This window comes from Colwellia psychrerythraea (assembly GCF_000764225.1).
In the GTDB taxonomy this organism is placed as follows: Bacteria; Pseudomonadota; Gammaproteobacteria; order Enterobacterales; family Alteromonadaceae; genus Colwellia; species Colwellia psychrerythraea_D.
Map to the genome: position 1 here is coordinate 1 of NZ_JQED01000057.1, position 44025 is coordinate 44025.

General features: G+C 39.6%; 66 protein-coding genes. 62 read left to right on the plus strand and 4 right to left on the minus strand.

Features of this window, described 5'->3' with window-relative positions; genetic code table 11:
* Positions 1-152 precede the first annotated feature (152 nt).
* The 8 genes from ND2E_RS00295 (at position 153) to ND2E_RS00265 (ending at position 4186) form a co-directional block, all read left to right on the plus strand.
* Positions 153-836, plus strand: a complete 684-nt coding sequence (locus tag ND2E_RS00295; RefSeq protein WP_150113815.1) for a hypothetical protein — start codon at positions 153-155, stop codon at positions 834-836.
* A 113-nt stretch (positions 837-949) separates the two neighbouring features.
* Positions 950-1564, plus strand: a complete 615-nt coding sequence (locus ND2E_RS00290; protein WP_033096020.1) for a hypothetical protein — start codon at positions 950-952, stop codon at positions 1562-1564.
* A 135-nt stretch (positions 1565-1699) separates the two neighbouring features.
* Positions 1700-2014, plus strand: a complete 315-nt coding sequence (locus ND2E_RS0122110) for a hypothetical protein (protein ID WP_150113816.1) — start codon at positions 1700-1702, stop codon at positions 2012-2014.
* 120 nt (positions 2015-2134) lie between these two features.
* Positions 2135-2605 carry an Imm41 family immunity protein gene (locus tag ND2E_RS00285; protein ID WP_081962159.1) on the plus strand — a complete coding sequence of 157 codons (471 nt, stop codon included), beginning with the start codon at positions 2135-2137 and terminating at the stop codon, positions 2603-2605.
* Positions 2606-2624: 19 nt separating this feature from the next.
* Entirely contained in the window at positions 2625-2978 is a 354-nt protein-coding gene (locus ND2E_RS00280; RefSeq protein ID WP_033096023.1) for a DUF1428 domain-containing protein, read from the plus strand.
* Positions 2979-3129: 151 nt separating this feature from the next.
* Complete coding sequence (locus tag ND2E_RS00275; protein WP_033096024.1) at positions 3130-3366, plus strand: hypothetical protein; 237 nt, start codon at positions 3130-3132, stop codon at positions 3364-3366.
* A 124-nt stretch (positions 3367-3490) separates the two neighbouring features.
* The gene (locus ND2E_RS00270; protein WP_033096025.1) at positions 3491-3802 is read left to right on the plus strand and encodes a cupin domain-containing protein; all 312 of its coding nucleotides are present in this window, start codon (positions 3491-3493) and stop codon (positions 3800-3802) included.
* Positions 3803-3937: 135 nt separating this feature from the next.
* Entirely contained in the window at positions 3938-4186 is a 249-nt protein-coding gene (locus ND2E_RS00265; RefSeq protein ID WP_223303727.1) for a hypothetical protein, read from the plus strand.
* Positions 4187-4311: 125 nt separating this feature from the next.
* Here the strand turns inward: ND2E_RS00265 and ND2E_RS00260 are convergent, their stop codons facing one another.
* A complete protein-coding gene (locus ND2E_RS00260) occupies positions 4312-4824 on the minus strand; it encodes a MerR family transcriptional regulator (protein WP_033096027.1) in 513 nt (170 codons plus the stop codon).
* A gap of 221 nt (positions 4825-5045) precedes the next feature.
* On the opposite strand from ND2E_RS00260, the gene ND2E_RS00255 reads away from it, so the two are divergent.
* The 5 genes from ND2E_RS00255 (at position 5046) to ND2E_RS00235 (ending at position 7660) form a co-directional block, all read left to right on the plus strand.
* Positions 5046-5375: an antibiotic biosynthesis monooxygenase family protein gene (locus ND2E_RS00255; RefSeq protein WP_033096028.1), complete on the plus strand. Its 330-nt coding sequence runs from the start codon at positions 5046-5048 to the stop codon at positions 5373-5375.
* A 107-nt stretch (positions 5376-5482) separates the two neighbouring features.
* The gene (locus ND2E_RS00250; RefSeq protein ID WP_033096029.1) at positions 5483-5677 is read left to right on the plus strand and encodes a hypothetical protein; all 195 of its coding nucleotides are present in this window, start codon (positions 5483-5485) and stop codon (positions 5675-5677) included.
* 185 nt (positions 5678-5862) lie between these two features.
* Complete coding sequence (locus tag ND2E_RS00245; protein ID WP_033096030.1) at positions 5863-6294, plus strand: GNAT family N-acetyltransferase; 432 nt, start codon at positions 5863-5865, stop codon at positions 6292-6294.
* A 168-nt stretch (positions 6295-6462) separates the two neighbouring features.
* On the plus strand, positions 6463-7083 hold the full coding sequence (locus tag ND2E_RS00240; RefSeq protein WP_033096031.1) for a methyltransferase family protein: 621 nt from the start codon (positions 6463-6465) through the stop codon (positions 7081-7083).
* Positions 7084-7219: 136 nt separating this feature from the next.
* Entirely contained in the window at positions 7220-7660 is a 441-nt protein-coding gene (locus ND2E_RS00235; RefSeq protein WP_033096032.1) for an SRPBCC family protein, read from the plus strand.
* 358 nt (positions 7661-8018) lie between these two features.
* On the opposite strand, the gene ND2E_RS00230 is transcribed toward ND2E_RS00235, so the two are convergent.
* Positions 8019-8618, minus strand: a complete 600-nt coding sequence (locus ND2E_RS00230; protein WP_081962164.1) for a DUF4082 domain-containing protein — start codon at positions 8616-8618, stop codon at positions 8019-8021.
* A 588-nt stretch (positions 8619-9206) separates the two neighbouring features.
* On the opposite strand from ND2E_RS00230, the gene ND2E_RS23230 reads away from it, so the two are divergent.
* The 8 genes from ND2E_RS23230 to ND2E_RS00195 all read left to right on the plus strand — a co-directional run bounded on the left by ND2E_RS23230 (position 9207) and on the right by ND2E_RS00195 (position 13633).
* Positions 9207-9383 carry a hypothetical protein gene (locus ND2E_RS23230; protein WP_190277876.1) on the plus strand — a complete coding sequence of 59 codons (177 nt, stop codon included), beginning with the start codon at positions 9207-9209 and terminating at the stop codon, positions 9381-9383.
* 140 nt (positions 9384-9523) lie between these two features.
* Positions 9524-10117, plus strand: a complete 594-nt coding sequence (locus tag ND2E_RS00225) for an outer membrane beta-barrel protein (RefSeq protein ID WP_033096034.1) — start codon at positions 9524-9526, stop codon at positions 10115-10117.
* Between the two features lie 123 nt (positions 10118-10240).
* Positions 10241-10531, plus strand: a complete 291-nt coding sequence (locus ND2E_RS00220) for a DUF1272 domain-containing protein (protein ID WP_033096035.1) — start codon at positions 10241-10243, stop codon at positions 10529-10531.
* 19 nt (positions 10532-10550) lie between these two features.
* Positions 10551-10868 (plus strand): hypothetical protein, encoded by a 318-nt coding sequence (locus tag ND2E_RS00215; RefSeq protein WP_033096075.1) that lies wholly within the window; start codon positions 10551-10553, stop codon positions 10866-10868.
* A 146-nt stretch (positions 10869-11014) separates the two neighbouring features.
* Positions 11015-11857, plus strand: a complete 843-nt coding sequence (locus ND2E_RS00210; protein WP_033096036.1) for an AraC family transcriptional regulator — start codon at positions 11015-11017, stop codon at positions 11855-11857.
* A gap of 47 nt (positions 11858-11904) precedes the next feature.
* On the plus strand, positions 11905-12633 hold the full coding sequence (locus ND2E_RS00205) for an AzlC family ABC transporter permease (protein WP_033096037.1): 729 nt from the start codon (positions 11905-11907) through the stop codon (positions 12631-12633).
* Positions 12626-12946 (plus strand): AzlD domain-containing protein, encoded by a 321-nt coding sequence (locus tag ND2E_RS00200; RefSeq protein ID WP_033096038.1) that lies wholly within the window; start codon positions 12626-12628, stop codon positions 12944-12946. The genes ND2E_RS00205 and ND2E_RS00200 overlap by 8 nt, the downstream gene beginning before the upstream one ends.
* 120 nt (positions 12947-13066) lie before the next feature.
* Positions 13067-13633, plus strand: a complete 567-nt coding sequence (locus ND2E_RS00195; protein ID WP_033096039.1) for a hypothetical protein — start codon at positions 13067-13069, stop codon at positions 13631-13633.
* 70 nt (positions 13634-13703) lie between these two features.
* Here the strand turns inward: ND2E_RS00195 and ND2E_RS00190 are convergent, their stop codons facing one another.
* Positions 13704-14933 (minus strand): MFS transporter, encoded by a 1230-nt coding sequence (locus ND2E_RS00190; protein ID WP_033096076.1) that lies wholly within the window; start codon positions 14931-14933, stop codon positions 13704-13706.
* A 113-nt stretch (positions 14934-15046) separates the two neighbouring features.
* Between ND2E_RS00190 and ND2E_RS00185 the strand changes: the two genes are divergently transcribed.
* Positions 15047-15934, plus strand: a complete 888-nt coding sequence (locus tag ND2E_RS00185; RefSeq protein WP_033096040.1) for a LysR family transcriptional regulator — start codon at positions 15047-15049, stop codon at positions 15932-15934.
* A gap of 221 nt (positions 15935-16155) precedes the next feature.
* Here ND2E_RS00185 and ND2E_RS00180 read toward each other — a convergent pair whose 3' ends face one another.
* Positions 16156-16908 (minus strand): LexA family transcriptional regulator, encoded by a 753-nt coding sequence (locus ND2E_RS00180; RefSeq protein ID WP_052057109.1) that lies wholly within the window; start codon positions 16906-16908, stop codon positions 16156-16158.
* Between the two features lie 222 nt (positions 16909-17130).
* On the opposite strand from ND2E_RS00180, the gene ND2E_RS00175 reads away from it, so the two are divergent.
* The 40 genes from ND2E_RS00175 to ND2E_RS00005 all read left to right on the plus strand — a co-directional run.
* Positions 17131-17361, plus strand: a complete 231-nt coding sequence (locus ND2E_RS00175) for a helix-turn-helix domain-containing protein (RefSeq protein WP_033096041.1) — start codon at positions 17131-17133, stop codon at positions 17359-17361.
* Positions 17354-19591 (plus strand): DDE-type integrase/transposase/recombinase, encoded by a 2238-nt coding sequence (locus ND2E_RS00170; protein WP_033096042.1) that lies wholly within the window; start codon positions 17354-17356, stop codon positions 19589-19591. The genes ND2E_RS00175 and ND2E_RS00170 overlap by 8 nt, the downstream gene beginning before the upstream one ends.
* 100 nt (positions 19592-19691) lie before the next feature.
* Positions 19692-20396 (plus strand): AAA family ATPase, encoded by a 705-nt coding sequence (locus tag ND2E_RS00165; protein ID WP_033096043.1) that lies wholly within the window; start codon positions 19692-19694, stop codon positions 20394-20396.
* Between the two features lie 10 nt (positions 20397-20406).
* A complete protein-coding gene (locus ND2E_RS00160; protein ID WP_033096044.1) occupies positions 20407-21033 on the plus strand; it encodes a hypothetical protein in 627 nt (208 codons plus the stop codon).
* Entirely contained in the window at positions 21011-21529 is a 519-nt protein-coding gene (locus tag ND2E_RS23235) for a helix-turn-helix domain-containing protein (RefSeq protein ID WP_190277877.1), read from the plus strand. Before ND2E_RS00160 ends, ND2E_RS23235 begins: the two co-directional genes overlap by 23 nt.
* A gap of 12 nt (positions 21530-21541) precedes the next feature.
* Entirely contained in the window at positions 21542-21808 is a 267-nt protein-coding gene (locus ND2E_RS00155; protein ID WP_033096045.1) for a hypothetical protein, read from the plus strand.
* A 22-nt stretch (positions 21809-21830) separates the two neighbouring features.
* Positions 21831-22475: a DUF3164 family protein gene (locus ND2E_RS00150; RefSeq protein WP_033096046.1), complete on the plus strand. Its 645-nt coding sequence runs from the start codon at positions 21831-21833 to the stop codon at positions 22473-22475.
* A 9-nt stretch (positions 22476-22484) separates the two neighbouring features.
* Positions 22485-22706, plus strand: coding sequence for a hypothetical protein (locus tag ND2E_RS00145; protein ID WP_033096047.1), 222 nt, complete (start codon positions 22485-22487; stop codon positions 22704-22706).
* Entirely contained in the window at positions 22703-22867 is a 165-nt protein-coding gene (locus tag ND2E_RS23240; RefSeq protein WP_190277878.1) for a PA3496 family putative envelope integrity protein, read from the plus strand. Before ND2E_RS00145 ends, ND2E_RS23240 begins: the two co-directional genes overlap by 4 nt.
* 81 nt (positions 22868-22948) lie before the next feature.
* On the plus strand, positions 22949-23557 hold the full coding sequence (locus tag ND2E_RS00140) for a gp16 family protein (protein ID WP_033096048.1): 609 nt from the start codon (positions 22949-22951) through the stop codon (positions 23555-23557).
* The gene (locus tag ND2E_RS00135; RefSeq protein ID WP_033096049.1) at positions 23554-24060 is read left to right on the plus strand and encodes a hypothetical protein; all 507 of its coding nucleotides are present in this window, start codon (positions 23554-23556) and stop codon (positions 24058-24060) included. Before ND2E_RS00140 ends, ND2E_RS00135 begins: the two co-directional genes overlap by 4 nt.
* Positions 24057-24479 (plus strand): Mor transcription activator family protein, encoded by a 423-nt coding sequence (locus ND2E_RS0122120; RefSeq protein ID WP_052057110.1) that lies wholly within the window; start codon positions 24057-24059, stop codon positions 24477-24479. The genes ND2E_RS00135 and ND2E_RS0122120 overlap by 4 nt, the downstream gene beginning before the upstream one ends.
* Before the next feature lie 144 nt (positions 24480-24623).
* Complete coding sequence (locus tag ND2E_RS00130; RefSeq protein ID WP_033096050.1) at positions 24624-25013, plus strand: hypothetical protein; 390 nt, start codon at positions 24624-24626, stop codon at positions 25011-25013.
* Between the two features lie 378 nt (positions 25014-25391).
* On the plus strand, positions 25392-25661 hold the full coding sequence (locus ND2E_RS00125) for a hypothetical protein (RefSeq protein ID WP_033096051.1): 270 nt from the start codon (positions 25392-25394) through the stop codon (positions 25659-25661).
* Between the two features lie 2 nt (positions 25662-25663).
* Positions 25664-26035, plus strand: a complete 372-nt coding sequence (locus tag ND2E_RS00120) for a hypothetical protein (RefSeq protein WP_033096052.1) — start codon at positions 25664-25666, stop codon at positions 26033-26035.
* A 151-nt stretch (positions 26036-26186) separates the two neighbouring features.
* Positions 26187-26759 (plus strand): glycoside hydrolase family 108 protein, encoded by a 573-nt coding sequence (locus ND2E_RS00115; RefSeq protein WP_052057113.1) that lies wholly within the window; start codon positions 26187-26189, stop codon positions 26757-26759.
* Positions 26743-27021: a hypothetical protein gene (locus ND2E_RS00110; RefSeq protein WP_033096053.1), complete on the plus strand. Its 279-nt coding sequence runs from the start codon at positions 26743-26745 to the stop codon at positions 27019-27021. The genes ND2E_RS00115 and ND2E_RS00110 overlap by 17 nt, the downstream gene beginning before the upstream one ends.
* A 2-nt stretch (positions 27022-27023) precedes the next feature.
* Positions 27024-27578: a hypothetical protein gene (locus ND2E_RS00105; protein ID WP_033096054.1), complete on the plus strand. Its 555-nt coding sequence runs from the start codon at positions 27024-27026 to the stop codon at positions 27576-27578.
* 2 nt (positions 27579-27580) lie between these two features.
* Entirely contained in the window at positions 27581-27823 is a 243-nt protein-coding gene (locus ND2E_RS0122125) for a TraR/DksA C4-type zinc finger protein (protein ID WP_052057115.1), read from the plus strand.
* Positions 27823-28137 (plus strand): DUF2730 family protein, encoded by a 315-nt coding sequence (locus tag ND2E_RS00100; RefSeq protein ID WP_033096055.1) that lies wholly within the window; start codon positions 27823-27825, stop codon positions 28135-28137. The genes ND2E_RS0122125 and ND2E_RS00100 overlap by 1 nt, the downstream gene beginning before the upstream one ends.
* A gap of 10 nt (positions 28138-28147) precedes the next feature.
* Positions 28148-28441, plus strand: a complete 294-nt coding sequence (locus ND2E_RS00095) for a VpaChn25_0724 family phage protein (protein ID WP_033096056.1) — start codon at positions 28148-28150, stop codon at positions 28439-28441.
* A gap of 12 nt (positions 28442-28453) precedes the next feature.
* A complete protein-coding gene (locus tag ND2E_RS00090; protein WP_033096057.1) occupies positions 28454-28738 on the plus strand; it encodes a hypothetical protein in 285 nt (94 codons plus the stop codon).
* Complete coding sequence (locus ND2E_RS00085; protein WP_033096058.1) at positions 28719-29297, plus strand: DUF3486 family protein; 579 nt, start codon at positions 28719-28721, stop codon at positions 29295-29297. The genes ND2E_RS00090 and ND2E_RS00085 overlap by 20 nt, the downstream gene beginning before the upstream one ends.
* Positions 29297-30874 (plus strand): hypothetical protein, encoded by a 1578-nt coding sequence (locus tag ND2E_RS00080; protein ID WP_033096059.1) that lies wholly within the window; start codon positions 29297-29299, stop codon positions 30872-30874. The genes ND2E_RS00085 and ND2E_RS00080 overlap by 1 nt, the downstream gene beginning before the upstream one ends.
* Positions 30875-30876: 2 nt before the next feature.
* Entirely contained in the window at positions 30877-32490 is a 1614-nt protein-coding gene (locus ND2E_RS00075; RefSeq protein WP_033096060.1) for a DUF935 domain-containing protein, read from the plus strand.
* Positions 32490-33902 (plus strand): phage head morphogenesis protein, encoded by a 1413-nt coding sequence (locus ND2E_RS00070; RefSeq protein WP_033096061.1) that lies wholly within the window; start codon positions 32490-32492, stop codon positions 33900-33902. The genes ND2E_RS00075 and ND2E_RS00070 overlap by 1 nt, the downstream gene beginning before the upstream one ends.
* Entirely contained in the window at positions 33899-34159 is a 261-nt protein-coding gene (locus tag ND2E_RS00065) for a hypothetical protein (RefSeq protein ID WP_033096062.1), read from the plus strand. Before ND2E_RS00070 ends, ND2E_RS00065 begins: the two co-directional genes overlap by 4 nt.
* Positions 34159-34599 (plus strand): phage virion morphogenesis protein, encoded by a 441-nt coding sequence (locus ND2E_RS00060; RefSeq protein ID WP_033096063.1) that lies wholly within the window; start codon positions 34159-34161, stop codon positions 34597-34599. Before ND2E_RS00065 ends, ND2E_RS00060 begins: the two co-directional genes overlap by 1 nt.
* Before the next feature lie 153 nt (positions 34600-34752).
* Positions 34753-35310, plus strand: coding sequence for a hypothetical protein (locus ND2E_RS00055; protein ID WP_033096064.1), 558 nt, complete (start codon positions 34753-34755; stop codon positions 35308-35310).
* A 73-nt stretch (positions 35311-35383) separates the two neighbouring features.
* The gene (locus ND2E_RS00050) at positions 35384-36559 is read left to right on the plus strand and encodes a phage protease (protein ID WP_033096065.1); all 1176 of its coding nucleotides are present in this window, start codon (positions 35384-35386) and stop codon (positions 36557-36559) included.
* Entirely contained in the window at positions 36559-37467 is a 909-nt protein-coding gene (locus ND2E_RS00045; RefSeq protein WP_033096066.1) for a Mu-like prophage major head subunit gpT family protein, read from the plus strand. The genes ND2E_RS00050 and ND2E_RS00045 overlap by 1 nt, the downstream gene beginning before the upstream one ends.
* A 79-nt stretch (positions 37468-37546) precedes the next feature.
* Positions 37547-37996, plus strand: a complete 450-nt coding sequence (locus ND2E_RS23450) for an HI1506-related protein (protein ID WP_033096067.1) — start codon at positions 37547-37549, stop codon at positions 37994-37996.
* A 5-nt stretch (positions 37997-38001) separates the two neighbouring features.
* On the plus strand, positions 38002-38421 hold the full coding sequence (locus ND2E_RS00035; RefSeq protein WP_033096068.1) for a gp436 family protein: 420 nt from the start codon (positions 38002-38004) through the stop codon (positions 38419-38421).
* Positions 38422-38431: 10 nt separating this feature from the next.
* Positions 38432-38869 carry a phage tail terminator protein gene (locus tag ND2E_RS00030; protein ID WP_033096069.1) on the plus strand — a complete coding sequence of 146 codons (438 nt, stop codon included), beginning with the start codon at positions 38432-38434 and terminating at the stop codon, positions 38867-38869.
* Positions 38866-39054: a hypothetical protein gene (locus ND2E_RS00025; RefSeq protein ID WP_033096070.1), complete on the plus strand. Its 189-nt coding sequence runs from the start codon at positions 38866-38868 to the stop codon at positions 39052-39054. Before ND2E_RS00030 ends, ND2E_RS00025 begins: the two co-directional genes overlap by 4 nt.
* An 11-nt stretch (positions 39055-39065) precedes the next feature.
* Positions 39066-39986 carry a phage tail tube protein gene (locus tag ND2E_RS00020; RefSeq protein ID WP_033096071.1) on the plus strand — a complete coding sequence of 307 codons (921 nt, stop codon included), beginning with the start codon at positions 39066-39068 and terminating at the stop codon, positions 39984-39986.
* A gap of 130 nt (positions 39987-40116) precedes the next feature.
* A complete protein-coding gene (locus tag ND2E_RS00015; protein WP_033096072.1) occupies positions 40117-40440 on the plus strand; it encodes a hypothetical protein in 324 nt (107 codons plus the stop codon).
* Positions 40441-40499: 59 nt separating this feature from the next.
* Entirely contained in the window at positions 40500-40778 is a 279-nt protein-coding gene (locus ND2E_RS00010; RefSeq protein WP_033096073.1) for a DUF1799 domain-containing protein, read from the plus strand.
* Complete coding sequence (locus tag ND2E_RS22580; RefSeq protein ID WP_052057117.1) at positions 40771-43584, plus strand: tape measure protein; 2814 nt, start codon at positions 40771-40773, stop codon at positions 43582-43584. The genes ND2E_RS00010 and ND2E_RS22580 overlap by 8 nt, the downstream gene beginning before the upstream one ends.
* The coding region (locus ND2E_RS00005) for a hypothetical protein (protein ID WP_033096074.1) at positions 43584-44025 on the plus strand (442 nt) is incomplete at its 3' end. The genes ND2E_RS22580 and ND2E_RS00005, both read left to right, overlap by 1 nt.

Genomic DNA, 44025 nt, shown 5'->3' on the forward strand with positions numbered 1-44025 from the left:
CTTCAGTAGATACTTTATGGGTATCTAGGCCAATGAAAAGTATGTTATGTTTGTACATGCTAGCCTCCAATTTATATTGTTTAACACATATATTATGGCTCTGGCTTTGCTAACCCACGAATTTGGAAGCTAGCACCTCGTGGGGAGTCATTATGTCTATATTTACTGTATCAACCAATGAAGGAGCAATAATGAATCGTCTTGTGAGTATTGAGATAGACGCAAAAGGATTTAAGCCAATAGATCAAGAAGAGTTGCATGCTCAAGCATTAAATTTTGTGGAACACATAGGGTTATCATCAGCCACTGTAGATTGCTTGGATACAAATCATGTAACAATTTACTATGATGGTATTTACATCAATAATTTTGATTCTTGGTACCCAAATGTTGTTGAACAGTGGGCTTGTATAGTTGAAAAAGTCACTGGAAATAAAGAGTATATTCATACAAATTGGAGTTCAAGGGAAGACTATTTTCCTTTAGGCGCATTTTCATTTATGTCTCCAGAACACGAGCATACTATGAATGTCTTTCTTAACTTTGAAAGTGGAGGTGAAGTATCCATAGAAGAAGATTACTTTGAAGCTTCTATTAATATTAAAGATGAGGAAATTAGCACTTTTTTATCTGATAATATTCAAACACTCAAACAAAATGCATCGGACTTAATTCAAAAAACTTGGCCTAATCTAGAATTCAAAAAATTTGAATATACAGGTACAGTTTACCCGTATTGTGAAGGAGTCATAGCACCTCGTTTTGAGTATAATCGCATTACACCAGAAAAGAAGAGAAATTCACTTATCAATAAGCTTTTGTCACTTTTAAAGTAAATATAACAAGTCACTCAAAAGGACAAAAAATAGTTGGTTTTTGCTCCTTCGTCGCTTATTTTAACCAACTATTTTTAGCCTTTTAGTGAGGCGTTATAAGCCACAAGGATAGTATGAAGATTGTTTTAAAGTTTATCGGATTCATTTGGGCTGTATCATTTCTTTCATTTTTTGTCCTTTCTTTCTATTCAGGAACTGGTGGTGAAATACCTACTATTGCTCAAGAGTATGTAATCCATTTTCAGGGATTATTAGAGTCTTTTTTAACTTCCCAATGGTTCTTTATTGTTTTTGTAGCAGGTTGGTTTGGGGTATCTTATTCGTTAGGAAAACAAAGTGGCTGGCAAAACTTAGCTAAAAAATATGGAAATTATAAATACGATAATCCAAACGTAAATTTCCGAACTGGAAATGGGTATATTGGCAAAATAAGACATAATGGTATTTTAAAAGTTGCGACAAACAGCAAAGGAGTTTACCTACGAGTTCTTTTTCCTTTCAAGTTTGGTCATAAGAACTTGTTTATTCCTTGGCAAGACATTTCAGTTGTCACATCGGAGAGAGGTTTATTCTCTGATAAAACGCCTAGTTTTCTTAAACGTATAGGTAAAACAATTTCAGGCACTGAGTACTTAAATATTAAATTGCCCCAGTTTCCAGAACAGCGGATTACGATTCAAAGCTCTGAACAACTACTTGGTTCTATACCAAAAAACATAAATAAATAGGTGTAGAGTAAGTGGCTTATAACAAGCCAATTAAGAGGGGACACGCAACAATTAGTTGCGCTTCGTTTCTCGCACATTTTAACCAGCTATTATTTGCCTCTTATTGTGGCTTTAGCTTAATAATCATGGAGGGTTATGAATATTTCTCGAATTTTACTAGTTTCCTTTTTCTCTATATTTCTGTGTTCATGTGCTGTAATGCCAAACTTTACTGAGAAGTTTGATAAAAAACGCCAAACCGTACAAAAAAGAGTTGAGCTTTCTGTTGAACAATTAGAAATGTTTGATGACTTAGAGTGCTCAGATAAAGATGATTGCAAAACTCAATTCTTGGGGGAAATACTTGGTTCAGTGATAACTTTTCCTTTAAGTGCAATAATATCTAGTTCAATTGCTGTAATTGGTAACTCAATTTACTGGGTAAATGAATATGGCGAGTGTCGTAGCTAAATTAAGCTAACAAGCAAATAAATCAGGACAAATTACAGTTGGTATTTTTTCCTGCGTCGCTTATTTTAACCAACTGATTTTTGCCCCTTATTGTGGGTAACACGGGCATTTCAGGAAGAAATGATGCACTCTGAACTAGACAGAAATATTCTAGGGAATCCAGATTGGGAAAGATCATTTGATGAGAGACTTACTGAATATGGTGAGTGGGACTCAAAATTATTTTGGTTACTTCATTTAGAGCGGCTAAATATCGCTAAACAGCAGAATACCGCTTTGCCTTTTGAAAGAAATCTCGTTTACTCTCTCCTAAAACTTCAACAAAAAGTACTTACATTAATATCGGCTCATTTTACAAAAAATGATGTATTCGAAATTCGTAACATTACTACTGATAAGTTGTATGAGTTCAAAGAGCGATTTGAAATGGCAATATTGGGAGCTATATCTGGCGTTGTCTTACTAGAAAGTTCATTTGACTTGGCTAACCCTTTAGTCAAAAATGCAGTTGGCTGTGTTTCGTGCCTCAACTATTTTAGCCAACAATATTTTGCCCATCAACGAGGGCGTTATGTGAACTTCAACCTGTAGAGTATAAAAGGAATAATATATGTCTTATGTCGATGGTTTTGTTGCCGCAGTACCAACAGTAAATAAAAAAAAGTACATTGAACATGCGAAGTTATCTGCGGTCGTCTTCAAAGATCACGGAGCACTAAAAGTTACTGAAAGTTGGGGAGAAAACGTTCCTGATGGTGATCATACATCCTTCCCAATGGCTGTGAAATGTAGCAAAGATGAGACTGTAGTCTTTTCATCTGTCGTATGGCCAACAAAGGAAGTTCGTGATGCGGGTTGGGAAGCTATTATGGATGATCCTAGAATGCACCCAGATCAAAACCCAATGCCTTTTGATGGTAAGCGTTTAATTTATGGTGGCTTCGAAGTTATTTTAGAAGAGTAGCACCGAGGTATTATCCATACCAGCTGTTAAAAAAAGGACAAATAACCGTTGGTTTTTGCTACTTCGTCGCTAATTTTAGCCAGTTATTTATTTGCCTTTTAGTGGGGCGCTTAAGTATTTTCACCATTTTAGTGTGTAAAAGGATTTATGAATGCTCAAATTAACAGTAGTTATTATTTTTTCTCTAGTGCTCGGCGGCTGTATGTCAAGCGCAGAACTTTCTAAAATGTCTGAGAATAATGTTAAAGCTGGCCGTTACTATGAATCAATAGGGCAGCCGCAAGCAGCACAAAGAGCATATAAGGCAGCAGCTAAACATAAGAAGCAATCTGAAGAGGATGAAACCATTTTATTCGATATTTTATGGTCATTGCTTTCGGGAAAATAAGTACCTAACTAGCCGATTAAAGTGTACAGATAACAGCTTGGCTTTTGTACACTCCGCTCACTATTTTAGCCAAGCTGTTATCTGTCCGTTATTGGGATTTTATGTGATTTAAAGGGGGGAGGTATTGGCAAATATATTTAGCAATATTCCATCAGAATTACCAAATGAAATATTCGAAGATATTATCATTACAGAAAAGCTAAGGGTTGAGCGTATAGTATCAAAGGGACAAACATCTCCCGATACCGGATGGTATGATCAAAATGAGAATGAATGGGTTATTGTTTTATCTGGTTATGGTGTCATTGAGTATATAAATGGTGTTAAAGTTACTCTACAGCAAGGTGATTACTTAAATATCAAAGCTCATGAAAAGCACCGAGTGATAGAAACTTCATCTAATGAAACGACGGTTTGGTTAGCAATTTTTTATTAAGCGTATTCATCACATAACAATATGTTTAACAAGGAGAAATTGTAGTTGGTTTTGCTCCTTTGTCGCTTATTTTAGCCAACTATATTTTGCCTATTAGCAGGGCTTTATATTTATAGGTGTATATGGATGTCATTTATGAAATTATCAATAGTATTCATTGTTTTAGTGCTTAGTGGTTGCAGTTCTAATCCAAACTACGATAAAGCTACAAGTTGTGGTTCAGCAACTCCTGTATGTTTAGCTTTATTGGCTGCTACTGATGTAGTTACAAGTAGTGGTAGTTCTTCTCAAAAGTGTTCTGATATGTCTGGTGACAATAAAAGACAGTGTGATGCACAAGTTGAAGCGGTAAAAAAACACATCAATGATGCAAGTCATAAATAAAACACGCTGTTAAATCAGGACAAATAACCGTTGGTTTTTGCTCCTGCGTCGCTTATTTTAGCCAACTATATTTTGCCTATTAACAGGGCGGAATACGCATAGCTCATCCTTGAGCATTATCTTCACTAAAGGCTTCTTATTCGCTTAATTTCTTCCTCATCAATACTTAAAGATTCTAAGAACAATTGATGTTCCGCTGGCTCCATCTTTTCAAAGTTTTGGTGCCATTTGAGCATATCGTTTGCGCTAAACCCAGATGCTTTCATTATTTCTACCCAACGCTCTTTCGTAACCATGTTTTTCTCCAATAATTCAGGTTGTTGCAATAGCGCAACAATTGCACTTTGCTGCTTTCTAAACTCTGATATACATTGCTCAAGTTTATTAAATTGAGTTTTCAGTATTTCTGATTGAGTTTCTGTATCATCGTGTTCAATAAGATTATTTATATCTGCGACAGGTATCCCAAAAGAACGAAAACGCAATATATCTTTCAAGCGTTTTAGCTCTTTTTCACTATACCAACGATACCCATTTTCTGAGCGTAATTTAGGCATTAACAAACCTTCACGTTCATAATAAAGCACTGCCGCTCGTGATATACCGCACGCTTTTGCTAATTTAGTTACCGTAAGCATTTTTATGACCTCTTGCTGAACACATGAGTAGTTTCAACCCTGAACCTATAGACGAGTCAAACACCTTTAGTATAATATTTAAAGTTTGTCAGCGAAATATGTATAACAAGTCATTTATGCGGCACAAAAAACAGCTGATTGTTGCTCGTGCCTTGCTAGTTTTAACCCGCTATTTTATTAGCTCTTAATGAGGCGTTAGGTCCATTATCAAAGGATGTGTTGTGAATATCGAAAAATCGAATGAAATTATAGAGTTGGTTGTGTATACAATAAAACCTGACATGAATAGTGTTTATGTGAATACAGCAATTGAAAAATTTCGCAAGCTTGTGATGGGCTTTGAAGGGTTCATCAGCTATGAGTTTTACCAAAGTTGCCGAAGCAAAAATATTTTTATGGACTTTGTACGTTGGGAGTCTCTTGAATTTGCTGAAGAAGCAGCTAAACAAGTTAAAATTCTTCAAAAATCACCTGAGTACAACGAGTACCTAGATTCGTTTGCATCACTAGAAATATTTAATCATTTCAATCAAGTGAAAGCATGGAGCTAATAAGAATTTCAAACAGAAAAATCCAGTCAATATTTTTCGCTCAAGTCAGGGTTAACGGGTAATTTAATCCTATATTTATCACGTCGAATATTAAAAAGGGAATTACAATGGGATCAATAGAAAAAGCAATCGAAGCTGCATACCAAGCTCATATATCATCACTTTATAAAGTTTTATCTAAATCGCTTTTATCTGCCAAAGGGGATGCGAGTGAAGTTGCGGCAGCCGAAAGTAGATTTAAAAAAGGATTGGAGTTTGCAGCTGATGTACAAAGTAAAGCAAGAGCTGTAGCTGGCTTATAAAAGTTTACATAACAAGGCCATTAAACGGACGTTACAGGTGACAGTTATCAGTTTATTAAATCTTTTAGCCAACTATTGTTTTCTGCTTATTTTGGCGTTATGTGATAGGTGTAATTACCTACGTAATGCATTGATAATTCGTAGTCGCGGCTGCACAAGAATATATTCTAACTCGTGAGAAAAATATGATTATAGAAAATGTGCTTCCTGAAGATTATTCAGAGATGCTTAATCTTTGGGAAAATTCAGTCCGAGCTACTCATCACTTTATTACAGAAGAGGATATTGAGTTTTTTAAACCAATTATCATTGAACAGGCTTTTCCTGCTGTCACTTTGAAATGCATAAAAAATAGTAGTGGATTACTCGTTGGTTTTGTGGGCGTCGATGAATCTAAAGTTGAAATGCTATTTATTTCTAATGCTGAAAGAGGGAAAGGTATTGGCAAGACTCTTTTATTGTATGCAATTGAGCATCTTGATGTAACGAAAGTAGATGTAAATGAACAAAATCCATCAGCGGTAGGGTTCTATGAACATATGGGGTTTAAAGTCATATCTCGCTCTCCAATTGATGATATGGAAAAACCATTTCCAATTCTACACATGACACTTTAAGTTTCGATTTGTCGTAAACAGATAAGCAAGAAGATACGCCTACAGCTAATAACTAAGGACGTTTCCGTTTTGTTGAAAAACACATAACAAGGCTTTATGTGCAAAGACGTTAATCGAAAAATGTATTTCTGAATATATTGCTATTCAGCTATTGCGGAGAAGAGGGTTATGTTGTCAGATTTTTTTTCGTCAGGAATTATTGAATTTACCAAGGTATACTTGGCCGTATTCTATTCAATTGTTGCAGCATTCTATACTTATAGAGTGGTTAGCAAGCAAAGAAAGAGTGGTAAGCCATTAGTATTTTCAGGAAAGTTGTTTTGCCAAACATGGTGGAACCATATTGTTTTTCGTTTCTTCCGTATTTCTATATGGATGGTATGTTTATTCAGGCTGTTTTACCCGAATATTGATAATTATTTGGGTATGTTAAATATACTAGAGTTATCACCAGTTATAGGTCTAGTATTATTAACTACAGGCTTTCTCTCTACCGCTTTAATTCATTGTAGTTTAGGAAAAGAATGGCGTTCTGGTATTGACCCTTCTGGGCCAACCAAAGTTATTACAAGTGGGGCTTATCAATTTTCTCGTAATCCTATGTTTGTTTGTATAGCTGTTGCGCAACTAGGTTTTTTCTTAGCTATGCCTTCTGTTTTTTCATTGCTATGCTTAACTATTGGTTTATACACGCTAAATAGTCAAGCTTTAGAAGAAGAAATACATTTGTCTCAAAAATTTCCTATAGAGTACGCTGCTTATGTAGCAAAGGTGCGGCGTTGGGTGTAAGTTTATAAGTAGCATATAACAAGCGCTTTAAATGGAGCAAAAACAGTTGGCTTTGTTTCGTGCCTCAACAATTACAGTCAACTACAATTTGCCCCTTAACAAGGCGTTAGGTGTCAACTAAGCACAGGAGTCAATCATGGCCGAAATAAATCATCAAGTTGGAATTAAAGCTCCGCCCGAAAAAATATATGAGTTACTCACCACAAACGAAGGCCTATCTAAATGGTGGACGAATGATATTTCAGGTGCAGGCGAAGTTGGGGCACTTATCCAATTTCGTTTTAATGGCGGTGGACCCGATTTTTTAGTGACTAAACTCATTCCTAATAAACTTGTTGGCTGGAAACATTCAGGAAATATCCCTGAGTTATGGGTGGGAACTGAAATCCTATTTGAATTAAAAGTTGTGGAAACTCAAACTTTCGTTAGGTTTGTACATTCCAATTGGAAAGAATCCTCTGACTTTATGGCACATTGTAGTACTAAATGGGCGGTGTTTTTACTAAGCCTTAAAGATGCTGTTGAAAAAGGTACGGGCAAACCTTTTCCAAATGACATACATATAGATCATTCATAAAATAGTATGCCAAGAAATACCTGACAAGGCACTCAAATGGAAATTACAGTTGGATCGCATTTCGCGAACATTAGTCTAACGGTATTTTCCGTTTAGTTAACGTATGTAGCAAGTACTCAGAGAGCAGCTACGACTTTAATAAAGACAACGTAGACATTTATTTTAATTATTAACAGTTGTCGTTAAGCGCTCTTTTCTAGCACTATTGCCCGGTTGTAGTAAACGGCAGCATTGTTGTCTTACCCCGTTTTCGTTAAATGAATGATGAATATCGGCAGATCTATAATAGACACCCAAAAAAACCATCTCTATTGAGATGGCCTAGTTATTAGTTTCTCTACTTAGTTTAGTCAATAAATTATGCTTTACAGCGGGCTATGCCTATACCGAATAGGCCCAATCCAAATAGTGCTAGTGCGTATGGTTCGGGTACTTCATACTGGAAACTCGCAGCATAATATGGCGCGGCGGTAATTTGGGTGGGAAATGCCAATGAATTGGAAAATGCAAATAATCCGTTATTTTGCGTAATGACACTATCTACTGTTGTTACTACCGATTGAAAAGCCACGTTTACGGCAGACCCTAAACCATATGATGCGATAACGTAGTCATTGCCAGCAATCAGTTGGATAATTGATATATCTTCATACCAAAAGTAACCATCCAGTGTTCCCGTATTACCACTTACTGTCGTTGACGCCAATAGAGTACCGGAAGATTCCCACAGGCCTATTTCGAAACTGCCGTTTAATCCGAGCTGGGACGAATCAAAATTGCCAAGGGCGGTAACATTAATGTCTTCATTAGCTGTAAAGCCCCAGCCAAGAATTTCATCTTGACCAAATGTGGAACCGAAACTACTAATTTCAACAACTGGGATTGCACTCGCACTTGTACCAAAAAATATTAAAATTAACCCTGCAAGTAAATTTCTAATCTTGAGATTTATCATCATTTATTCCTAAAATTAGTTATTGTCTGTTAAAACATATCGACTTTAGCAAATACTGCCTCAGTAAGTCAGTAACAGCATTTTTTAAGCCAATATTTTTAATGTGTTGATATTAAAGTTTTAAAGTGTTCGCTTGGGGTTACAGGGTCATCATGTATTCTTATATTTTATACAGTTCAACTGTAACTGTAAAAAATTTCGACAGTTAGATATGTAGCAATCGATTCACATGAACATCTGCAACTAATCAGACTAACTGGTTGAGTATAGTGACATGAAAAGCAGCGCTACCAACTCTACATATCTTGGGTTTCCCACCTATGAAGAATCGCAATTTGCCTAAGGCATCTATCAAGCAAGTTAGTCAGGACAATTAAGTAGCCCTGATAGAACGGCACCTTCAATGAGTAGTACTCCAAAAGGAGCCTTATGGGTATCTAAGCCTATGAAAAATATGTTATGTTTATACATGCTAGCCTTTACTATTTAGTTTTTTACACACTAGTTATGACTCTGGCTTTAAGCTAACCGACGATAATGGAGGCTAGGACCTCGTGGGGAGTCATTATATCTATATGAAATGGAGTTTCTATGAAGATTTTAGGTTTGTTTCTTGCCTTAGCGGTATCTGCCTGTACTTATTCAACTGGCGGTAGCGGTGTTAATAGTCGAGATTGCTCTCAAGTTCAACGTGAATGTGTTCGCGGGGTATACGACCAATGGTTCCAAGAAAATGGTGAGTTAGCATGCACTTGTTCGGGAACTTGAACTTTACTGTAATAATCTGTTTAATATAAACATTTTGCCCACTGCACTTTTTTTTTCAACAATATATTGCCTATGGACAATGGCTTTAAAGTTAACTAAAGCTTCATAGATAACATTGAATTGAACTAAAAGGACTTACAATGAACAAAAAACTACCTTTGGCATTTGCCATTCTTGCTTTATCTTGTACCGTTACAGCGAATGCTTCTAAAGAAAGTAACTTGTATTTAGGCGCACAGTATAGCGCGCAAGAACTCACTTTATTACCCAATAGAGATTTTCAAACCGCTGGTATTATCGCAGGTTACCAATATAATCAATTTTTCTCGCTGGAAGCTAGGTTCAATACAGGTATATCCGGTTACTCTTCGCATCCATTTTCTGAAAATGGATTTTCTGATGCTGAGTATAAAGAAGATATTGATTCGCAAGCTTCATTGTTTTTAAAAGCGTCTTATCCAATGTTCTACTCATTTAATATATATGCTTTAGCTGGCATGACTCAAAGTAAATATGAAATAACTACAATCAGTAGCTTTACTGATATAGAGGGAATTACGACAGATACATATCCCTCTTTAATTAAACTTTCTGAAAGTGGCTTTAGTTATGGACTTGGTTTAAATTACCAAATGACAAATTCATTTATTGTGTTTGTTGATTATAAGATATTACCTGACTTGATGGGGTCTTCATGGAAAAGTGCCAGCTTTGGTGCTAGTTACTCTTTTTAATGGATATAAAGAAAACAAATTTCTCAAACATACTTTTGACAGTTTGCTCGGGCGCCGAAAAGTATAGCAAACTATCAATAAAACCTTTTTTTGGGGTTATGTTTTTAATTATTGGAGTGTTAAATGTTAGAGTTAAGACCGAACTGTGAATGTTGTGATAAAGACTTACCTCCAGAATCAACAGAGGCAAATATTTGTACTTTTGAATGCACGTTCTGTACAGATTGCGTTGAAGGCGTTCTAAATAAACAATGTCCTAATTGTGGTGGTAACTTTGTGCGTCGTCCAATACGACCTTTTGCAGCGTTAAAAAATTACCCCGCATCAACTAAACGAATACTAAAAGAACAAGGTTGTGCAGAAAACACATATCAAGCTTTAAACGAAAATTTCTTTTGCCGCATAGAGAGATAGCATGCTGAGGTTGGAAAATATGATCCTAAAAGTAAATTTTAAGCAATTTCTTGACGAAAAGGGCGATGTACTAGCACTAACAGAACAAGCCAAAAGGGTATTTGATTTTCTGACAACGATTATATTGTCAGCTTCTGAAAATATTGAACGGCCACTTATTAACGTTGATCTCAATTGTAATACTCGTGGAACTGATCTGTCTTGTGAGGGAAACATTGAAGCGTCGTGTAACACTTTGAAGGTGATTGAGTGGCAGTGTGATACCTGTGAAGCGTCCGGCACTATTTCTCATTGGCAAGGAAGTTTGTGGGATATGCAAAAACGGACAATCCACTAATTTGTGTATCAGCTTAATCATTCAATTTTGATATAAAGCCATGTATCTAAGTGAGGGGTAATTAAATGTGAGAAAAAGTGCAAATAGCTGTGAACAATAACAGCAATATTGTACTATTTTTTTACAATGCAACATAATTGCTAGCTATGGATAATAAACTACAGGAAAAAGCCGACTTCACTCTTGCCAATGCCTATGGTGGTATTGAAATGGTTCGTGCCGATTATAAAGGGCAAGCTTTTTCTAAACATGTGCATGAAGGGTATACTATTGGTGTGATTGAAAAAGGAGCGCAACGCTTTTATCGCACTGGGGAAATCCATACCGCCGATACTAATTCAATTATTTTGGTTAATGCAGACGATGTTCACACGGGTGAATCGGCTTCATTGGGTGGTTGGCAATATCGTGCTATGTATCCTTTGCCTGAACACTTTGAAAATATCAGTAATGATCTTTATGACAAGGGGAAATTTGCACCGTATTTCAGTTCTTCTGTTATTAACGACCCATCATTAACGGATCAATTAAGGCTGCTATTTAATCAAGTGGATAACAATGCTTCGCAATTACTCACAGAAACAATTATGTATAGCTTGATGTTAAGGTTAACCCTAAGGCATTCATCACTTCGTCATATACCAAAAGATATTTCAGGTAGTAAAGCAAAACTGCTTCAAGTAAAAGAGTATTTAGATAGTTATCCCGCTGAGGATATATCGTTAAAACAATTGGCGATAATTGCGGGGTTAAGTCAATATCACTTCATTAGACAATTTAAAAAAATGTTTGAGCTTGCCCCCCATAGCTACCAGATACAGGCCAGATTAAAAAAAGCGAAAACGTTGCTAAAAGCAGGGGTGAAACCCGTTATAGTGGCAAGTGATTGTGGTTTTCATGATCAAAGTCATTTCAATAGGCACTTTAAAAAAGCCTTAGGTACTTCCCCAAGTAAGTTCCAAAAACAAGCAGTTTTGTACAAGAACTGAAAACGATTCCCCTGTAAACTCGTTCAAAATATTGAAGGAGTGCGTTAATGCCAAGTAAAACCGTCGTCGCAGACGAGTCTATCTCAAGTGATTTTCAAACAATGAAACAAGCTGTTATTGCTATATTTCCGCTTTCACTTGCTGTTGTGCCTTGGGGAATATTGTGTGGCTCATTAGCAATCACTGTCGGATTAACTCCGTTACAAGCTCAACTTATGTCATTGTTGATTTTTGCGGGCGCGGCGCAACTTGCTGCATTATCCATGATGGGAGCAGTAGGCTCGTTATCTTCGATGTTTTCTTCAACTTTTGTTATAAGTTCCAGACATTTGCTTTATTCCGCTGTTTTTCGTGAGCACGTGAGAAATAGCTCATTCGGTCTTCGTTGCAGTATTGCCTTTTTTCTCACCGATGAAATGTTTGCAGTAACCTGTGCTTATATTGTGAGAAACAAAAGATTTAGTCCGGTATATGCGCTAAGTTCTGGCATTACCTTTTATGTTATTTGGAATATTTCAACTTTTGCAGGCATTGTCGCTGGCCAGCATATTCCAAACCTTGAACATTTAGGACTTGAATTTGCTATTGCGGCAACTTTTATTGCGATAGTTATTCCGCTGGTTAAAAACAGATCGACTTTGGTATCAGTGGTCACGAGTGGGTTAAGCGCCATTATCCTTTCTGTATTTATGGCCGAGTATGCGCTGATTGCGGCAACCTTTATTGGCATGGTTTGTGGATATTTAACAAAAGACAAGGAGAGTATTAATGAATGATTTTTGGATAGCTTTAGCTGGCATGGCAGGCATTACTTTCTCCTGTCGATATTTATTTTTTTCAAATACAGTCTCTTTTAAGCTTGGGCCAAAAGTAAGCCGATTACTTAGCTATACCGCACCCTCGGTTATGACAGCAATGTGGGTACCCATTGTGTTTTTAGGACATCAGGATAGTGGCGGAGATTTTATTACCAGCCCTTTTTTAATCGCAGGTGTAGCGACGTTGATATTTAGTCTATTGATAAAAAATACTCTGGCGGTTGTCATCTTTGGCATGAGTATTTTCGCCTTGTTACAAGTAATTTTCTAACTGATAACCCCAGTACAGCGAGAAAGCAGTTAATAATAGTGAATAAAAACCCTACTTAAGTGTCATGGACTTAATTTTTCTAGTCGTTAAGCTAATAGTATAATAACGAGGAGTATTAAGATGTTCACAATCATTAAAATTTTTGTAACGAGTGTATTGATACTAGCTATGTTCATTTCACCCACCAGTTATAGCGCTTCAGCCTTAAGTGGCACAAAAACAATAAATTTAATTGCTAAAGACGGACAGCGTATAGCGATTGGTACTCTCGAGTTTTTACCTCTCGTTGACAAAGTTAAGTATCAGTTAGATATGGATCACACTCGTTTTAAAGATTACTTTTTATCGATGAAAGAGATGAAATGTTTAGAAGGGCCTGAGTTGTGGTGTCATATCAGATATCCCTATCCACAGCCTCGTACCATAACACCAGTCGATTTACGTTGGTTAGAGCATGACTTGCTTTTTATGTTCAAGAAAAGTAATGAGTTTGGGGCAAACTTCTGGAATGGTGTTTATTATTCATTAACGATAAGAGATGGTGTTATTGTGGGAGAAGCACAAGCAATAGATCTTAATTTACTGGCTGCACCGCCTGAAGATTTAAATACACCTTTTTATTCTGAAGACTTACGTGATGAAATAGAACGTGTACAACGTTGGTTACCTGATATCGAAATTCGTTAATTATTCATAATGTTATAAAATATATAAAAGAGAGAATAACATTTAATGTTATCCTCTTTTTTATGAATAATTAGATGACAGGGTGTGTTTCTTTTAATGCTGCTATTTCATCTTCTTTGAGTTGAGGCACGGTACAACGTTGCAAATGCCAACACAGCAGATAAATCAAACCATATAGCACCATGCCACCTGTAAGTACGCCATGCCATGTACCATATTGCCAACAAGCAATTAAGTAAAAGCCTCCCAGACTACCGCCAACGTAATAGTGCACAAGATATAATGCAGTTGCTGTTGCTTTAGCCGTTTTGGCTTTTTGACTCACCCATGCATAGGCAAGTGAGTGAGTGAAAAAAGCGCCAGAGCTGATAAGTAATAGCGCAATTAGCATAGTATAAAGTGAATCATATGCTGCTACCCACATACCAATGGCACTGACGGTGGTACCTAGAAACATGCCTTTGATCGGACTGTATACTTGGCTCCATCGACCACTTAGTTTTGCTGTAATGGTGCCGCTGAGATAACACAAAAATATCATTGATGCTAAGCTGATTGATAAAGAATAGGGCGGTGCGACAAGGCGAAATCCCATTACTGTGTAGAGGTTAACGAATAGGGCGAAATTAATCCCGCCGATAAGCATAGCTAGCCATAAATTACGCTGTTTTAAATGACCGATCACCTGTTTGTTAAGATGACGGAATTGTCCTTTTTTTTGCGTGAAGTATTGCTGCTCAGGTAACAAGCTGCTCACTAAGACGGCACCTAAAAAACTAGCAACAGCCATACCAACCACAGCAATTTCCCACCCCCAATATTCAGTAATAAAGCCCCCGTATAAACGACCGGTGATACCGCCTAAAGAGTTGGCACCAATATAACTGCCCACAGCAAGCATTAACGCTTTCGGGGTAAATTCTTCAGCCATGTAGGCCACAGCAACGGCAGCAAAGCCTGCAATTGAGATGCCCATAACGCCGCGCACTAAGGTTAACATCAGTAATGAATCGGTTAGCAACATTGCCAAGCCAGCAAACGGCAATAAGAACAAACTCAGCATCATTACCTTTCTACGGCCAAACATTTCTGAACCGATAGCCCATGGCACCAATGTCAACGCTAAGGTAAATGTACATGATGCAAGTAACCAGTTAATTTCAATAGCACTGGCGTTAAACTTTTCAGCCATCAATGGCAGCATAGGCTGAAACATGTACAAGTTACAAAATACCAGGAAAGAGCCTAACGCTAACGCAAAGCTTGCACGGCGATAAGCGGCGGTTTTTATTTCAATCATGATGACGCGCTCAGAAAGTAGGACGATTAGCTGAATAAATAAAACAGTAGCAATATTAATTTGATAATTAAAGTATATAATAACTATCACTACGATAACTAAAGGTTATAGCTATGAATACACGGTTGTTAACATACTTTGTCAAACTTGTTGAAACAGAGAATTTTACTCGCGCTGCTGAACAGTTACATATTGCACAGCCGGCATTAAGTGTTGCTATCAAAAAGCTAGAGCAGCAATTAGACCTGCCATTGTTTCATCGTAATGAGCGCAAAGTGACATTAACCCATGAAGGTGAGGTTTTGCTTGAGCATGCTCGCCATATTCTTCAGCAAATAAAGGATGCCAACATTGCTATGGCTGAATTAAAAGGCTTTGAAAAAGGTGAAGTAAAACTTGGCGTGCCTAGCATGCTCGGCTCATACTTTTTTCCTGAGATATTAATGGCATTTAAAAGAAAATACCCTAATTTGAAGCTCACCATTATTGAAGCAGGTACACAGTCTATTCGCCAAATGCTGTTAGATGACGAATTAGATTTAGGCGTTATACATAACGAAGATGTGCCTCAGCGCCTAGAAACTGAGCACTTAGTTACTTCTCAAATGGTGGCCGTGGTTAGCACACAACATCCGCTTTCATCACAGCCGTGCATAACATTTGAAGACTTCTTTAAAGAAGATCTTGTCATGTTTAAAGCGGGATATTTTCATCGAGAATTTATTGATGAAATCTGTGAAAAATACCAATTCACTCCGAAGATATCCTTTGAAACGAACTTGTTGCCTATGATGTTAAACATAGTACGACATGACTTTTCAATATCAGCCTTACTTGAACTGGTTACTGAACATGAAAAGGGCGTTGTTGCTATTCCATTTGAACAACCTGTTCACCTTAATATAGCTATGGCATGGCGGAAAAACGGCTATTTGTCGCTAGCAGATAGAGCATTCCTTGAATTTGTTAACGAATATAATAGTGAGTTTAAAGCCAATTAACTTGCTCACATGCGAGTTGATGTCACCACCCCTTAATAATGTAAAACAAAGCGGAATAATCTGAAATTTGCCGAAATTTACCGGAAGCCTTTAATGGTGGGTTAAGAAGGATTTAATCACAGTTAAATAGTAGAAAAGTAAATTGTAAAAAATTTTGCTGTTTTTCACAAAAGCGGCCACTTAAAAAGGAAATGTATTTTCAAGTGGTCGCAGACAATCCATTAATATAGATCCTTACCAATCCAAACAACTTTTCCGATAATTTCTAGTTGTTCTAATTCATCAGGCTTTACTGTTTGTGTGATGTATTCTTTATTGTCGCTAATTAACTCTATAGAGCCATCAAAACGTTGCTGTAGGCGTTTAGCATAAAGGTCTTCGCCAAGACGTAGTACGTAAATGGAGCCTTCGGTGAGCTTTTTATTGGACAGGTCTACTAATATGGTATTGCCACTATTAATGGTCGGCTCCATTGAATCACCTTTAGCGAATACAACAGCCAGGTCGTTAGGGTTAAGCTTTCTGTACCTTAGCCATTTACTGCGAAAGGCTAATTGGCGTTTTACTTCAGCTTCATTATTTAAAGCGCCGTGGCCTGTGCTGACTGAAATATGATAACCGGGGATCAAGGCGTATTCTTCATTAAACTCTTCAACAGAAACTGTTGCACACCCATATGAAAAATCACTTTTAGGCTTGCTTTGATTACCGGTGTCTTTGGATCCCTCACCTGTAATTAACCAATTTAAAGAAACACCAGCCTCTTTCGCTATAAGCATGGCCTTGTCTATTTGTGGTAATGAAATCCCTTTTAAGTACTTTCTAAGTGCACCTTCGGAAATATCAATAGCATTAGCAAACATGCGTATGCTTGTGGTTCCAATAGCTTGCTCCAATCGCATAGAGAACGTTTCTTTTTCATTGTCAGGAAAGGAAACATTGTTACTTTTTTCTTCTTCTTGTTTCTTTTTCATGTAACCAACTGTTTTATATTGTTTTTATGTGAGATTCTTTTGTTTTGCGTATATATGTAAAAAGAAACATCACAAATGTACTTGACGCGTTCGAATGGAAACTATAAAGTAACATTCATACGCAGTGCGTATAAATATGATGTCTGCATTTGAGTGACTAACTTACGCAATGCGAACAAATAAAAATACTATCACATAGTGTGTTACAGGGCGAGAATCATAATGAAAATAGAGAATGCAAATCAAATACATGCAGCTCTAGTTAGGCAAGGATTAAGCTGTAGGTCTTGGGCTCTTTTGAATGGTTACAATCCAAGAACAGTACAAAAGTGCATACAGCTGTTTGCGCCTGACACAGGGTGTAAGCCTAAATGGGGAAAAATATCTAAGCAGATTTTAAGTGACTTATCTAAAGCAATTGATTTTGATTTAATTGGAGGGTCATATGACTAAGGAATGGTTCAATTTATCTGAGATAACTAGCTTTTCTGGGACTCACTCAACTGTTCAAGGAAATAGAAAGTTAGCGAACAGGGAAGCTTGGCAAAAACGAAAATGCCAAATTGGCAAGGGTTACGAATACCACATTGACTCTTTACCTCAAGAAACTCAGGCATATTTAGCTGCCCAAGCTGAAAGTGCGGCAGTGGTAGAGGCGAGTCAAGCATCCCCTGAATTTTTAGCAGGCAAGGCCATAGCTCAAAAGCGTGTTGAGGCTAAAGCACTTGATGCCAAGCAACTGGACAGAATAAAGCAGCAAGGTGCTGCTGAGTTAATGCAGTTAACGGGTAAAGCGCGTTTACGTGCTGACGTTAAATTATGTATTTTGGCGGCTTATGATACTTACCTGATCCCTTTTATTCGCCAAAATCAAAAAGTGGCAGGTGAGCGTTTATTTGCAGAGCAGTTTAACGAGCATGCATTAGGGTTTGATCATAGTACCTATGAAGTAGTGGCTTATATTCGTTGGAATTATCCTAGACGTTGGCAAAAGCTGTTAAATGAAGAAGGAGCCGCCGCTCTTGGTGGTCGTTATAAAGCAGATAAAAAAAGCAAAATAGACCGCGAGCCAAAAATGCAGCAAATGGCGCAAGGGCTTATTTATAACGAGCCTGAAATTAATGGTAGTCATTTACGCGAAATACTGATTGCTCATAGTGAACTTAACAACCTTAACTGGGATGTTCCTAGTGTTAGCAAAATGCGCGAGTGGTTAAAACGTTTCAAAGCTGAACATCCATTATTAATAGCAAAGCTTAACAACCCCGACGATTTTAAAAACCGTTATATGCCTGCTTTTGGTAAAGCGAATGCCAACGTTATCCGTATTAATCAATTGTGGGAGTTAGATTCTACCCCGACCGATGTGCATTTAACTGACGGTCGCTACTCCATTATTGGTGCTATCGACATTTATAGCCGTCGTCCTATTGTTATTTTGCAGCCAACTTCAAACAGCGAAGCGGTTTGTTTATTAATGCGCAAAGCCATGCTGGCTTTTGGTGTACCAGAGTCAGTTAAAATTGATAACGGTAAAGATTATAAATCAAAGCGTGTTACCTCAGTATTTCAATCACTCGGTATAAAAACATTGATAGCGCCACCGTTTAGTGGTGATGCCAAACCGTCAATAGAGCGTTTTTTTGGTACCTGGTCACATGGTATCGCCAAATTATTACCTGGCTATGGTGGGCATGATGTTGCCAGTAGAGAAAAACTGCAATCTCGCGCTAGTTTTGCCGACCAAATAATGAAAAAGGGTGCTAAAGATATTGAGATTTCGCTTAGTGCCAAAGAATTGCAAATCATTATTGATGACTGGATTGAGCACTACTACAACCATAATATTCACGGTACCACTAAAGAAAAGCCTATTGTTCGTTGGAATTCACAACGTACCACTCTGCGTACCATTGAAAACGAACGCGCCTTAGATGTGTTGCTTTCTCCTATTCCTGCAAGTGGCTCAAGCCCAGCAGGTAAACGTACGGTTGCCAAAGATGTCGGTATTGCTGTTAATGGCTTTAGTTATGTGTCGGCTGATTTAGGTGCATTGGTTGGTAGCGACGTATTTTGTAGCTGGAATCCTGACAATATTGGCGAAATATATGTGTTTAACAGCGCTAAATTAGAGTTTATTTGTAAAGTTAAATGCCCTGAATTAGTGGATGAAAAAATTAGTTTAGCTGAGTTAGGTCTTGCCGCTAAACGCCAACAAAATGCCAAGATAACTGAACAAAAAGCAGCTCTTCGTAAAGCTAAAAACAGCGTAAACCTTGGTGATGCTGCACGTAATGTTATTGCTGCCGCTAAAAAGCGAAATAGCAGTATGGCATTTATGCCACAACCAAGTGAGCCAGCTCAATCAGGCTTATTACATCAAGCCTCATTTGCGAGTGATTTAACGCCTGTTAAACCCACATTAAGCCCTGAGAATTTTCAAGCCTTACGCCAAGAGCAAATAGAACTAGAAAAAGCCAAGGAAATAGCCGTTAACGCTAAGCCGCGCTTTAAAAATGATTATGAACAGTTTATCTGGATCTTAAATCAAGCCAAGCAGCGCAAGCTTACAGGTGAGGAAATTGTTATTCGTGAAGAATACAAAAAAGCACAACCCAAATGGGCTAAGCAAGCCGCCTTTATGGTGGGTGAAAATGAAGAAAAACAACAAGAGCAGAAATAAAGGCCAGTAAGCATTACCTACTGACCTTTACACCGATTAACTAAGGACTAGTTAGTTAATCGTCACTTAAAAGCAAACCTTAAAGCAAAAGGAAATATACATGAAATATCACACGGCTTATACAAAAAATGTTGCGCAAGCTACAGGCATATTCACAAGCTTGTTGCAGCGCTCACCAGCAGTACCAGGTTTTGGCCTTATTGATGGTCGCCCAGGGCTTGGCAAAACCTTTGCCACCATTAAGTTATTAAACTCAGTGGATAACGGTGTTTATATTCGTGCTGTCGCCCTTGATAGCGCCGCAACTTTTTTAGATCGCTTACTTAAAGAATTGAGCGTTCGTGAACGTCCTCGCGCCAAAATGGCACGTTTTGAAAAAGTGCTTGAAGCCTTATACGACCAACCGCGTGTACTGTTCATTGATGAAGCTGACTACTACATGGACAAGCCTGAATTACTTGAAACCCTGCGCGATATTCACGACATGACAGGTATTGCCATCATCTTAGTGGGGATGGATAAAATCGCACGGAAAATTAGCAAGCTACCCCAGCTAGATAGCCGTATTAGTCAGCGATATGAGTTTCAACCCGCCGATTTAGAAGATATGCAAATCATGGTGAAAGAGTTATTTGAACACGGCATAACCGTAGGTGACTCATTGTTACGCAAAGTGATTAACGAAACCCATGGTAACTACCGCTTAGGGGCTATTGCTCTTGAAAATATCGAACGTAAAGCCAAAGTGGATGGCATAAAGCACATTGATGTTGCTGAGTACGGAACTGACCACGCTGTTCTTTAGGGTTAAGAAAATGAGTAGTAAGAATAAAAAAAATAGCCAGCGCAAGCTGGCCTGGGATTGGATTGTAACTCAATCTACTTTCACCAATAGACAGTTAAGAATTGCTGTGGGTATTCCACACCACATCGCTTACCAATTGACGCTTTTTTTAATTGAAAAAAAACGTCTTAAAAAAACATATAAGGGTAAGGGCGCTGCAGGTCATGAATATGAGTTGATTGATCCATCTCCTATGCGTTTTGGAACTGGCAACATCAAAGGTCACCGTTATACCAAAGGGCGTAAAAACTCAGCTAAGCAAAAATGTTGGAACACTATGCGTGTATTGGGTGTTTTCACTATCGGAGATGTATCCGCTGGTGCCGAAGTGGCTACATGCACCTCTTCACGTTATATCCGCAAATTGATGCTAGCCAATTTTATTCGCTGTATTCAAAAGGATAGTCGCGGTTGCGAGCACAGTGTTGCTGTATTTCGCTTACTTCATAACAGTGGTCCTCTTTATCCAATAACCAGTGATGAAGGTGTGTTTGATCAAAATACGCAAAAGCAGCATAGCTACCAATGTTTACAGGGTACTAGCTTAAATGGATCACTACAAAAGGAGCCACAGCATGGAAAACAAAAGCTGGCTTGAAGAATTGGCAGAGCAATGCCTGCGTACTTCACAAAAGAAAGTTGCTGATAAATTGCATGTATCAGCAGCACTGATTAATCAGGTGCTAAAGGGAAAATATCCAGGTGATTTAAGTCGCATTGAACAGTTAGTTAAAGGCGCTTTTATGCAATACAGCGTTATTTGTCCCGTACTGGGTGATATTGAAAAGCATAAATGTTTATTTCACCAAGCGCGTGATTTTGCAGCAACTAATCCACAGCGCGTGATGTTACATAAAGCTTGCCGTAGTGGTTGTCCTCATTCGCAGCTAGAGCAAACCATGAATCATCAAATTCAAATTAAAGTGATTAATGATAGCCAAACTCAACCGCTTGTTGTCGCTGAATTTTATGGTGTGCAAGAAACGTTAGCAGGCATTAAAAAAAATGCTACTAGCCACACTCAGCTGATTGAGCTGCTAGAACAAGAGCTAACTCGTTTAGCTAAACAATATAACAAGTTAGTACAGCACTAGGGTAACTAAACAATGATTAAAACCAAACAACAGCACAACCAACAAAACAACTTGATCATCAAGCAAATGAACAAGGCACAGCGCGCCATTAGCGAGTTAATTAATAACGGTGTGACGGTATTAAACGTAGAAATGGCAAGGCAAAAGCCGCGTATTGAAATTCAATCACCGAAAAAAATCACCGGTGAAACGTTAGTTATACGTGGCACTAAAAATGGCATACGAGAAGACATTAATTTTAGCACCCATAACGGTTGCATCATTTTTTGGAAGCAATAGCGAAAGCATAGGAATAATTACGATGACCGAACAAGTAGTAGAAAAAGCAGTAAGTACAACACCCGTAGAGCCAACAGGCTATCGAACCAATGCCGCAGGCCATTTGGTACCTGAATCTAAAATTGAAGCGATTGATTTGCTTCGTGATGAATTGGTAAAAGAGTTAACCAGCGAGGCTGAAGATATCTCCAAGCAGCTGCAGCAGTTCAAAGTAAAAGCCTTAATGAGAGTACAAGACTTTATTGACCTTAGCGCACAAACCTACGGCCAACAAATTGGCGGTAAAAAAGGTAATGCCAGTTTAGTTAGCTTTGATGGCAACCTAATGGTTAAGCGTAACATTAATGAAAACATCACCTTTGATGAGCGTTTAATCGTTGCTAAATCCCTCATTGATAGTTGCATTCATGAGTGGACACAAGGCGGTAATGACAACATTAAGGCATTAGTTGAGCATGCCTTTCAAACGGATAAAGAGGGCAATATCTCTGTTACCCGTATTTTAGGTTTACGCCGTTTAGATATTGAAGATGAACAGTGGTTAAAAGCCATGGAGGCGATTGCAGATTCAATCTCTATTACTGGCTCTAAAACGTATCTGCGTTTGTATCAACGTAATGCTAAAGATGCCATGGCACAAATTAGTTTAGACATTGCCAGCGCCTAAGGAGACAGCATGAGAAGCAGTATAGAAATTATAGAAGAAATAGGGGCCGCTACTACAGCCCAAGAAAAGCATGGCACGGTAATGTGTGAAGACGCCACTTTTGAAGATGGCGTTATTGCTGCTTTGCTTTGGATAATAGGTAGTGAAGGTCAGACAAGTTTAATGGTGGAGTCTTTAACTGAATTTGAGCAAGCCAACGGCTTTGAAAATGCAAATGAGGCGGCAGCATGAGTAAACCAACCGACGAGCAAAAACAATCAATTACCATGATATTTGCTAAGAAAACCCACAAGGTGACTCGCGATAGATCAGATATGGCAGCAGTAGCAAGACGCAGACGTATTGAAGCGTTAGAGGAGCAAAAGCGCCTTGATGCTGATTTTGCTTTCTAAATAACCACTATCAACTCAACCAATAAGCCGCTTAATTGCGGCTTTTTAGGTATCACTTATTAACTATTTCATGAGACAAAAATGCGTAACCGATTAATACAACTGGTCCATGTAGCTAAGCGAGAGCTGAACCTTGATGAAGACATTTATCGTAATATTTTAACCGAATTAACCAGAAAAAGTAGCTGCAGTAAAATGAGTATTAAAGAACTAGAGCTGGTGCTTGAACACTTTAAAACTATCGGCTTTAAAGTGAAAAAAAAGGGCAGCACCAATAAGCGTATAGCACCAAAAAGTAGCCGTAGTGTATCGCCTGAAAGCGGAAGAATTCGTGCTATTTGGATAACCATGCATCAACAAGGCTTTGTTCGTGATGGCTCAGAGCAAGCACTTGATAATTACATTAGCCGCATGCTTAACCGAAAAACGTTAGGTGAAAATATTAGTTTTCATTGTCAATTTTTAAATGGTCAACAAGCTTATAAGGTTTTAGAAATCATTAAAAATTGGCACAAGCGTGAGTTAATTAAATGGCTTGAGGAAAAATGGCAAGCGCTGCGCCTTCATGAACGCTTTAACTCACTAAGCCATTGTACGGCTTTACTTTCAGGTAAAGCACCTAAGCAAGAAAGTTATCAAAACCTTTGTTTTATTTTCGATGAAGCCACAGGAGTGAGTAAAGACTTATGAAATTAGGCAGATGTCCAACGTGCCACGCAGCTGTGCACCTTGATGCCATGGTTCAGGATGAAGCAGGTAGAGAATTAATGGCCACACTGGCTAAGTTGAACAGCAAAACGGGCAGTAGTGTTTTGCAGTATGTCGGTCTATTTCGTCCGGCTAAAAGTGACTTAAACAATGGCCGAGCGTTAAAGCTACTTAGCGAAGCATTAGACTTAACTGCTAATTTACAATTGTTAGCCGCTGGCTGTGATGCCACCGTGCGAAATATTCACAGTAAACGACAAAGCGGTGAAACGGTAAAGCCGTTAACCAATCACAACTATTTAAAGCAGGTTTTAACGGGGCTTAAAGAGCAGTTTAATCACCCAATAAATGGCGCTAAAAAAGCAAGCGATATGGGAAATGCTCAAGTTAAGCATTACCACCAGTTAAGTGATGCGGAGAATGACCGTCTTCGCCAGGAACAATTAGCGAAGTTTAGGCAATCTAATCAAGGGGAAACAGTATGAGCCAACAAGAATTATTAGATCCTGACTTACTTGGCAATGACGATAACCTCAATGACTTATTGGCACATAGCGATGGTTTAGCCAATGACGATAGGGCCTGGCCTAAAATGTTGGCTGATTTAATAGCAGTAAATGTAGCCGAGTTAAAAGAAGATGGTTTTGAACATAACGAGGCTTGGCGCATTGCCAAACGTTTGATTATACGTCAAAGCCACTTTTTAGGTGGTGGTATGGTGTACTTACCACGTAACGATAAACTTAAAAAAGCCTTGCGTGATGCTAACTTGTATCACGACTTTAACGGCCATAACCACAGAGCCTTGATGAAAAAATACAATTTAACTCAGCAATCGGTTTATCAAATATGTGCAGAGCAAAGGCAATTGTTTATTGATAAAAAACAAGGAAAGTTGTTTTGATCACTCCGAAACACTGCAAAGCACCACTAAAGAAGAACCATAAGAAATATTGGCGGTGGTTTCATCGAGTGGGTTTTAAAAAGCTAATGGCTAAGGCTGCGCGTGACGGTCACGCAAAAAAAGAATACTTAAAAAGGTGTCACGATGAAAAAAGAACTGACAGAAGCTGAGAAAGCAAGAGTACGAGAACAAGCACGTTTACGCAAGCAAAAACAGCGCGCTAAAAAGGCGGAGTTAACAGTACAAGCCTTCGAGGTAAGTGCTAGCGCTACTGAACAACAGCAACTTAATGATCAAGCGTTAATACGAGGCTTTGACAGCATCAGTGAGTATTTAATGACACTGATGCGCATTGATGGCGATCGTATTAAGCATGACCAAGCCGCCATTGGTACATGTACCAGTTGTAATTTACCTTTACCAAATGGCTGTAATGCTGTTTTTAAAGGGCAATTTGATTGTAGTTATATTCATGGTTTGCCGTTGGTGAGTATGGCGGCGTCGGTTAGAGATAATATTGAAGGGGAGAACTAATGGATAGCTATGATAAAAAACGAATAGTAGCAGGAGCCATGATCACTGTTGGCGTTACGAATATAGCTTATACGCTTGGAGGTGTCGATATTGGCGTTATAGTCTGCTCTGTGATGGTTGTTTTGGGTGGGCTAATAGTAGCTTCAAGTTAGCGAACAATCTAATTTTAAAGGGTGTTATTACCTAGGCTTTTGTTTCAAAAGTGTAAAAATCCCACCTAAATCCCGCATTAAAGTTGAATTCATCCTTATTAATGCAATATACTTAAGCTATATTTATTAACCTGTATTGTTAACTACAATAGTTAGGTTGAATGGAACACCTACTATTTTGAGTACAAAATGTAGGTGTTTTTGTTTTTATAATTTAAGGTGTATCATGCCATTATTTGCAGTGATAGCAAAAGAACCAAACAACTCACGGATAGAGAAATTAATTGCGGATTGTTATCCAGAAAATAATCATATAAAAATAGCTAGTGCATCTTGGCTTGTTTATGAGGAGCAGAAGGGTATGCCTCAAACAATTCATAATAAAATTTTTGGTGAAGGGAATAATAAAGAAACATACTTAATTATTCCATTTGATGCATACTGGGGAATTCACTCCAATGATGTCTGGAATTGGATTTCGAGTAAGGGATTGTAATAATGCCTAGAAGGAATAACAACCATCAACCACCACAAGTAACAACTCCCCATAGCGGCGCGAGCGAAAGTACTCATTTGCAATGGGTTATTCAGAATCAGAATGAGCTTAGCGGAAGAACCGCAGCAATTGAAACGGATGTTAGCCATATATGCTCTACTCTTGAGCGTATTGAAGGTAAGCTTGACAAACAAGATGAACGAATTCAAAAAAACTCAACAACATTAAAAATAGCCAGTGCAATTGTTGTAACTGCTGCTGCGGTTATTTGGTTTATGGTGGATGGGAAGCTGGGGAAAATTCATGAGTATATGGAGCATAATGATGCTAAAGCTCCAACGGTGCAGGCCCCCACGAAAAAAAAGCCTAATTAAAGCTCCTTAGGAGGCTTTTTTATTGCCAAAATTTACCAACTCTTTTAAATTGGCTATCATATTTATACTCAACAATTCATTCAGCAGCATTAATGAAAGCATTAAGATAGCTGAATCCTGAACTTCATGACCATGCCGCCATACTGGCGGCATGAACATAAAAAACAATTCAACTAGCCTCAGCGCTAGCACAAATATACCGCCCGTCGCTTTGCAAGCTATTTTGCATGTACTTGCTGCAGAGGGTGGCTATGTTAATAACCCAAATGACCTTGGTGGGGAAACCAATTTTGGTATCTCTAAACGCTGGTATCCGCACCTTGATATAAAAAGCCTTACTGCTGATAACGCAGCTAATATTTATTATTGGGATTATTGGTTTAAAAATAAATGCCACTTAATGCCGTCTGCCATAGCGACTATGGTATTTGATACTGCCGTTAATCAAGGGGGTAACTTTGCCCGTAAAACGCTGCAAATGCAGGCAGACGTTGCTCAAGACGGTATTGTTGGTAGTCAAACCATTGCCGCAGTTAAGGCTTGTCATAGCCATACGTTACTTACCCAATACGCTCAATGTCGCGCTCAACGCTACAGTGAATTAGTAAAGAAAGACCCCTCGCAAATCATTTTTTTAATCGGTTGGCTCAATCGTGTGTTTACCGTGCTCAAGACTAGCCAATGGTTAATGACTAAAGGGGCTGCTCATGATGCGCGCCTTTAATTCCCCCAAAGCCCGTAAACGCTACGTTGAAGGTCGCCAAGCACGGCTGAGGGCTGAAGTCTTTAATCAATTACAAGACCTAGCCGTCAATTACAGCTGTGTTTACTTGCGTCCAGAGCATGCAAGTCAACATAGGCGAGGTTGGGATAGTGTCACGGCTATCGATATTGATGTAGCCGTTAAAAAAGTCAAAGCAGGACAAGCCAAGTTACTACCCGAAACAGCTCGACAGCTACACCCACAAATAAAGCAAGGAAACTAACTATGTCTATCATCGCCGCATTAGGTATTGCTGAGGCTGTTGGCCTCACTGGTTGGATTAAAAATAAATTATCGGGCAGTGATTCAACTGCTGCCAGTGTTGCCAATAAAGTACTTGATTTTACTACGGCTAAAACAGGTGAAAGTGATCCTGAAAAGGCAATGGCTGCATTAAATGCTAATCCAGAATTAGCGGCTCAATTAAAAAAAACCTTAATGGCCAACGAACATGCCATTGATATGGCACCGTACCTTGACCGTAAAGATGCTAGAGCGATGCACAACCAACACCCAGAGCAAGCCGACAAAATAGCTGATGGCATTATGAAATTTAACCTGCCTTATATCTTTATTTTGCTGATTGCCAATGTACTGGCAATGTTCTTTTTAAAAGATTTTAGCGCCATTTTAGCCATAGTCTCTAACCTACTGGGCATGACCATTAAATCTTTATTTGATGAACGCAATTGTGTAACTGGTTTTTATTTCGGTTCAAGTATGGGCAGTAAAAACAAAGACGAAAATAACCAGTTAGCAGTAAATAAACGGAGCATATAAGCATGAGTGACGCAGTAGATAGAGCATGCGAACTAGAACAAAACCACCGAGAACAAGCATTAGCAGCAGCTAAGCCAGTTGCAGAGCAGCCGCAGGAGTTTAACGGCCATCGTTATTGCTTAGTTTGTGATATTGAATTGAGTACTAAACGCTTAATAGCTCACGCTGATGCAGTGCGCTGTGTTGATTGTCAGCACTTGCATGAACATCAGCAGAAAAATTTTAACCAGCGGAGGCGGTGTTGATGGTGGCTTGGTTTTTAGAGTATTGGAAGTTACTCGCTTTAATTATTAATGGCGCTTTTATTCTTGTTGTTTGGGCAATGAGTAAAACCTTTGCCAAAAAAGATGCCGTTAATGAAAGCATAGTGAGCTTAGACAAACGTATCGACTTATTAGATGTAGCTGTGGAGAACCTGCCAGATAAAGATTTAACTCATAAATTAGAGTTAAGGATTGAGCAACTCAGCGGCGACATTAAGCGAATAGAACCAGGGCTTATCTCGGTTAAAAATTTATCCGATATGTTGTTAGAAAACGAACTTAAAGGTAAAGGTTAAGGAAAATAAAATGGCGATAGATAAAGTAATGAGTGAACACCAGCGGCTTTCTATTTTATTAGCGCTTGGCGCAATGAATGGCTATCAAACTAATGACTCTATGCTGCAAAGTGCCTGTGCTGCTTACGGCCATACCATGAGTAATGATCGGGTATTAAGTCATTTAGCTTGGTTAAAAGAGCAAGGGCTAGTGTCGTTAGAAACGAATGGTATTTACACTATGGCAACCTTGTCAGGCCGTGGCCAAGATGTCGCCGAAGGTGTTGCTACGTGCCCAGGTGTGAAAAAGCCACGCGCTAAATAAAAGGGCTAAATAATGTCTAAAAAAGTCAAAGCATACTCAGCAGGTGAAAAGCGAGTTTTTCACAAATTAGCTTTAGCAATGGTTGCTGCTGAAATAGAAAATAAAGTGATTAAGCCCCAAACAGAGAAGGAAACAGGTAAGCCTTATAAAGCAAAAGGTGGCTATTTAGATATTTACTTAAATAGTGATTTAACCGTTAAGCGTGTTTGGAAAACTTTTCAAAAAGAAGTTCAAAAGGTTCGCAGTGACTATTTAAAGTATGCGGAGGCAGAGAAAGATGATGAAAGCAGAACGTAAAACACGTGGCAAACCTTCAAAAGTTAATCAGCTGCCTGATGCCATTAAAAATAAGCTTGATCAACTTCTTCGTGATGGTCGATTAACTCAAACGGCTATTCTTGAAAAAATCAATAAAATGATTGATGAGGCAGAGCTTGATGAAGATGAGCAACTGAGTAAATCAGGGTTAAATCGTTATTCAAACAAAATGCAAGCAATTGGCTCGCGTATCGCTCAAGCCCGTGCAGTGTCAGAACAATGGGTTGCCAAGTTAGGGGATAAACCTAGCGGTGATGTTAGTAAAATTCTTATTGAAATGGTAAGAACCTTAGCGTTTGACAGTGTGTTAGACGCTTCTAATTCTGATGAGCCTGTGCATCCTAAGTTTATCAAAGACCTTGCTATAGGGATTGAAAAGTTGGAAAAAGCGGCAACTGAATCAACCAAACGTGAAAAAGAAATTCGCAAAGCCTTTGCTGAAGAAGCGGCGGCATTGGTGGAAGATGCCGCAGTTCAAGCAGGTTTAACTACCGATGGTGCTAATGCTATTAAACGTGAAATATTAGGTATTGCCTGATGTCTAAAGTTACGTCTGAATTAGTCGCGTTTGATGAAAATGAATTATTACTCGGTTATCAAAAACGCTGGATAGCCGATGAATCCCCCTTAAAAATTGCTGAAAAGTCTCGTCGTACTGGCTTGACTTGGGCAGAGGCGGCCGATGCCGTGTTATGTGCCAGTAAAGCTAAAAGCGCACACGGTACTAATCATTTTTATGTTGGCTCCAATAAAGAAATGGCGCGCGAGTTTATTGATGCTGCTGCTATGTGGGCAAAAGCTTTTGATAAAGTGGCAGGGGACATTCAAGAAGAAATCTTTATTGATGCTGGGCAAGATGGTAAAGAAATCTTAACCTTTGCCATTCATTTTGCCAGTGGTTTTAAAATTCAAGCGTTAAGCTCTAACCCGTCAAACCTTCGTGGAATGCAGGGTAATGTCACCATTGATGAAGCTGCCTTTCACGACCGTCTAGCCGAAGTACTCAAAGCCGCATTAGCCTTAACCATGTGGGGCGCAAAGGTGCGTTTGATCTCAACCCATAATGGCACTGACAATTTATTCAATAACATTATTCAAGATAGCCGAGCAGGTAAAAAACGTTACTCAGTACACCGCATTACCTTAGATGATGCCTGTGCTGAGGGACTGTATCAGCGTATTTGTCAAATCAAAGGGGATACTTGGAGTAGTGAAAACGAGCAAGCATGGAAAGACGGTTTACTCGGTGATACTGCGACTGAAGACGATGCATTAGAAGAGTACTTTTGTGTACCTAAGCAAGGTGGCGGTGTTTATATCAAGCGCGTGCTTGTTGATGCTGCGATGAAGTCAGATATTCCAATTTTACGTTTTACAGCAGACAAGGATTTTTTATCCTGGTCTGCTCGTCATAAACAAATGCAAATTAAAGAATGGTTCGAGGCATTAAATCCCCATTTAACAGCCCTTAAAAAAGACTTAAACCATGCATTTGGTGAAGATTTTGCCCGTAAAGGTGATTTATCTGTATTTGTACCATTGCAAATAAACAAAGACTTAACCAAGCGTGTGCCGTTCTTACTGGAGATGAGCAACTTAACTTACGATGCTCAAAAAGAATTACTGTTCTATCTTTGCGATCGCTTACCTCGCTTACAGGGTTTAGCGTTTGATGCTACCGGTAACGGTGGCTATTTAGCAGAAGCCGCAGCTGAGCATTACGGCTGTGAAATGGTTGAGCAAGTGATGTTAACCGATAAATGGTACATGGAGTGGATGCCTAAGCTTAAAGCCGAGTTTGAAGACTTTAATTTAGAAATTCCTCGCCACCAAGATGTTCAAGATGACTTAAACCAAATTCAAACCATTCGCGGTATTCCTAAAATAGACAAAGGCAGCACTAAAGGCAGTGATGGCCGTCAGCGCCATGGTGATACCGCCGTCGGTTTTGCTATGGCTATACGCGCTAGTTGGATGGATGGTGGTGTAATTGAGTTTACTCAGCTTTCACAAAAAACAGGTACCTGGCACCAAAGCGAAAAAACCTCAAAAGATCACATGCGCCCAGACCATAGTGGCGACAACCAACAAAATTATGACCACGGAGCATACTAGTTATGGCCAAGCACCCAATACAAACCGACAGCAATGGCAATAAGTTCCGCATCAAGCATTTAAAAAATCAACAAACGGATGATGCAAAACTGGGTCATTTACGTACCCATTACAGTGACCACCCAAGTCGAGCATTAACACCACAAAAGCTAGCCGATATCTTAATCGGTGCAGAGCAGGGTAATATTATTGCCCAATGTGAACTAGCTGAAGACATGGAAGAAAAAGACGGTCATGTGTTTGCTGAATTGCAAAAACGTCGTCGTGCATTATTAGGTGTTGATTGGAAAATAGTACCGCCACGCAATGCCAGTGATGCGGAAATAAAAGATGCAGAAATGTTGCAAGAGCACTTTGAAGATATGACCATGTTAGATGATGTTATCTTTGATATGTCTGATGCTATTTTAAAGGGTTTTTCTAATCAAGAAATTACATGGCAGCAGCAAGGCAGCCTATGGTTACCATCAAATATAGAGTTTAAAGATCCCAGTTGGTTTATGACACATCCTGCCCAAGAGCCAGGACAAAACCGTAACGAACTACGCTTACGTGATAACAGCGCAGAAGGAGAAGCCTTACAACCTTTTGGTTGGATTAGTCATAGCCATAAAACTAAATCAGGTTACTTAGCGCGTTCTGGTTTGGCGCGAGTATTGGCTTGGCCTTATTTATTTAAAAATTACAGTGTGCGTGATTTAGCTGAATTTTTAGAAATTTACGGTTTGCCTCTGCGCCTAGGTAAATATCCCACTGGTGCAAGCCAAGAAGAAAAGAATACCTTACTTAACGCAGTTATGAGTATTGGTCATAATGCGGGTGGCATTATTCCAAAAGGCATGGAGATAGACTTCCAAGAAGCGGCCAAAGGAACACAGCAACCTTTTGAATACATGGTTGGTTTAATGGAGAAGACTATCTCTAAGGCGATTTTAGGCGGCACGCTTACGAGTCAAGCGGATGGTAAAAGCTCGACTAATGCTTTAGGTAATGTTCACAATGAAGTTCGCCAGGAGCTGCGCGATAGTGATTTAAAGCAAATAGCTAATACCTTAACGCGTGATCTTGTTTTCCCTATGTATTACTTAAATGGTAAAAGTTACCGCCATCAATTACGTGCCCCACGGTTTGAGTTTGATATCACTGAAGCTGAAGACTTGAAGGCATTTAGTGATTCACTACCAGCATTAGTTGATGTTGGTTTTAAAATACCATTGCAATGGGCGCAAGAAAAAGTGCAAATCCCTTTGCCTAAAGATAACGAGCCTATTTTAACTAAAGGGGCGTTAGGGCAAGAGCAGGTTGAAAAGAGTGAGCAAGTAAAGCTAAAAGCTATTCGTAAAATTACAGCGTTGAAAGCTAAATCCGTAGAGCCTGAGCAATTAGACAGTTTCACCAAACAGCTTACTAATGATATGTCACCTGTTCTTCAAGCTTTCACGAGCGAGGTGCAGCAGCTGGTGGAGCAAGCCGACTCTTTGGAAGAGTTACAGCAATTATTAGCTAAATTCGACTTATCCATAGATGAAGCCAGTGAAGTAATGCAACAAGCATTTGTAGCAAGTGAGCTTGCTGGTCGTTTTGATATTGAGACTGAATCAGGTGAGGGCGAGTAATGACTGTTCGTTACGGTTCATTACCCTTTAAAGAGGCGATAAGATTCTTTCAAAACAAATTGAACATGCCGTCAGAGCGTTGGCTTGATGTTTGGCGTGATGGCCATAACTCAAGTTTTATGGTGGCAGGTGCTCTAAAGGATGATTTACTTAACGATTTTCGCAAAGCCGTTGATAGCGCCATAGCGGAAGGTAAAAGCATTGGCTGGTTTAAAAAAGAATTTAAAACCATTGTTGCTAAGCACGGTTGGAGCCATACAGGCGAAGCGAATTGGCGTGCCAAAGTAATTTACGATACTAATATGAGGCAAAGTTATAACGCAGGTCGTTTTGAACAGCTGCAGCACTTTGACTTTTGGGAGTATCAACACGGCGACAGCATGCACCCAAGGCCAATGCATTTATCCTGGCACGGAACAGTGTTACCCAAAGCGCATGATTTTTGGCAAACACACTTTCCGCAAAATGGTTGGGGCTGTAAATGCAAGGTGCGGGGACGAACAGCCAAACAACTTGAGCGTCAGGGTAAAAAAGTAAAACTTCCCCCTAAAGCTGAAATGACTGAGTGGACAGATAAAGCCACAGGTGAAGTGCATAAAATACCTAAAGGTATTGACCCAGGTTTTGACTATGTCCCACAAAAAGTTGTCGTTAAACAACAGCAGCAAAAACTCAGTGTTGAAAAAGCCAAACCGTTTGAACCACCACAACGCATAGCACCTACTGCTTTTAGTACGGTGAATGGGGCTGATGTGCATAGCTTAAACGCTAAGTTGGCCGAGTTTAAAACAGCTAAACCTCAGTTTGATTTACTTGGCCAGTTCTTAACTAAACACGAGGTTAAAACCTTGTTTGTTAAAGCCAGTGAAATGGCACCTCGTAGTAAAGCGTCAAGAAAAATCAATGATGCAGTGATGGATTATTTACCTGATGCCGTTAAAAAGTATGGCCACAATAATTATACTTACCGAGCTAAGCGTGGTGCAATGCCAAATGGTTGGACCGCAGCTGAACTTAGTCACATTACCGTAAAGCTTGAGAGCAATGCTAACTTTAAAAAAGTAAACATTAGTGAACTGATTAACGCAGTTGAGCTTGCTATACTTCAAGGTAAAGATAATATTCCTCGCACCTTGTCAGCAATAGTGAGGCACTGGGGAGAAAGTGGCCATAGTGGTGGCGCGATGATTACTTGGTTACATGAGCTTGGTCATCAAGTGCACTTTAAGGCGGGCAGGCCAGTGCCGCCCATTGACCGAAGCATTAGTTTAACTCGTTATGGTAGTGATTTAGACGTTGAGTGGCATGCTGAGCACTTTGCTGCATGGATGTTAAACCGTGAAGCCCTTGCTCGGTGGAATAATGACGTAGCGGTGTATTTTGATAATTTAATGAAGAAGGCTTTGCAATGAGTTCGCTTGAAAAAATGTTGAAAAAAATGAAAGATGATCCTGTTGACCACAGCCAGCCTTTGCCGTTATTGGATGAAGCTTTTGTTGCCATTAACAATGATGAATTAAGCTATGCTGAAAAGAAAGCTCGCATTGATAAGTTAGAGCAACAAGCCAAGGGTTATGAGTTAACCTGCTTTGCTGATGCGCATGAGGCGCTAATGGTTACCGCCAGTATGGATGATTTATCCGCATTAAATGAATCAGAGCAAGACTAATGGCAGGCTCGTTTGTTAGCGTTGATGTTCGTGGCCAAAAACAAATAAGCCAGGCATTAAATCGTTTATTAAAGCAAGGCAGTGAACTAGAGCCTGCTTTTAGAGATATTGGCGAGTACTTGCTTGAATCCACGCAGCAACGCTTTGTTGACCAGCAAGCTCCCGATGGTGAGCCATGGGAGCCGCTAGCACCTACAACACTTAAAAAGAAAAAACGGCCAGACAGAGTACTAACTGAAACCGGTACTTTAGCCGATACGCTTAACTACCAGTTAGGGGCTAATCAGTTAATGCTTGGCTCTAACCTTGAATATGCAGCAACTCACCAGTTTGGTCGTGAAGCTGACGGCATACCCGCAAGACCATTTCTAGGTGTTGCACCCTTTGAGAAAATAGAAATACTTGATATTTTGCGTGACCATTTAACTGATGGTATTTAATGCCAATTTAATGATTTAACTCAAAGCCCTGTAAGCGATTTGCTCGCCTTAAATTACAAATCTGGTATATTGCCACAAGAAATATAAACAAACTCAATTGTGAAGTTTTTAAACGGGTGTTAAATGGTGGTGATGAATGGAGTTATATCGCAAATGAAAAATATATTTATTCTTTGTTTTATGTGTGTGTTGAGTGGTTGTGGTTCTCTTGCTTCCACATTGCCGTATCATAAACCAGCGGCAACGTATGATGAATTTAAAAAACAGTGGGAAATTACATCAACGCGTTGGGGTAATAACGGTGAGAATACAGGCGACAATCGTACTTTTATAAGAGTGTATGTACTTGAAGATGGGACTTTACTTACTCAGTTATACAGTGAAATTAAAACTCAAAATAAGTTTTATCCATCTTATGCAATCACGAGTAATGGTACAAAATTAAATGTTAATGAAGTGAATTGGGACGTTAGGTGTAGCGCTATTAACTCATCATGTACGTATTACCAAGATACGGTTATTACAATTGATTACCAGGATTTGGCGAGCGAACTGGAACAGTCACCTAATTTAAAAATTGCCCTCTATGGGCGACAGCCTAAACAAGTCATTCAAATACTCAGTTGTCAATTTTGGGAAGTTTATAATGAAATTAAAACAATCAAAAAAATAACTGATGCCCCTAGAGTGCTATCTGAACAGTTTTGTTAAAGCTTACTCTTAAACTTCAAGCATTAATCTCCCTGAATCTCAGTAAATAACTTCATAACGCCATACTGGCGTTATGAAAACATTCCTAAACAAAAAAACACTTACCCAAGGCATCGGCCTAGCGGTACTTACCAAACAAACGGCAACTAATATTGCGGTATTAACTTTTGCTGGCAGTGCTATTAACAGCGCTAGTTTAAGTGATGGTAATCGAGTACAGATTTTACCTGATGGTTACTTCATGCCTACTGATGGCCGAGACGTTGATGTTGACGGTGGCCAATGGTTGATGGATGAACTTGCCTTTTCATCGTTACAAACAAATCTTGCTCAACGTAAAAATGACTTCATGTTTGATTACGAGCACCAAACCTTATACACCGAACAAAATGGCAAGCCTGCACCCGCTGCCGGTTGGTTTAAAAAATTAGACTATGTACCAGGTGAAGGTCTTTTTGCTGTTAACGTTGATTGGACACCAACAGCTACAAAGCATATTAGCGATAAAGAATATCGCTATACCTCAGCTGTTTTCTCTTATGACCTTAAAACAGGTCGCCCCATTGAATTAATGCACGTTGCCTTAACCAATGAACCTGCGCTTGATGGCATGAAAGCTATTACCGCGCTTAAATCAATTTCAACCAACTCAACTACTAACGAAAAAGGAGCCGCTATGAACGCAGCAACCCAATTGTTGGCATTACTTGGGGTAACTGTCGCTAGTGATGCTGATATCACTGACGACCAACTTACCCAAGGTACTGTCGCCTTAAAAGCATTACAAACAAAAGCTGACCTTAGTGGCCAGCTTGAAAAAGATTTAAATACCGCACAAACCTCGGTGACAGCACTTAAAGCTAACGCGGCTACTGCTGATGGTAATGTCGATTTAAGTAAATTTGTACCTAAAGAAACTTATGATGCGGCAATCACTCAAGTTGCTGCATTAAAAGCGACAGGTGATAGCAATTCAGTTGACCAACTATTAAAAGACAATGCCGACAAGGTATTTGAGTCTGAAATTAGTTATTTAACTGATTTTGGCAAACAGCAAGGTTTTGTCGCGCTGAAAAAAATGGTTGATGCCCGCCCGGCAATTGCAGCTTTAAAGTCAAAACAAACCCAAGGTAAGAAAGCGCCTGGGGGAAATGTTGCCGCATTAACTGCAGAGCAACAATACACCGCTGATCAACTTGGCCTTAGCCATAAAGATTTTCTAGCAACTATCAATAAGGAAACCAAGTAATGGCTGTTATTACTCCTGCGTTAATCTCCGCACTTTTTACTGGCTATAACGCCAATTTTGAAGCGGGTAAATCAGAAGCCCAACCGCAATTTAGTAAAATTGCCACTGTTATCAAATCAACTACTGCCAGTAATACGTATGGCTGGTTAGGTAAGTTTCCAAGCTTAGCTAAATGGATTGGTGATCGTAATATTCAGTCAATGAAGGCGCATGGTTACACCATAATAAATGAAGATTATGAGTCAACCGTTGGTGTTGATCGTAACGATATTGAAGATGATAACCTTGGCATCTACGCACCAATATTTAAAGAAATGGGGCGTGCGGCAGCTATTCATCCTGACGAAGAGTGTTTTCCATTACTCAGTGCTGGTTTTACTACGGCTTGTTATGACGGTCAATTCTTCTTTGATACAGACCACCCAGTAAACCCAGAAGCCGATGGCTCAGGCGTTGATGTTTCAGTGGCCAATGTAGTCGTTGATGGAGGCTATGTGGGCGAACCTTGGTTCTTACTTGATACCAGTAAAGCAATTAAGCCGATTATTTTTCAAGAACGTAAAAAACCAGCATTAATCAGCATGACAAAAACTGATGATGAAGCGGTATTTATGAGTAAGCAATTCCGTTATGGCGTTGATTGTCGAGATAAAGCAGGCTTCGGTTTTTGGCAAATGGCTTTTGCCAATAAACGGACATTAAATGCGGATAATTTGTGGGATTGTATTGCTAAAATGCGCGCTTTCACTGCTGATGGTGGTCGAAAATTAGCGATTAAACCCACGTTGCTGGTAGTCCCCCCAAGTTTAGAAAAATTAGCAACGCGCCTAATGGAACGTGAGTTAGATGCCAATAGCTCTAACGAATTAAAAGGTCGCTTAGAAATATTGGTAGCTGACTACATATAGCTCCCTCTCTTTGGTTAGCTTTGTTTGGACGTGACGAGGTTAGCCTTTTTATTAACGTTATCTTTGGAGTAAACATGAAATGGCTAAATTATCTCTTCTTGCCGCTGTCATTATTAGTTCAATGCACACAGGCTATCGCCGTGCAGGCATTGCGTTTGATAAAGGTGAAAACACCGTTGAAGTTGATGAAATACAACTCGCGAAAATTGAACAAGATCATAACTTACTGGTGCAATCAACTGAGTCGATTGAGCCAGGTGCGGACAGTTCGTCGCAAGGGAATGTGGACGCTGATAGTGTGGACAAGTCTATAACTGGCCCAAGTGTAGATGATGTGACACTTGATTTATCACATGCGCCAAAAGAGCTACATGCAATTATTGCCGCGGTTCACGCCAAACAATGCCAAGAGCCTTTAACTAGAAAGCCAAACTGTGATGAGTTTGGTGGGTTAAAGGTAAGTGGCGCTGACCGTGATGCTGCATGGGCTTGGTATCAAGATAACGTCATTAATCACGTACCAGATTAAATCTCATGTATTGCACGAAACAAGACTTAATAGACAGGTTTGGCCAAGACGAGTTAGTTGATTTAACACAGCTTAATAATTCAGGTGTTATTGATGAAACCGTACTTGGTCAAGCTATTACGGATGCTAGTGCTGAAATGGATGGTTACTTAGGTGGTCGTTATCAATTACCACTGGACACTGTACCACCAGTACTCAAAGCGCTTTGTTGCAATGTTGCTCGCTATAACCTTTACGACGAACAAGCTAGTGAGCAAGTAACCAAACGATATGATGCGGCTATTAAGTTTTTGTTTAGTGTCTCTAAAGGTGAAATTAGCTTAGGTGTTGATGGTACGGGTAGTAAAGCTACAAGTACTGATTTAGCCGATATTCAAAGTGCCGGTAGTGTTTTTGCTCGCAGTAAATCAACAGGGTTTATCTAAGGAGTAGCTAATGATTAGCAGTGTTATTACCAAGTTAATTGCAGCTCAATTAGACGGTAAACCGCTCTTTAACAAAGTTGAAGAGGCGATTGATTTAAGTAGCTCTATGAAAGGTCGGCTAAAACCGTCACCAGTTGCCTTTATTATTGAAATTAGTCGTCGTCCTGGTAACAACAGTCGTGACATGGGCACAGCACTGCAAGAAGTCACTACCACTATTGGCGTGGTTGTAGGCATTAGCAAAACTAATGATCCACAAGGCATGAAAGCAAAAACAGCGGTGGCACCTATTCTAGCAGCGACAAGAAAAGCATTATTTGGCTTTAACCCAACAAGTGAACACTCAAGTCTATTACTTGCCGCTGCTGATACGGTTGGTGTAACAGAGCATGCACTTTGGCAGCTAGAGCGATTTACTACTACACATTTTGAAGAGGCAACACAATGACTAAGCCCGTGAAAACACCAATTAAGTTAAATAGCCGTCAAGGCGGTAGTTATACCAAAGACCCTGAAACGGGAAAAACCACCTTGGTTGAACAAACCAAGCCTCAAGAAATTACAGGTTTTGAGCAGCAAGAAGACAATGTTACTCAAAGTAAGGCTCCGGCTAAAAAAGCCCAGACTAAATAAGGAATCTATCCATGAAATTTAGTGAAAAATTACTCTTAGCAAAACTAGAAACAACTTATGGTGTTGATGCTTCGCCTGGTGCAGCAAATGCCATTCTAGCCAAAGATGTTGACTTAACACCACTTGAGGCCGAAGCCTTAGAGCGAGGTTTGGTGAAACCTTACCTAGGCGCTGATGAATCTATTGTTAGTGGTGAGCATGTACTCATTAGTTTTAAAATTGAATTCCAAGGCAGCGGCACTGTTGCTACGGCTCCTGCATGGGGGCCATTAGTACGTGCTTGTGGTTTTGCTGAAACGATTACTGCAGCTACTTCGGTTGAATATGATTTAGCGGCCAGTAATTACGAAAGTGCCACGCTTTATATGAACATGGGTAAAAACTTACACGCCATGAAAGGCGCTCGCGGTAATGTCAAAGTTACCCTAGAAAAAGGTATTCCATACTTAGAGTTTAACTTTATCGGCTTATGGGTAGACCCCACTGAAGTTGCCCCCGTAACCCCTGATTGGTCTTTATGGCAAAAACCAACGCCAACAGGTGCAGGCCGAACTTCAGGCTTTATGCTAAATGGCTTTGCCGCAAAGCCTTACAAGTTATCTTTAGATGTTGGCCAAGACGTTAAATTCATTGAAACCTTAACGACCCAAAGCATTGACATTAACGAGCGTAAAGCAAGTGGCTCTGTCAGTATTGAAGCACCTGATTTATCCGTTAAAGACTTCTTCAGTGATGCTAAAAACTCAGTCACTGGTGCGCTCTCTATTCAAAATGGCCAAGTACCAGGACTTATTTGTAAAGTCGATTGCCCGAAAGTGCAAGTTAAGCCGCCTAAGTACGGTGATAATGATGGTACAGCCAGTTTAGATATGGACTTAATTTTAATCCCCAGTACTGCAGGGAATGACGAAATTAAATTCACCTTAACTTAACACTTATTTTGCACAACCAAGGGCGTTGAAGGTGCTGGAGCACTGGAGCTTGGACCTGCATGGCAAGGATGCCACCTTTAATACCTTTTTAATGGCTGTTTAACAGCCTTAACTTTTATAGAGAGTTCTTATGTTTACAGTAATGAATAACCCAACAGTGTGGTGGCCTGTCGTTATTAATGTGCCTATTGATGGTGGTGAAACATCAAATCACGAAGTGAGTCTGCAGTTAGAAATATTAGAAGAAGATGAGTACGACGAATTGGCACTAAAGGGTGAAAAAGCAGTGTTAAAACGTGTAATTAAGGCATGGAAACACATTGATGATATTGATAAGAAACCTCTGGCATATTCAGGCGATAATTTGGATATGTTGTTGAAAAAAAGCTTTGTCCACCGTTCATTTATGGTTGGTTATCTCAACGCCTCAATTGGCGCTGTAGTAAAAAACTAAAAGCCGCTGCTAAAGACTGGGCAGCGGCACCTTTTGTAGAGAGCAGCACAATTAAAGATATGAAAACTCACGGTGCACCCAAGGAAATCATTGACGAATTAACCAAAGTAAAAGATTTTGAAGTGTTTCCACAAAATTGGCCTGTTGTAGTGTGGTTTACCCAAGTTAGCGACTTGATGCGTTATCGCAACGACGGCGCATGTTTAGGACTTGATTTACCTCAAATTGAGTCAGATGCAAAGCTAAGTGAAAGGGACTTTACCGATGCTCACTATCACGGCTTGCGCATCATGAGCAAAGCAGCAGCTAGAGCATTAAATAAGGTAAATGATGACTGATTTAAAACTAGGTATTGTTTTTGATGTTAAGAACGGCAGATTTAAGTCTGAAGTTAAAGAAAATACTCAGGTAATAGATAAGTTTGGTCATAGTGCTCAACGTACTGCTGGCCAAACACGTCAGTTTAATGCAGCCATTGACGACACCAATACTAAGCTATTTCAAACCAATAAAGTTGCCTCAAGCGTTAAAAACGCTATTGCGGGTTTAGCCGTTGGCTTTGGTGCCATTGAGCTTGGCAAAGGTTTAGTGACTGAATTAGCTGCATTTCAAGACATTCGTACCCGTTTACAAGGACTTTCTGATGATGCCGCTGACTATGCCGAGAAAGAACGCTGGTTAATTGATTTAGCAACCGAACATCATAAAGAGCTAAACGGTTTAGCTGATGGCTATAGCCGATTATCGACATTAACTCAGGAAAAAATAATCACCGATGGCCAAGCCCGTGACATGTTACAGGGCTTGTCTGATGCTGCCTCAAGAAATGGTGCGAGTAATGCTGATTTAGAACGTGTTTATTATGGCTTAAGCCAAGCACTTGGTGCTGGCACAGTAAACATGGAAGACTTTAGACAAGTTACTGAGCCTTTACCTGATCTAATGGCAAAAATTGCGAAAGCGGCAGGCCAAGAAACGAGTAGTGGTTTGAAAGAATTAATTGCGACTGGTACTTACACATCAGAAGTTTTTGGTAAGCATTTAGTTAGCGCATTACAACAATATGAAGGGGCTGCAGCTGAAACTGCTGATAATATTAATGCCAAATACCGCGATATAAAACGTGAATATCAACTGTTATCGGTAGAGTTAGAGCAACCAATTAATGGTGCCTTACTGCCAACGCTTGATGGCTTAGCTTCAGGACTCTCATTCCTAAAAGACCATGCCCAAGCGGTCATTACCATTTTACAAGGCGGCCTTGTTATTGCTGCTGGCCATGCGACTAATGCCATTATAGCGAAAACCTCAGCTACAGCTAAAAACATAATTGCCACACGCATCAGCACCCAAGCTGCAATGCTTCAAGCGCAAAGTGAATATAATTTAGCAGTGGCTTATAAAGCCTCTGCTGTGGGTAGTGTGCAAAATGCACTTGCAGACAAGCGCTTAATTGCCAGTAAAACGGTATTAACTGCAGCGACTAACAAAGCAAATTTCGCCCTTAGAGCAGGTGGTGGTGCTATGGCATTACTTGGTGGTCCAGTAGGTGTTGCTATGTTAGCGGCTTTTGCGGTGGGTACTTATGCCATGAGCGCTGCTGATGGTGCGCGAGAGAGTACGAACTTAGCAAATAAAGTCAGCTTAGCGAATAAAAAACTGACTGAATTAACCACGAAACAATTACGCTTAAGGTTGTTTGAACTTGAAAATGATCCCGCAGCAGAAATTGACAAAGCTCGCCTAAAAGCCCTTAAAGCCCAAGAAGAATATAACAAGGTTCAAGCTACACGCGGCTTTAAAAACCCTAATAAAGAAACCGAAGAGACAGTATTAAATCGTGATGTTGAAATAGAAGCTTTAGAGTTAAAGCTGTCAAAAATCACCGCATTAAAAACACAAATATCTACCTTACTCGCCAAGCCGTCAGAAGGTCAAAGACCTGAAGTACCCGCTACTCAAAGTGGCAAAGTATTAGACGTATTTAAAGACCAAGAAGGTGCGTTAAAAAGACAGCTTAGTTTACTTGGTAAAACCTCAGAATTAGCCAAAGCAGAGTATGAAACTCAGCTAGGAAAATACAAAGACTTATTACCAGGTCAAAAGGCATCAATTGTTAATATAGCTAAAGAAATTGATACTAAAAAAGAAAGCTTAGCGGCAGATAAACAAGCGCTTCAACAATCCGAACAACTTCAGCAATCAGCGCAAAGTTATGCAGAGACACTACAGCGAAAAGTATCCCTTTCAGGTGAAGTAACTAACGTTCAACAATTAGCTTTTGAGCTAGAGCATGGCAGTTTAGTTGGCATTAATGACCAATTAAAAGAGCAATTAATGTTAAAGGCTGAGCTTGCAGATAGAGTTGAAGCCGATACTGAAAAGCAGCTGTCTTTTTGGGAACAGATGAATGAGCACATTGCGAGTACCACTGAAAATTTCGATGTGATGTGGGGAAATTCATTTGACCGTTTTGCGCAAGGCATTGGTGATGCGACAGCAACGTCCATAATGGAAGGCCAGAGTTTTAGTGATGCTATGAAAAATATTGGCCGCTCAGTTATTAAAGAGGTGATTTCGGGCATTGTACAAATAGGTGTTAAAAAACTCGCACTATTCGCCATTGAAAAAGCCATCAATAAAGGTACGGCTATTTCAGCAGCTACGTTTATGTCTGCTAATGCTTCAGCAACCGCCATGCAGGCTGGTTTAGCTACTTTTGCATCTATTTCGGCTATTCCTGTTCTTGGTCCTGCTGCGGCTCCTGGCGCAATGACTGCTGCATTAGCGGTGGCAACACCAATGGCTGGTGCTATTACTGCTGCTTCCGCAGGTATGGCGGGTATGGCTCACGATGGTATCGACGAAATCCCCCGCGAAGGAACATGGTTACTTGATAAAGGTGAACGTGTTGTAGATAGCCGAACCAACCAAGATTTAAAACAAGCGTTGAATAAAGGTAGCGTAGGCTCTGGCTCAGGCACCGTCATTCACATAACCAATCACAACACTTTTGAAGGGAATAATAATCCTGACGATATTGAAAGTGTCATGGCCTTATCAACTGAAAAAATGCGCGCCGATTTATACGAAGATTTTTCCACGGGTGGCCCGTTAACCGAACAACTTAAGGCGGCGATGTAATGCCCAATATTATTGACTTACCCGATATTACCCCAAGCAAATGCAGCTGGATGGTTATTCCGTCAAGCACAGCTGCTTTTAATCCGTATTCAAAGGTTGAACAGGTTTCTGAAGAGCCAGGCGAAAAGTGGCAAGTAAAATTAGAATGGAAAAACCTACCTCATGCGTATGGCCGAGATATTCGTGGTGCGTTAATCGCGCTACGTGGCCAAGTTAATCAATTACGCGTGAAAGATTTTGCTCATAGCAATATCGGCAGTTTCCCTGGTGTAGCTCGAGTTAAAGGTGCAGGCCAATACGGCATTGTGCTACTAGTTGACGGTTTAACTGCCAACACGGTTGTGGGTCATATTGGAGACAGATTTCAACTAGGTAAGCGTGTTCATGAATTAACGCAAAACGCGGTAACTAATAGCAGTGGCCAAGTTACCTTAAAGTTTG

Bases quoted from the DNA above. Each gene is read 5' to 3' on its own strand.
- ND2E_RS23235 (WP_190277877.1), top strand. From the start codon at position 21,011: ATGGAAAACAAAAGCTGGCTTGAAGAATTGGCAGAGCAATGCCTGCGT.
- ND2E_RS00120 (WP_033096052.1), top strand. From the start codon at position 25,664: ATGCCTAGAAGGAATAACAACCATCAACCACCACAAGTAACAACTCCC.
- ND2E_RS00015 (WP_033096072.1), top strand. From the start codon at position 40,117: ATGTTTACAGTAATGAATAACCCAACAGTGTGGTGGCCTGTCGTTATT.
- ND2E_RS00290 (WP_033096020.1), top strand. From the start codon at position 950: ATGAAGATTGTTTTAAAGTTTATCGGATTCATTTGGGCTGTATCATTT.
- ND2E_RS00295 (WP_150113815.1), top strand. From the start codon at position 153: ATGTCTATATTTACTGTATCAACCAATGAAGGAGCAATAATGAATCGT.
- ND2E_RS00010 (WP_033096073.1), top strand. From the start codon at position 40,500: ATGAAAACTCACGGTGCACCCAAGGAAATCATTGACGAATTAACCAAA.
- ND2E_RS00230 (WP_081962164.1), bottom strand. From the start codon at position 8,618: ATGATGATAAATCTCAAGATTAGAAATTTACTTGCAGGGTTAATTTTA.
- ND2E_RS00125 (WP_033096051.1), top strand. From the start codon at position 25,392: ATGCCATTATTTGCAGTGATAGCAAAAGAACCAAACAACTCACGGATA.
- ND2E_RS00030 (WP_033096069.1), top strand. From the start codon at position 38,432: ATGATTAGCAGTGTTATTACCAAGTTAATTGCAGCTCAATTAGACGGT.
- ND2E_RS00265 (WP_223303727.1), top strand. From the start codon at position 3,938: ATGAAATTATCAATAGTATTCATTGTTTTAGTGCTTAGTGGTTGCAGT.
- ND2E_RS0122125 (WP_052057115.1), top strand. From the start codon at position 27,581: ATGAGTGACGCAGTAGATAGAGCATGCGAACTAGAACAAAACCACCGA.
- ND2E_RS00105 (WP_033096054.1), top strand. From the start codon at position 27,024: ATGTCTATCATCGCCGCATTAGGTATTGCTGAGGCTGTTGGCCTCACT.
- ND2E_RS00170 (WP_033096042.1), top strand. From the start codon at position 17,354: ATGACTAAGGAATGGTTCAATTTATCTGAGATAACTAGCTTTTCTGGG.
- ND2E_RS00035 (WP_033096068.1), top strand. From the start codon at position 38,002: ATGTATTGCACGAAACAAGACTTAATAGACAGGTTTGGCCAAGACGAG.
- ND2E_RS00285 (WP_081962159.1), top strand. From the start codon at position 2,135: ATGATGCACTCTGAACTAGACAGAAATATTCTAGGGAATCCAGATTGG.
- ND2E_RS00075 (WP_033096060.1), top strand. From the start codon at position 30,877: ATGGCCAAGCACCCAATACAAACCGACAGCAATGGCAATAAGTTCCGC.
- ND2E_RS00080 (WP_033096059.1), top strand. From the start codon at position 29,297: ATGTCTAAAGTTACGTCTGAATTAGTCGCGTTTGATGAAAATGAATTA.
- ND2E_RS00190 (WP_033096076.1), bottom strand. From the start codon at position 14,933: ATGATTGAAATAAAAACCGCCGCTTATCGCCGTGCAAGCTTTGCGTTA.
- ND2E_RS00235 (WP_033096032.1), top strand. From the start codon at position 7,220: ATGGCCGAAATAAATCATCAAGTTGGAATTAAAGCTCCGCCCGAAAAA.
- ND2E_RS00215 (WP_033096075.1), top strand. From the start codon at position 10,551: ATGATCCTAAAAGTAAATTTTAAGCAATTTCTTGACGAAAAGGGCGAT.
- ND2E_RS00160 (WP_033096044.1), top strand. From the start codon at position 20,407: ATGAGTAGTAAGAATAAAAAAAATAGCCAGCGCAAGCTGGCCTGGGAT.
- ND2E_RS00045 (WP_033096066.1), top strand. From the start codon at position 36,559: ATGGCTGTTATTACTCCTGCGTTAATCTCCGCACTTTTTACTGGCTAT.
- ND2E_RS00155 (WP_033096045.1), top strand. From the start codon at position 21,542: ATGATTAAAACCAAACAACAGCACAACCAACAAAACAACTTGATCATC.
- ND2E_RS00180 (WP_052057109.1), bottom strand. From the start codon at position 16,908: ATGAAAAAGAAACAAGAAGAAGAAAAAAGTAACAATGTTTCCTTTCCT.
- ND2E_RS00280 (WP_033096023.1), top strand. From the start codon at position 2,625: ATGTCTTATGTCGATGGTTTTGTTGCCGCAGTACCAACAGTAAATAAA.
- ND2E_RS00210 (WP_033096036.1), top strand. From the start codon at position 11,015: ATGGATAATAAACTACAGGAAAAAGCCGACTTCACTCTTGCCAATGCC.
- ND2E_RS0122120 (WP_052057110.1), top strand. From the start codon at position 24,057: ATGAGCCAACAAGAATTATTAGATCCTGACTTACTTGGCAATGACGAT.
- ND2E_RS00260 (WP_033096027.1), bottom strand. From the start codon at position 4,824: ATGCTTACGGTAACTAAATTAGCAAAAGCGTGCGGTATATCACGAGCG.
- ND2E_RS00195 (WP_033096039.1), top strand. From the start codon at position 13,067: ATGTTCACAATCATTAAAATTTTTGTAACGAGTGTATTGATACTAGCT.
- ND2E_RS00020 (WP_033096071.1), top strand. From the start codon at position 39,066: ATGAAATTTAGTGAAAAATTACTCTTAGCAAAACTAGAAACAACTTAT.
- ND2E_RS00205 (WP_033096037.1), top strand. From the start codon at position 11,905: ATGCCAAGTAAAACCGTCGTCGCAGACGAGTCTATCTCAAGTGATTTT.
- ND2E_RS00200 (WP_033096038.1), top strand. From the start codon at position 12,626: ATGAATGATTTTTGGATAGCTTTAGCTGGCATGGCAGGCATTACTTTC.
- ND2E_RS00100 (WP_033096055.1), top strand. From the start codon at position 27,823: ATGGTGGCTTGGTTTTTAGAGTATTGGAAGTTACTCGCTTTAATTATT.
- ND2E_RS00150 (WP_033096046.1), top strand. From the start codon at position 21,831: ATGACCGAACAAGTAGTAGAAAAAGCAGTAAGTACAACACCCGTAGAG.
- ND2E_RS22580 (WP_052057117.1), top strand. From the start codon at position 40,771: ATGACTGATTTAAAACTAGGTATTGTTTTTGATGTTAAGAACGGCAGA.
- ND2E_RS00115 (WP_052057113.1), top strand. From the start codon at position 26,187: ATGAACATAAAAAACAATTCAACTAGCCTCAGCGCTAGCACAAATATA.
- ND2E_RS23450 (WP_033096067.1), top strand. From the start codon at position 37,547: ATGGCTAAATTATCTCTTCTTGCCGCTGTCATTATTAGTTCAATGCAC.
- ND2E_RS00175 (WP_033096041.1), top strand. From the start codon at position 17,131: ATGAAAATAGAGAATGCAAATCAAATACATGCAGCTCTAGTTAGGCAA.
- ND2E_RS00090 (WP_033096057.1), top strand. From the start codon at position 28,454: ATGTCTAAAAAAGTCAAAGCATACTCAGCAGGTGAAAAGCGAGTTTTT.
- ND2E_RS00250 (WP_033096029.1), top strand. From the start codon at position 5,483: ATGGGATCAATAGAAAAAGCAATCGAAGCTGCATACCAAGCTCATATA.
- ND2E_RS00220 (WP_033096035.1), top strand. From the start codon at position 10,241: ATGTTAGAGTTAAGACCGAACTGTGAATGTTGTGATAAAGACTTACCT.
- ND2E_RS00135 (WP_033096049.1), top strand. From the start codon at position 23,554: ATGAAATTAGGCAGATGTCCAACGTGCCACGCAGCTGTGCACCTTGAT.
- ND2E_RS00110 (WP_033096053.1), top strand. From the start codon at position 26,743: ATGATGCGCGCCTTTAATTCCCCCAAAGCCCGTAAACGCTACGTTGAA.
- ND2E_RS00055 (WP_033096064.1), top strand. From the start codon at position 34,753: ATGAAAAATATATTTATTCTTTGTTTTATGTGTGTGTTGAGTGGTTGT.
- ND2E_RS00085 (WP_033096058.1), top strand. From the start codon at position 28,719: ATGATGAAAGCAGAACGTAAAACACGTGGCAAACCTTCAAAAGTTAAT.
- ND2E_RS23230 (WP_190277876.1), top strand. From the start codon at position 9,207: ATGAAGATTTTAGGTTTGTTTCTTGCCTTAGCGGTATCTGCCTGTACT.
- ND2E_RS00065 (WP_033096062.1), top strand. From the start codon at position 33,899: ATGAGTTCGCTTGAAAAAATGTTGAAAAAAATGAAAGATGATCCTGTT.
- ND2E_RS00025 (WP_033096070.1), top strand. From the start codon at position 38,866: ATGACTAAGCCCGTGAAAACACCAATTAAGTTAAATAGCCGTCAAGGC.
- ND2E_RS00245 (WP_033096030.1), top strand. From the start codon at position 5,863: ATGATTATAGAAAATGTGCTTCCTGAAGATTATTCAGAGATGCTTAAT.
- ND2E_RS00095 (WP_033096056.1), top strand. From the start codon at position 28,148: ATGGCGATAGATAAAGTAATGAGTGAACACCAGCGGCTTTCTATTTTA.
- ND2E_RS00060 (WP_033096063.1), top strand. From the start codon at position 34,159: ATGGCAGGCTCGTTTGTTAGCGTTGATGTTCGTGGCCAAAAACAAATA.
- ND2E_RS00240 (WP_033096031.1), top strand. From the start codon at position 6,463: ATGTTGTCAGATTTTTTTTCGTCAGGAATTATTGAATTTACCAAGGTA.
- ND2E_RS00165 (WP_033096043.1), top strand. From the start codon at position 19,692: ATGAAATATCACACGGCTTATACAAAAAATGTTGCGCAAGCTACAGGC.
- ND2E_RS00130 (WP_033096050.1), top strand. From the start codon at position 24,624: ATGAAAAAAGAACTGACAGAAGCTGAGAAAGCAAGAGTACGAGAACAA.
- ND2E_RS00185 (WP_033096040.1), top strand. From the start codon at position 15,047: ATGAATACACGGTTGTTAACATACTTTGTCAAACTTGTTGAAACAGAG.
- ND2E_RS00275 (WP_033096024.1), top strand. From the start codon at position 3,130: ATGCTCAAATTAACAGTAGTTATTATTTTTTCTCTAGTGCTCGGCGGC.
- ND2E_RS00140 (WP_033096048.1), top strand. From the start codon at position 22,949: ATGCGTAACCGATTAATACAACTGGTCCATGTAGCTAAGCGAGAGCTG.
- ND2E_RS00145 (WP_033096047.1), top strand. From the start codon at position 22,485: ATGAGAAGCAGTATAGAAATTATAGAAGAAATAGGGGCCGCTACTACA.
- ND2E_RS00050 (WP_033096065.1), top strand. From the start codon at position 35,384: ATGAAAACATTCCTAAACAAAAAAACACTTACCCAAGGCATCGGCCTA.
- ND2E_RS00225 (WP_033096034.1), top strand. From the start codon at position 9,524: ATGAACAAAAAACTACCTTTGGCATTTGCCATTCTTGCTTTATCTTGT.
- ND2E_RS0122110 (WP_150113816.1), top strand. From the start codon at position 1,700: ATGAATATTTCTCGAATTTTACTAGTTTCCTTTTTCTCTATATTTCTG.
- ND2E_RS23240 (WP_190277878.1), top strand. From the start codon at position 22,703: ATGAGTAAACCAACCGACGAGCAAAAACAATCAATTACCATGATATTT.
- ND2E_RS00070 (WP_033096061.1), top strand. From the start codon at position 32,490: ATGACTGTTCGTTACGGTTCATTACCCTTTAAAGAGGCGATAAGATTC.